This is a genomic window from Glycomyces endophyticus (genome assembly GCF_039531525.1).
In the GTDB taxonomy this organism is placed as follows: Bacteria; Actinomycetota; Actinomycetes; order Mycobacteriales; family Micromonosporaceae; genus Glycomyces; species Glycomyces endophyticus.
In genome coordinates this window covers 57,466-115,136 of record NZ_BAAAQF010000023.1, presented here as the reverse complement: position 1 = coordinate 115,136, position 57,671 = coordinate 57,466, and the positions used below count along the sequence as shown (strand labels likewise).

The following is a 57,671-nucleotide window of genomic DNA, read 5'->3' as shown; positions in this document are numbered from 1 at the left end:
GGCCTACATCGCCGCCACCGCCCGCTCCCCGATCGGCCGCGCCCACAAGGGCTCCCTCAAGGACGCCCGCGCCGACGACCTCGCCGCCCAGATGATCCGCGCCGCCGTCGACAAGGTCCCCGCCCTCGACCCGGCCCGCATCGACGACCTCCTCCTCGGCTGCGGCCTCCCCGGCGGCCGCCAGGGCATGAACATGGCCCGCGTCGTCGCCGTCGCGCTCGGCTGGGACACCGTCCCCGGCGCCACCGTCACCCGCTACTGCTCCTCCAGCCTCCAGACCACCCGCATGGCCTTCCACGCCATCAAGGCCGGCGAAGGCGACGTCTTCGTCTCCGCGGGCGTGGAGTCCGTCTCCGGCATGGACGTCGGCTCCAGCGACGCCATCGCCGGCGCCGAACTGGAGAACCCCGTCTTCACCGACGCCATGCTCCGCACCGCCAAGCGCGCCGGCGGCGCCTTCGGCTGGACCGACCCCCGCGACGAGGGCCGCCTCCCCGACCCCTACATCGCCATGGGCCAGACCGCCGAGAACGTCGCCGCGATCCGCGGCGTCACCCGCGAGCAGCAGGACGCCTTCGCCGCCCGCAGCCAGCAGCGCGCCCAGCGCGCCATCGCCGACGGCTTCTGGGCCAAGGACATCACCCCCGTCACCCTCCCCGACGGCACCGTCGTCGCCGCCGACGACGGCCCCCGGCCCGGCACCACGATCGCGAAGCTCGCCGGACTCGACCCCGTGTTCCGTCCGAACGGGACGGTCACCGCCGGGAACGCCTGCCCGCTCAACGACGGCGCCGCCGCCCTCGTGATCGTCTCCGACCGCGTCGTCGCCGAACTCGGCCTCGACCCGATCGCCCGCATCGTCTCCACCGGCGTCTCCGGGCTCTCCCCGGAGATCATGGGCCTCGGCCCGGTCGAGGCGTCCCGGCGCGCGCTCGCGCTGGCGGGCATGGGGATCGAGGACATCGACCTGGTCGAGATCAACGAGGCGTTCGCGGCGCAGGTCATCCCGTCGGCGATGGACCTCGGGATCGACGAGGAGCAGCTGAACGTCAAGGGCGGCGCGATCGCGGTCGGGCACCCGTTCGGGATGACCGGCGCGCGGATCACCTCGACGCTGCTGAACGCCCTGGAGGACACGGGCGGGCGCTACGGCCTGGAGGCCATGTGCGTCGGCGGCGGGCAGGGCATGGCGATGGTGCTCGAACGCCTCTGAGCTTTGATTCCACACGAAAGCGGCGCGGGCCCACAAGGCCCGCGCCGCTTCGGGTCCGCTACTCGGGGACGTAGAGGGTGATGGTCCGCGCGACGAGCGCGGGCTTGTCGGCCCCTTCGATCTCCACGGTCACGTCGTAGCCGGCGCGCACGCCGCGGGCGGTGGCCTCGGCGGAGGCGAGCTCCACGACCGCGCGGACGCGGGCGCCGACCGGGACCGGCTGGAGGAACCGCAGCCGGTCGAGGCCGTAGTTGACGCTCATGGCGAGGCCGTCGATCGCGATGAGCCCGCCCAGGAGCATCGGCAGCAGCGACAGCGTCAGGTACCCGTGCGCGATGGGCCCGCCGAACGGCCCGGCCGCGGCCCGCTCGGGGTCGGTGTGGATCCACTGGTGGTCGCCGGTGGCGTCGGCGAACGCGTCGACGCGGGCCTGGTCGATCTCCAGCCACTTGCTGGTCGCCTTGGCGCCGAGGGCGTTCGCGAGGTCCGCGGGCGAGGCCGCGGTGATGGGACCGCTCATGCCTTCGGCCCTCCCGCCACGTAGAGGACCTGGCCGGAGACGAACCCGGCGTCCTCGGAGCAGAAGTACGCGACGGCGGCGGCGATGTCCTCGGGCTGGCCGACGCGCCCGACCGGGGTCTCCTTGGCGGCGTGCGCGAGGAAGTCCTCGAAGGGCACGCCGACGCGCTCGGCGGTGGCCTTCGTCATCTCGGTCTCGATGAACCCGGGGGCGACGGCGTTCGCGGTGATCCCGAAGCGGCCCAGCTCGATCGCGAGGGTCTTGGTGAAGCCCTGCATCCCGGCCTTCGCGGCGGCGTAGTTCGCCTGGCCGCGGTTGCCGAGCGCGGAGGTGCTGGAGAGGTTGACGATCCGGCCCCATCCGGCCTCCACCATGGACGACTGGACGGCGCGGCTCATGAGGAACGCGCCGCGCAGGTGGACGCCGAGCACGGCGTCCCAGTCGCCCGCGCTCATCTTGAACAGCAGGTTGTCGCGGAGGATGCCGGCGTTGTTGACGAGGATCTGCGGCGGGCCGAGCTCGGCGGCGACGCGCGCGACCGCGGCCGCGGCGGCGTCCTCGTCGGCGACGTCGGCCCCGACGGCGATGGCCTTGCCGCCCTTGGCGTTGATGGCGTCGGCGGTGGCCTGCGCCTGCTCCTCGGCGAGGTCGAGGACGGCGACGGCGTGCCCCTCGGCGGCGAGGCGGCGGGCCGTGGCGGCCCCGATGCCGCGCGCGGCGCCGGTGACGATGGCGGTCCTTGCGGTCATTGGCTTGGGTCCCTTCGAAGGTCAGAACACGATGAGCTGGCGCAGGGCCTCGCCGGAGGCGAGGCGGTCGAGCGCGGCCGGGAGGCCGTCGAGGCCGATCCGGTCGGAGACGAGCCGGTCGAGCGGGAGCCGCCCGGCGCGCCAGAGGTCGGCGTAGCGGGGGACGTCGTCGCCGGGGACGGCCGAGCCCAGGTAGGAGCCGACGACGGTGCGGGCCTCGGCCGTGAGGCGCAGCGGCGAGACCTGCGCGCGGGCGTCGGGGTGGGGGAGGCCCACGGTGACGGTGGTGCCGCCGGGCGCGGTGAGCGCGAACGCGGTCTCGAAGGCCCGCGCCGAGCCGGCCGCCTCCACGACGACGGGCGCGCGCAGGTCCGCGGCCCCGTCGGGGGTGCGGGCCTCGGCGCCGAGCGACCGGGCGAGTTCGAGCTTCGCGGGCACGGTGTCGACGCCGACCACCTCGTGGCCCAGGGCCCGCGCGACGAGGAGCGCGGCCATGCCGACCCCGCCGAGGCCCACGACGGCGACCGTCTCGCCCGCGTTCGGCCTGCCCGCGTTGACGACCGCGCCGCCGCCGGTGAGCACCGCGCACCCCAGGAGCGCGGCGATGTCGGGCGGCACGTCGTCGTCGACGGGCACGACGGAGCTCTCGGAGACCACGGCGTGCGTGGCGAACGCGCTGACGCCGAGGTGGTGGGCGACGGGCTCGCCGCGGCGGCTGAGCCTGACGGCCCCGCCGACGAGCGTCCCGGCGGCGTTCGCGGCGCTGCCGACCGCGCAGGGGAGGCGGCCGTGCGTGCCGCACTCCTCGCACCGGCCGCACCGGGGGAGGAAGGTCATGACGACGCGGCGGCCGACCGGCACGCCGGTGCCGGGCCCGCCGGCCTCCACGATCCCCGCGGCCTCGTGGCCCAGGAGCATCGGCACCGGCCGCACGCGGCTGCCGTCGACCACCGACAGGTCCGAGTGGCAGATCCCCGCGACCTCGACCCGCACCAGCAGCTCGCCCGGCCCGGGGCCGTCGAGCTCCAGCGGCCCCAGCGCGACCGGCCTCGACTCGGCGTACGGCGCGGGCGCTCCGCAGCGCTCCAGCACGGCACCGGTGATCTCCACGGCGACCTCCTCGTCGTTGTGGTGCACGGCCATCATGGCCGCACGGCCCGACCGGACGACGCGGGGCCGCCGATCCCGCTCAGCATACCGACTGGACGGTTTGTAGCGCTACCCCCGTCCCGGACCGAGTCCGCACGCCTCCGGCGGGCCGGGCCCCGCCGCCGGTGTCCCCGAGCGCGACGCGACCGCTCCGCGGCGTGACCGGGCCTGTGGGAAGTTCCACAGAAGGATGCACTCAGTGCATCGTTGCATTTAGTGTAGGCGGCATGGCCGAGACCACCGGGCCCACCGACCGCCGCGCCGCCCTCAAGGCCAAGAGCCGCAGGGCGATCCTCGACGCCGCCGCCGACCTCATGACGAGGCGGCGCAGCGCCGACTTCTCCGTCGACGAGCTCGCCGCCGCCGCCGACGTCTCGCGCCGCACCGTCTTCAACCACTTCGCCACCCTCGAAGACGTCGTCACCGAGGTCTCCGGGCACATGCTCACCCAGGTCGTCGACCGCATGTCCGCCCAGGCCGCCAGCGCCGAGCGCGAGCCCGACACCGTCATCGCCGACCTCGTCGCCACCGCCTCCGCCGACCACCTCGTCCCGATCGTCGTCGAGCTCTTCGCGATCCTCGGCGGCGCCGACCCGCAGCCCGGCAACCGCGAGGCCGTCCTCATGCAGCGCGCGTTCACCCTCTTCACCGAGCGCATGACCGCCGCGATGGCCCGCCGCCACCCCGAGGTCGACGCCCTCGCCGTGCGGCTCCTCGTGGCCGCCTTCTGCGGCGGCCTCCTCGGATTCGTCCACCTCTGGATCGAGGAGACCGGGGCCGCCGACACGCCCGCCTCGCGGCGGGCCTGGGACCGGCTCGTCGCCCGTACCACCGCAGTCCTGCGAGAACCCGGCGCCTGAGCGCCCGAAACACCCGTACCGTCGATTCGTCGAACCGCCGAACCAGGAGACCACATGGCCGAGTTCCTGTACCGCGTCGGGCGCTGGTGCGCCCGCCGCGCCAAAACCGTCATCGCCGCATGGGCGCTGGTCCTCGCGGCCGCCGCCGCCGCGTTCGTCCTCTTCGGAGGCGCGTTCGCCACCACGCTCTCCATCCCGGGCACCCCCACCGAGGAGGTCACCGACCACCTCGCCGAGGCCCTCCCCGAGGCCTCCGGCGGCACCGGCAGCATCGTCGTCGCCACCGAGAACGGCGACGCCTTCACCTCCGCGCAGCAGGCCGCGATCTCGGCGCTCATCGCCGAGGCCGACGACGTCGACGGCGTCGCCACCGTCGTCGACCCCTTCGCCACCGAGGCCCAGCGCGACGAGCAGCAGACCCAGATCGACGAGGGCCGCACCCAGATCGACGCCGGCCTCACCCAGGCCGACCAGGGCCGCACGCAGCTCGAAACCGCCCGCACCGAGCTCGACGCGTCCCAGGCCCAGCTCGACGCCGCCCGCGAACAGGCCGGCGACAGCCCCGAGCTCGACGCCCAGCAGGCCCAGCTCGACGCCGGCTACGCCGAACTCGACGCCCAGCAGGCCGAACTCGACGCCGGCTACGCCGAACTCGAAGCCCAGTCGCTCGCCCTCGAAGAGGGCGCGACCCTCCTCGAACTCGCCGCCGACGCCGGGGTCGTCTCCTCGGACGGGTCCGCCGCGATCGTCACCGTCTCCTTCGACGAGACCCAGATGGAGGTCACGCCCGAGACCAAGGACGACGTGCGCGCCGTCTTCGAGGACTCCCCTGTGGACGGCGTGGAGGTCGACTACTCCTCCGAGATGCAGGACTCCGTCCCCGCCATCGCGGGCGTCAGCGAGGTCATCGGCCTCGTCGTCGCCGGCATCGTCCTCGTCCTCATGCTCGGCACCTTCATCGGCGCCGTCCTGCCGCTCGCCACGGCCCTCGTCGCCGTCGGCATCGGCGCCCTCGCCAGCATGTCGCTCTCCGGGGCGGTCGAGATGACCTCGGTGACCCCGATCCTCGGCCTCATGCTCGGCCTCGCCGTCGGCATCGACTACTCGCTGTTCATCGTCAACCGCCACCGCCGCCAGCTCAAGGACGGCTACGAGGTCGACGAGTCGATCGCGCTCGCCACCGGCACCTCCGGCAACGCGGTCGTCTTCGCCGGCGCCACCGTCCTCATCGCCCTGGTGGCCCTGAACATCACCGGCATCCCGTTCCTCGGCCTCATGGGCTCCATCGGCGCGTTCTGCATCGCGATCGCGGTCCTCGTCGCCATCACCTTCATCCCCGCGCTCCTGCGCCTCGCCGGCCTGCGCATCCTCAGCAAGCGCGAACGCAGGGCACGCGACGCGCACGACACCGCCGAGCGCAAGCCCGACCCGCAGCCGATGCACACCGGCCGCGCCGTCCTGCGCGTCCTCGTCGGCCTCGGCGCCCTCATCGCCGTCGCGCTCCCCGCGATGGACCTGCGGCTCAACCTGCCCGACGGGTCCTCCGAACAGCACGACACCACGCAGTACCAGGCGTACGCGACCATCGCCGACCGGTTCGGCGAGGGCCAGAACGGCTCACTGCTCGTGGTCGCCGACCTCGCCGAGGCCCCCGACGACGCCGCCTCGCTCACCGCGCAGGTCGCCGTCGCCGAGGCCGTCGCCGGCGAGGACGACGTGGTCGCCGTCGCGCCCATCGGCACCTCGGAAGACGGCAGGACCATGGCCTTCCAGGTCATCCCCGAGGAGGGCCCCACCAGCGAGTCCACACAGGAGCTCGTCCACTCCCTGCGCGACCTCTCCGTCGACGGCGTCGAGGAGATCGGCGTCGCCGGCTCCGCCAGCGGCAACATCGACATCTCCGAGATCCTCGCCGACGCGCTCCCGGTCTACCTCGCGGTCGTCGTGGGCCTGTCGCTCATCATCCTGATCCTGGTGTTCCGCTCGATCCTCGTGCCGGTCCTCGCGACGCTGGGCTTCATCCTCAGCTACTTCGCGGCCCTCGGCGGCGTCGTCGCGATCTACCAGTGGGGCTGGCTCGCCGACGTGTTCGGCGTCGACACCCCCGGCCCGATCCTGAACTTCCTGCCGACGCTCCTGGTCGGCATCCTGTTCGGCCTCGCCATGGACTACATGCTGTTCATCGGCTCGGGCATGCGCGAGGCGTACGCGCACGGCGCGCCCGCGCGCCAGTCGGTGGTCCTCGGCGTGCGCGCCGGCCGGTCGGTCGTCACGGCCGCCGCGATCATCATGATGGCGGTCTTCGGCGGGTTCATCTTCTCCCACTCGACGATGATCCGGCCCATCGGCTTCGCGCTCGCCTTCGGCGTGCTCGTCGACGCGTTCCTGGTGCGGATGCTCATCATCCCCGCGCTCATGCACCTGGTGGGCGACAAGGCGTGGTGGCTGCCGAAGTGGCTCGACCGCATCCTGCCCGACGTCGACGTGGAGGGCGCCGCACTGGAGCGGCGCCACCCCCACGAGGAGAAGGCCGAGGCGTAGCGCCGCAGCACGGTCAGGCCCCCTTCGCCGAGCGGCGAAGGGGGCCTTCGCTCATGCTCATGCGCGGGGTCGCTAGCCCCGCGGAGGCCGCCAGTTCGGGTCCCGGCCCAGCACCGCGAGCACCCGCTCCATCGGCCCGGAGTCGGCCGCGGGCATCACGGCGGGACCGAACGGCGCGTAGGGGCCCGTGCGGGACGGCCCGCTCAGCGGCACCTCGAACGCCAGCGTCTCCACGGAGGTGAGCAGCTCCACGCCGAACTCGGGCCGCCGCCCGATGGAGACCCCCACGTCCCAGGCGTGCACCACGTAGTCGATGAAGTGGAACCCCAGCGCGGTCCCGCCGGGCACGGGCAGCTCCCGGTCGGCCCCGGCGAGCAGCGACCAGTCCCGGCCCAGCGCCCCGTCGGCGCCGAACGCCTCCACCACCGCGGCCGCCGAATCGGCGAACGCCTGCGGCGTGGCGGGCACCTCCTCCCAAATGCGCAGCTCGAAGACGTCCCCGCGGGCCGCGGCGGCGAACCCGAGGTTCTGCGCGGTCATGTGGGCGAGGAGCCGCCCGAGGTCCCACCCCGCGCACGGCGTGGGGAGGTCGAAGCGCTCGACCCGGTTGACGAGGTCCACGGCGGTCGCCATGGCCGTGCGGTGATACGTGAGGAGTGCGGTCATGATCGGGATCATAGGACCCCCGCGCCGGGTCCGATACGATGCCGGTCGGCGCCCCCGTCCCGACGGGCGGGACGCCGGTACCAGAAGGAGTCCCACATCAGTTCAGAGACCGACCGCCTGGTCGCGTTCAGCACCCAACTGCGCACCGTCCACCAACGCCTCCGCCGGGCCCTCGACCTGGCCCGCCGCTCGATCGACGGCGAGTTCGAGGAGGTCGGCGCCGACCTCCTCGTCTACTGCCGCGGCTTCTGCGCCGCCCTCAGCGGCCACCACCAGAGCGAGGACCGCGGCCTCTTCCCCGAGATCACCGCCGCCCACCCCGAGCTCGCGCCCGTGATCGCCAACCTCGTGCGCGACCACAACATGCTCGAACACCTCCTCGGCGGCTTCGCCGCCGCGATCGACGCCCGCGCCGACGACGACACCCTCCACCGCCACCTCGACGGCATCGGCGCCGTCATGGAGACCCACTTCGGGTACGAGGAGCGCCAGCTCCTCGCCGTCCTCGACACCCTCGCGCTCGGCGGCGATCCCAAGGCGCTCCTGGGAGAACTCGCCTAGCGTCAGCCGAAGGCCGTCGCCAGGGCCGCCCAGACGACCGGGTTGTCCTCGGGGCGGCCTTGGGCCTCCCAGGCGGCGGCCTTGGTCCGCTGCCAGGCGTTCAGGGCCGCGACGGGATCGGGGGCGTCGTGGGCGGCGTCCACGGCGGCGACGGCCTCGGCGAGGAGCGGGGGCAGGCCGGCGAAGCGGCGCAGGCCCTCGTCGGTGGGGAGCGTCCAGCGGGTCGCGGTCACGTAGCGGGCGCCCGCGTGGAGGGCCGCCGCGACCAGGCCGACCGGCTCGGCGAAGCGGACCTCGCCGCCGCTCTCGCAGGCGATGAGCGCCACCCGGTCCGGCATCGCCCAGCCCTGCGGCGCACCGGGACGGTGGCCCAGCAGCAGGTCCGCGGCGGTGAGCGGCCGGTGCCCGTTGACGACCGCGGCGCGGCCGGTGGTCCCCGGGCCGCAGCTCAGGTGCAGGCGGGCGTCGAGCCCGTGCTCGGCGATGGTCACGTGGCCCACGTACAGGAACCGCGCGGCGGTCGCCAGGAGCGGCTCGATCGCGTCACGGTCCACATCGGACCTCCGGAAGGGGTCGCCCGCCGGGATCAGCCTGGAGCCCAGCCCCTCGGCGAGCTTCGCGAGCGGCGAGCCCGCCTCGACCTCGCCGAGGACCGAGCCCAGGTCGCGGCCCGCGCCGGGGACCTTCGGGTCGAGGACCGCCACCACCGGGCCGTCCGGGCGCCACTCGGACCGGCGGCGCGCGGGGGAGTTGCGCACGGTCGCGGGCGGGAGCACCGAGAGGTCGGCGTTCGCGACGAACCGCTCGCCCTCGTCGACCCGCAGTGCCTCCCAGGGGACCTGCGCGGTCGAGAGGGACGGCTGGATGCGCACGTGCGGCCGGAGGCCCTGCTCCAGGAGGGCGTTCATCTCCTGCGCGAGCCGGTAGGGGATGAGCGAGCGCGCGAGCGCGGTCGCGAGGCCGGCCTCCCGGTCGCGGTCCACCAGAGGGCCGGTGAGGGAGCGTTCCAGGGCCTGCTCGACCGTCTCGCCCGGCAGCGGCGTCGGCAGCGCCTCCGCGAGCGCGTCGAGGGCGGGCCGCACCCGGCCCTCCTCGACCATGACGTTCTGGATCGCGCCGAGGTCGTGCTCCCACCGCCACGAGTAGTAGAGCCCGTCGGCGTCGACGAGCTTGAGCTGCACTGCAGGCCGGTTCACCACGTGTCGATCACCTCGTCGGACCGGATCGGGAACCCGTAGCGCCGCTCGGTCTCCCGGATCCACGGCTCCAGCTGCGACTCGCGCCAGGGGTTGACGCGCAGCCGCGGCGGCAGCGCGAAGCGCACCGGCGGGAAGTCGCCCGAGGCGCCCGTGACGAAGGCGGAGGCGGCGAACGACAGGAGCTCGCCGTCCGGTTCCGGCACCGGGAGCTCCGGCGGTTCGGGGGGCGGCGCGAAGGCCGCCGCGGCCGGGGCGTGCAGGGCGACCGTGGCGCTCATGTGCTCCAGGAGCTCCGAGACGAGCGCGCCGACGCCGAGCGCCGCCGCGAGGCTCAGCGCGTGCGCCATCGCCGGGACGGCGACCGTGGCCGCCCACCGCTCGCGGGGGCCGCCGGGGGCGAAGCCGTGGCGGATCGCGTCGGTGGCGAGGGCGGCGGGGACGGCGAGGTCGAAGGCGAAGCGCAGGTACGTCTGCTGCTCGCCGGGGTCGGCGGCGAGTTCGGCGCGGCGCGTGAACGCGAACGCGCGGCGCTGGTCGATGCGCGTCAGGTGGTACAGCGCCCCGGCGTCCGCGTAGGTCCGCCACGCCTCCAGGTGGGCCGCCTCGGCCGCGTCGAAGTCGCCCTCGGCGGCCAGCAGGTCGCCTTGGAGCGCAAGCGCTTCGGCGAGCATCACGGCGTGCCCGGCCTGGCGGAGGGCGGCGGTCGCGGCGGGGAGGAGCGCCTTCGCGAGGGCCGGGTCGCCGGTCTGGAACGCGGCGTGGGCGCGGGTGTAGCGCAGCTCGGCGGCGCGGAGCGGCTGCTCGGCCGCGTCGAGGGCCTCCTCGGCGGCGGCGAGGAGGCGCAGCCCCTCGGCGTGGTCGCCCGCGCGCATGGCCGCGCGCCCCCGGTTGGCGGCGGCGAGGGCGGCCGACGCGGTGTCGCCGGACGCGGTGTGGATCTGCTCGGCGAGGCGCAGGTAGGCCGCGGCCTGCTCGTGGTCGTTGCGGGACTGGGCGATCAGCGCGAGGTTGGCGTACGGGTGCCCGGTCAGGCGCGGGTCGGCGGCCGCGGCGAGTCCGAGGGTGCGCCTCGCGGCGGCCTCGGCCTCCTCCCAGCGTTCGAGTCCGATGAGGAGGACACTGCGGGAGTTGAGGATCGAGACCCGGAGGTAGACGTCGTCGGCGCCGTCGCCGGTGGTGATCGCCTGGGCCGTATCGAGGTCGGCGAGGGCCTCGTCGAGGCGGCCGAGGAGCTGGAGGGTCTGGGCGCGGTTGACGAGCAGGGAGGCGCGGACCGCGACCGTCCCGTACCGGTCGCCGGCCTGCGCCTGGGCCGCGTCGCAGGCGGCGAGGGCCTCCTCGGCGAGCAGCAGTGCCTCGCCGGTCTCGCCCCGCCCTTCGGCGAGCGCGGCGAGGTTCCCGAGCGCGCGGGCGCGGCCGTCCAGCCCGGCGGCGTCGGCGTCGGCGACGCGGGTCAGCGCCACGGCCCGCTCCAGGAGTGCGGCGGCCTCGGTGCCGCGGCCCTGCCCGGCGAGCCGGGCGGCCTCGTTGTTCAAGTCGCGGAACGCCGTCCAGCGCGGCCCGCTGGACGCTCTGCCGCGGATGCCGATCACGTCGTCGCTCATGCGGCGGACCGCTCGGTGAGCGTGGCGTCCGGGGCGGTGGGCCTGGTCCGGGCGAACGCGACGATCGCGTCGCGCCGGTCGGGCGGCACCTCCGAGGCGAACCCGGGCGCGCGCAGCTCGACGACGCGCGTGGAGGCCGGGAGCATCAGGAACCCCTGCGGCGCAGGGGTCTCGCCGACGAACGTGTTGCTCGGCGGGTCGAAGCGCAGGTCGACGGCGGCGCCGCCGACGCGGGCGCTGAGCGGCCCTCGGACGGTGTCCGGCGCGGCGGGCACCGTGACCGCGATGACGAGGGCGCCGTCGCGGTCGACCAGCTGCCAGGTCGCCTCGGCGGCCGCGTCGACCAGGCCCTGCGGGACGCGGCCCCAGTCCACCGGGGTGGCCCCGGAGCCGAGCGTGAAGCCGCCCGCGGGCCCGCCGCCGGCCGCCAGGGCGTAGTCCTCGCGGGCGGGGGCCCGCTCGCTCAGGGCGGTCCCGTAGTCGTCGGCGAGGTCGTCGAGCGCGGCGCGCAGGGCGGCGGCCTCCGGGACCGCCTCGAACGCGGCCAGCGAGCCGAGGTCGACCCCGGCGAGGGCCCGCTCGACGGCGTCCTCGTCGTCCAGGAGGTGCTCGGTCCCGGAAGTGCGCCAGGCGATCTCGGCGCGCAGGAGGCCGCCGGGGAGCGCCGGGACGGCGGCCGCGTGGGAGGACGGCCACCAGGCCTCGGCCCAGCGCAGGTGCGCGAGGTCGCGGGCGGCGTCGAGCACGGGCGAGGTCCACTCGGTGTCGACCGCCGTCGCGTCGCCGAGGATCGCGGCGGCAGCGTCGGGCCCGTAGACCTCCCACAGCCAGTCGGCGGCGGCGCGCGCGTCGAAGACCTCGGCGGCCGGGTGCGGCCGCCGGTCGAGGACGTCCCAGTGCAGCAGCGCGCCGCGGGCCTCCACGAGCGCGGTCCGCTCGGGGTGGGGCGGGCGGGTCCCGACCAGGGTCCCGGCGGCGGTCCGCGCGACCGCGAAGGCGGTCACGACCGGTCCGCCTCTCGTGCGAGGGAGCGCTTCAGGCGGTCGCGCTGGTCCATGACGACCGAGCGCAGCGCCCCGTCGAGGAGGTCCCACACCCCGTCGGCGGCGGTGGCCTCGCCGCGCAGTTCGCGGCCGTGCAGGCGCACCCACAGCCGCCGCAGGTACGCGCCCCTGGTGCCGCGCACCTCGACGCCGATGGCGGAGGCGTCGGGGAGGCGCAGGACGCGGTGGACGTACGACTCGCGGCGCCACCGGTGCAGCAGGCGCGCGTTGGCGTCGCTGGCGGGCCGGGCGTCGTCGGCGCCGAGTCCGGCGCTCGCGCCGCGGCCCAGGGCCATCGCGACGCGGCTCGGCTCCTCGGCGAGCTGCCACGGCGCGGCGGAGCGCGCGATCTCCCCGGTCACCAGGGACGGCACGTCGGCCATGGACTCGCGCTGGAACCAGGTGGTCAGCCCCGCGAACAGACGCTCCATGATGGACCTGTCGAAGGGCTTGGGGAGGCTGCGCTTCGCGGCGCGGTCGCCGAGTTCGGGGGCGGCAGGGCGCTCGTGCGCGGTGAGGCCGTGGTCGAACGCGACGCCGGGGCGGTCGAGGTCGGCGGCTTCGGCGGTGCCGGCGCCGGCGTCCGCCAGGGCCTGCCACAGGCGCGGGTCCGGGGCGGTCGCGCAGTCGTCGAGGAACGCGGCGAGGCCGGGCGCGGGGCCGTCCGGGGCGTCGGGCGGGCGGGCCCGGTGCGACCAGGCGTCGCGCAGCAGCCCGGTGAGCTCGGCGGTGCGGGCGGGGTCGGTCAGGAAGCGGCGCAGGCGGTCCGCCGAGACCTCGCCGCGTTCGGCGTGCACGTCGTCGACGGCGGCGGCCGCGATGCCGGCCGCGTCGGGGAGCGCGGCGGGGTCGCCGTGGAGGTGCGCGAGCTCGTAGCAGCGCTGGAAGTACAGGTCCTGCGGGTGGCCCTCGGTGACGCCGGCGCGGCGGCGGGCGCGCTTGAGGAGCTGGAACCAGGCGGCGGTCGCGGCGAGGGCGGGCCCGGCGTCGAGGATCGCCCGGCGGAGCGCGTCGACGTGCTCGACGGCGACGGCGCCGCCGGAGAAGCGGGGGTTCTGGGCGGGCCGCAGGACGAGCGGGTCGAGCAGGAGCTTCACGGTGCGCGCAAGCGGCCGGCCCGAGGCGTTGCTCAAGGGCGCCACGGCATCGCCGAGCTGGGACCAGGCGTCGGCGACGAGCATTCCGCGCGGGACGGCCGCCGAGGCCGCGAGGCCTTGGACCATGTCGCGAAGTGTAGTCGAGTCGTACCGGCGAACGCGAAACCTGTGATCGGTAGGGGCCCGCGCGGGGCGACGCTGACGGCGTCGCCCACCCCGAAGGAGGCCCCGATGTTCCGCGACTTCCGCGCGGCCGGCCCGCTCCCGGCCCACGCGCAGCTCGTGCGGTCCCCGTACGGCACCCCCGAGCATCCGCTGGAGCCGAAGCGGCGCCGCGGCGGCTTCGGCGGCATGATGCTCGGCGCGACGACGGCGCTGACCCTCGGCATCGGCGCCGTCGCGATCGGCGGCGAGTACCTGACCGCGCCCGCACCGGACGTCATGCTCCGCACGGGGATCGCGTTCTCCGCGGACGGGCTGGCGCTCGTCCCGTACGACCGCGCCGGGGCCGGCGGCCTCCTCGCCGAGCTGTCGAGCGACGCCAGCGCCGTGCGCCTCGCCGCCGTCGACCTCGCGTCGGGGGAGACGCGGTGGGACGTGCAGCTCGCCGACGAGCTGGACCGGGACGCCGCGGCCGTCGCCGCGGGCGCCGAGTACGCCTACGTCGCGACCGCGGACGGCCTCCAGGTCCGCGACCTCGACGACGGCGCCCTCGTCACCGGCGACGTGCCGGGCCTGGAGGCGGTCGGCTCCGGCACGGCCGCATACGGGTTCGACCCCGCGGCGGGCGTCGTCGCGCTCGACGTCGACGGCGGGCTCCACACGGTCGCCCTCGACGCCCTCGAAGCGCTCCCCGCCGACCCGGCCGTCGCCGAGGCCTGGAGGGGCCGCCTCGCCGCCGAGGGCGACGCCCCCGCGCTGGGCGGCACGACCTCCACGACGGCGTCGGTCGGCGAGGACGCCACCGTGAGCCTCGAGCCGACCGCCGCCGGCGCCCTCGGCGCGAGCCTCGCCGTGGAGGACGCCGCCGGACGCCGGACGCTCGGCGCCGGCGTCTACTACGAGGCCGCGATCGTCCTCGACCGGACCGCGGCCGCCGCGGCCTGGGAGATCGACGTCGAAGGGCTGATCGACGGCGTGCTGGAGGACCCGGCGGCCGCCGTCGACCTCGCGCTCCCCGGCGGCGTGGCCGCCGGCGCGGCCTCCGGCCACGTGCTCGTCGAGCACCGGACCGAACCCGGCGCCGAAGGCTTCACGCTCACCGTCGTGGACCTCGCGACCGGGCGGCCGACCGCGTCGCTCGCCACCGCGGACCGCCTGGGCCGCAGCATGACCGCGCCCGGCGGCCACACCGTGGTCGCCGCGGTGCCGGCGGGCGGGGTCCTCCTGAGCGACCTCGTCATCGTCGCGCCCGACGGGTCGGTCGACCGCGCCGTCTTCGGCGACCTCGACCTCTTCGGCGACCCCGCCGACCGAAACCTGTGATCGGTAGCCGCCGGTCCCCGCAGAGACTCAGATCGTCCCCGAGAAAGGAACACCGCAATGTTCAAGTTCGTCAACGTCGTCGTCCTCCTCGCCGGCCTCGCCGCGACCGGCATGTACGTCCTCACCGGACTCACCTCCGACAGCCCGGTCCCGTGGCTGAACGGCTGGATGGCCGGCCCGATCATCCTCGTGTCGGTCCTGCCGTTCCTCGGCATGATGAGCCGCCTCGCCGACGGCCCGCTCCGGGAGCTCCGCGGCATGGTCGCCAAGGGGTTCGAGGGCGCGCCGCTCGCGATCGGCACCGTCGTCCAGGTCTCCCGCACCGGCCTGTCGGTGAACGACCAGCCGCAGCTGGAGATCCTCTTCGACGTCGACACCCCCGACGGCCAGTCGTTCCGGGCCGTCTCGCGCAGCCTCGTCGACCTGACCGAGCTCGCCGCGGTCGTCCCCGGCGCGATGCTCCCCGTGCGGTACCGGCCCGGCAGCGCCGACGGCCGCGTCGTCATCGCCGTCGACGCCCCGCAGGCCGAGATGCAGGCCGCGTTCGACCGCGTCCGCCTCGCCAAGGGCCTGGTCACGCCCCGCCAGCTCCAGATCGCCGAGCAGGGCGTCGACGGCCGCGCGGTCGTCCTCGCGCTCACCCCGACCGGCGAGATCCAGGGCGACCGGGCCGTCATGGACATCGCCCTGCGCGTCACCCGCGCCGACGGCTCCGTGTTCGACCTCAAGCAGCGCAAGCCGATGGACGCGAGCGCCGTCCCGCAGGTCCAGCCGGGCATGGTCGTGCGGGTCCGGTACCTGGCCCACGACGAGTCCGAAGTGGTCATCCTGACGGCCGTCGCCCCCTGAGCCGCCGCCCGTGCCGGACCCGCCCGCGAGGCGGGTCCGGCACGGGCGGAAACGCCCCGGCAGCTGCGTCTCGACCGGTGCCCCCGCGAGCCCGCACGACCGGCCGCGTCAGTCCCGCCGGGTATCCTCACGGGAGTCCGGAGCCCCATCGCGGACACCCTTCCCCCACAGCCCCGACCGAGTGAGTAGGACCCGTGAACGCTCCCGTTTGGCTCGCCGTCGACCTCGGCACCACCCACACCGTCGCCGTCATCGGCCGCGGCGGGCAGGAACCCCGCTCACTGCTGTTCGACGGCTCCCCGCTCCTCGCCTCCGGCGTGTACCTCGACGCCGACGGCGCGCTGCACACCGGCCGCGACGCCCAGCGCCTCGCCGCCGCCGACCCCGGCCGGTTCGAGCCGCACCCCAAGCGCCGCATCGACGACGGCACCGTCCTCCTCGGCGACCGCGAGCTGCCCGTCGAGGAGGTCCTCGCGACCGGCCTGCGCCGCGTCGCCGAAGAGGCCGCGGCCTCCGGCATGCGCCCCACCGACATCGTGCTCACCTACCCCGCCGACTGGGGGCCGGTGCGCCGCGCCCGCCTCGAGGCCGCCGCCGAGCTCGCCGGGATGGGCCGGGTGCGGCTGCTGCCCGAGCCGATCGCGGCCGCCGCCTACTGCGCGGAGGTCCTCGGGCAGGAGATCCCGCGCGGCGGCACCGTCGCCATCTTCGACTTCGGCGGCGGCACCTTCGACGTCGCCGTCGTGCGCCGCGACGACCAGGGGCGCCTGCGCACCCTCGCGTTCGGCGGCCTCGACGACCTCGGCGGCCTCGACATCGACATGGCCCTCGCCTCCCACCTCGGCCGCGTCGTCGCCGGCCGCGACCCCGCGCTGTGGAAGCGCCTGAGCGAACCCGAGACCACCGCCGACCTGCGCGACCGGCTCGCGTTCTGGGGCGAGGTGCGCGCCGCCAAGGAGATGCTCTCGCGCACCTCCACCGCGCCCGTGGGCCTGCCCGGCCACAACCCGATGGGCCTGCACCTCACCCGCGACGAGCTGACCAGCCTCGCCGACCCGCTCGTGGCCCGCGCGGTCGACGAGACCCGCCGCACCGTCGAGCGCGCCGGCGTCGAGCCCGCGTCGCTCGCCGCGCTCCTCCTCGTCGGCGGCTCCAGCCGCATGCCGCTCGTGGCGACCCGCCTCCACGCCCGCCTCGGCGTCACCCCCTCGGTGCCCGAGCAGCCCGAACTCCCGGTCGCCTTCGGCGCCCTCCAGCACGCCACCGCCGAACCCGAGACCGCGCCGCCGCCCGCGACCACCCCGATGACGCCGCTCACCTACGCGCCGTACCCGGTCCAGAGCCCCGCCGGGAGCCTCCCGCCCCAGCAGCACGCGCCGCAGCCGAGCCCGCAGTTCGGTCCCTCGCAGCCGCCGCACACCTCGCAGCCCAGCCCGCCGTACGGGCCCTCGCAGCCGACGCCCGCCGGGCCGTACCCGCCGCCGGCCGCGCCCGGCACCGGATTCCAGCCGAACGTCCACACCGGACCGCTGCCGGGGTCCGGGCCGGCGCCGAAGCGCTGGATCGCGCTCTCGGTCGTGTCCTCGATCGCCATGGCGATCGTCATCCTCATCGTGGTCGCCGTCAACAGCATCCAGCTCGACTCCCTGTTCGGCGACTTCTCCGGCGGCGACCTCGTCGAAGGCCTCAGCGACCTCGGCGGCGGTGACGGCGCGACCGACGGCACCGACCTCCAGGTCGTCAAGGAGCAGGCGCTCACCACGCCCGGCGCGGCCGCGGTGGCCGCCGGCGACGGCGTCGCCGTGATCACCGACGTCGTCGACGGCAAGCTCCTCGCCAACGCCTACGACGCCGCCGGCACTGCACTGTGGACGAACGAGTACGAGCTGGAGCCCACCGAGACGTTCCTGACGATCACCGGGAACCTCCTGCTCATCGACGCGATGGGCTCGGCCGTCGACGAAGGCCAGAACATGCGCGCCGCCGTCGCCCTCGACACCGGCGAATTCCTCTGGAAGCAGCCGTGGATCGACCGCAACGACCTCGCGTTCTACGGCACCGACGTGCTCGTGGAGCAGCGCACCGGCATCTACGACAACGCCGTGGTCCGCATCGACCTCACCACCGGCGAGGAGGTGTGGAAGAAGGGCGGCCCCGACGGCCTGTTCCTCATCGACGAGTACCGCATCCGCGCCGAGACCGTCTGGAACGACGGCGGCGAGTACGCGGGCGCCGTCCCCCCGAACTCCTACGCGCTCTACGACAACCTCGCCGTCGCGAACCGCGTCGTCGACCTCGAGCCCTACGAGGGCACCGCCGTCGTGCGCGACGCCGCCGACGGCGGCTCGATCACCTCCGGCGACCTCCCCCTCGACTCCCACCAGTGGACCGCGTTCGACGGCCTCGCCGTCGGCAAGCTCTCCGAAGCGGCCTCCCCCGGCCGCGCCGTCCTCGCCGGATTCGCCCTCGACGGCCTCGCCGAGGCCTGGCGGGTCGAGTTCGCCGCGGGCGACGCCATCGTCAACGTCAAGCCCTGCGGCCAGCACCTCGTCTGCGCCGCGGTCGAGAACTCCAGCGCCGAGACCTACCAGACCGTCGCCGTCGACACCCAGAGCGGCACGGCGGCATGGGAACTCGACTCCATCGACTGGGCCGTCGAAGAGCAGTGGTACACCTCGCCCACCGGCATCGTCCACGGCGACCAGACCTTCGACACTGTGTCCGCGGCGCGCGTCGTCGACTTCGACGGGACCGTCGTCCAAGGCGGGGAGGAGCCCTACTCCTCGGTCCTCGCCGTCCGCGGCGGCCGCGCCGTCGTCGAGCAGGTCGGCTACGACGGCACGAACACCGCCTGGGAGGTCTACGTCCTCGACCTCGCCACCGGCGACCGGACCCCGGTCCACAACACCGGCGTCGAACTCTACGAGCACGTCGCGATCAGCGGCGACCTCGTCGCCGTCCACGCCGGCGACGGCCGGGCCCTCCTCCTCGCCGCCTCCGGACTCGGCTGACCGGATCGTTCCGGTGCCGGCCGGGATCGTGCCTGTCGCCGGGCCCGCCCCGGCGACAGGATGGAGGCATGCAACGAGCCCTGATCGTCATCGACGTCCAAGAGTCCTTCCGGCAGCGGCCCAATTGGGCGGCCACCTCCGACCCGCAGATCGCCGACCAGGTCGACCGGCTGGTCGTCCACGCCCGCGCCAAGGGCGACCTCGTCGTCTGGGTCCTGCACAGCGAGGCCGGCAGCGGGAACGTCTTCGACCCCGCCCGCGGCTTCGTCCGCTACATCGAGGGCCTCAAGCCCGAGGCCGGCGAGCCCGAACTGGTCAAGACCTCGCACAACGCGTTCACCACCACGAACCTGCACCAGATCCTCACCTCCCACGGCGTGCGCGAGGTCGCCGTCTGCGGCATCCGCACCGAGCAGTGCTGCGAGACCACCGCCCGCGTCGCCTCCGACCTCGGCTTCACCGTCGACTTCGTCATCGACGCGACCGCCACCCACCCGATCCCGCACCGCGACTCCGACTACGAGCGGCCCATCGAGGAGATCCTCGCCGACCCGCTCACGCTCCAGACCGCGGACGTGACCGCCCGGACCGAGTACGCGCTGGCGGGCCGCTTCGCGACGATCAGTACCGTCGACGAAGTGACCGCGCGCTGACCGGATCGGGAGGCCCTGCATGACCCGCGTCGTCTTCCTGCTGGTGCAGCACCTGCACCTGCTCGACCTGGCCGGACCCGCCCAGGTCTTCTCGACAGCCGCCGACCTCGGCCTGGGCTACGACGTGTCCTTCGTCGCCGACCGCGAAGACGTCACGACCGCGCAGGGCCTCCCGCTGCGCGCCGCCACCGACTGGCCCGACCTCGGGCCGGGGGACCTGGTGCTCGTCCCCGGCTGGCGCTCGCCGAAGACCGCGGGCGGGCCGCGCCTCACCGAATCCCAAGCGGCGCTGCTGGTGTCGCACCACGGGCGCGGCGGCACCGTCGGCAGCGTCTGCTCCGGCGCGTTCGCGCTCGGCCAGGCCGGGCTCCTCGCCGGCCGACGCTGCACCACCCACCACGAGCTGCAGGAGGAGCTCGCGCAGCGGCACCCCGAGGCCGCGGTCCTGCGCGACCGCCTCTTCGTCGTCGACGACCGGGTCGTCACCTCCGCCGGGATCGCCAGCGGCATCGACCTCGCGCTGCACCTCGTCGCCGTGCGCCACGGGCCCGCCGTCGCCGCGCGCATCGCCCGCAGCATGGTCGTCTACGCCCGCCGCGACGGCGACGCCGCCCAGGACTCGGCCATGCTCCGCCACCGCTCGCACCTCTCCGACGCCGTCCACCGCGTCCAGGACCTCATCGACGCCCGGTACGCCGAACCGCTGCGCCTCGCCGACCTCGCCGCCGCGGCCGGGCTGAGCGAGCGCACCCTCACCAGGCGGTTCACCGACGCGACCGGCATGACCCCCTTGCGGTACCAGTCGACGCTCCGCCTGGAGCGCGCCGAGCACCTCATCAGCCAGGGGAGCCCGACCGAGTCCGCCGCCCGCGCGGTCGGCTTCGGCGACGCCCGGATGCTCCGGCGCCTGCGCGCCGGGGCGCGCTGAGCCCCGACCCGGGGCGGCGGCCGAACACCCATGGGCCGCATCAGCACAGCGGCAGGGGCCCGGACGCTCGTCCGGGCCCCTGCCGCCCCCTCTCAGAGCGAAGCCTCGCTACGGCACCGTGTACCCGGCGCCGCGGAACAGCTCGTACCACTCGGCGCGCGTCAGCGGCACGTCCGAGCCCTGCGCCGACGCCGCCACCCGCTCAGGCGTGGTGGTGCCGATGACGACCTGCATGTTCGCCGGGTGGCGGGTGATCCACGCGACCGCGATCGCGATCGCGGGCACCCCGTACTTCGCGGCGAGCCGGTCGATCGACGCGTTCAGCTCCGGGTACTTCGGCGAGCCGAGGAACGGCCCGTCGAAGAAGCCCGCCTGGAACGGCGACCACGCCTGCACGGTGATGTCGTTGAGCCGGCAGTAGTCCAGGAGGCCGTCGTCGCGGCTGAGCGACTGGTCGAGGCCCTGCATGTTCGCGGCGGTGCCCTGCGCGACGAGCGGCGCGTGCGTGATCGACAGCTGCAGCTGGTTGGCGACCAGCGGCTGCGTCACGTGCTTCTTCAGCAGCTCGATCTGGCGCGGCGTGTGGTTCGAGACGCCGAACGCCCGCACCTTGCCCGCGGCGGCGAGCTCGTCGAACGCGCGGGCGACCTCCTCGGGCTCGACGAGCGCGTCGGGCCGGTGCAGCAGGAGGATGTCGATGTAGTCGGTGCCGAGCGCCTCGAGCGAGCCGTTCACCGAGGCAATGAGGTGCTCGTACGAGAAGTCGAAGTACGGGCCGTCGCGCACGATCCCGGCCTTCGTCTGGATGACCAGGCGCTCGCGCTCGGCCGCGGTGAGGCGCATGGCCTCGCCGAAGCGGCGCTCGCAGCCGTGGACCTCGTGGCCGTACACGTCGGCGAGGTCGAGGAAGTCGATCCCCGCGTCGGTGGCGGTCTTGACGAGGGTGCGGACCTCCTCGTCGGTCTTGTCGGGGATGCGCATGAGGCCGAGCACCACGTTCGGCGCCTCGATCTCGGTGCCGGGCAGCGTGAACCGCTTCATCGGGATTCCTTTCTAGGCCGCGGACAGGCGGGCGACCTGGTCGCCCGTGAGCTGGAGGTCCGCGGCTCCGGCCGAGTCGCGGATGCTCTCGGGGCGCGAGGCGCCCGGGATCGGGACGACGACGGGCGCGAGCGCGAGCTGCCACGCCAGGACCACCTGGTAGACGCTGACGCCGGCCTCCTCGGCGACCTCGTTGAACGCCGCGTGGCGGCTGCCGAGCTCGGGCGCGCTCCTGATGCCGCCCAAGGGGCTCCACGGCAGGAACGCGACGCCGAGCTTCGCGCAGTGCTCGAGTTCGCCCTCGCTGGAGCGGAACCGCGGCGAGAACTGGTTCTGGACCGACGCGAGGCGCCCGCCGAGGATCTCGTTGGCCTCGTCGATCTGGGCGACGCTCGCGTTGGAGATCCCGGCGAGCTCGATGACGCCCTCGTCGAGGAGGTCGCGGATCGCGCCCACGGAGTCGGCGTACGGGACCGCCGGGTCGGGGCGGTGGAACTGGTAGAGGCCGATCGCCTCGACGCCGAGGCGCTTGGCGGAGGCCTTCGCGGCCTCCTTGAGGTACTCGGGGCGGCCGTTCTGCGTCCAGGAGCCGTCGCCGGGGCGCAGGTGCCCGCCCTTGGTCGCGACCAGGACGCCGGCGGCGCCGGGGCCGTACTCCTTGAGCGCCCTGGCGATCAGGGTCTCGTTGTGGCCGACCTCGTTCGCGTCGCGGTGGTAGGCGTCGGCGGTGTCGATGAGGGTCACGCCCGCGTCGAGGGCCGCGTGGACCGCGGCGACGGACCGCGCCTCGTCGGGCCGCCCCTCGATCGACATCGGCATCCCGCCGAGCCCGATGGCCGAGACCTGCCGGTTCCCGATGGTGCGCTGCTGCATGGGTGCACTCCTTGCGGCCGGGCGGGGCGCGGCGGCGCGCTCCCGTCTGCTGGCGGATGACCAGGTCGATGCTAGGTTCGAGGCATCTAGAAGTCCAACAACTGACGTTTCTGAGATTGAGAACCCGAAGGAATGATCCATGGACCTGCGGCAGATGGAGTACCTGGTCGCGCTCGCCGATGAGAGGCACTTCACACGGGCGGCCGAGCTGACCGGGATCTCCCAGTCCGGGCTGTCGGCGGCGATCCGCAGCCTTGAGGACGAGCTGGGCACCGCGCTGTTCACCCGCACCACGCGCCGGGTCGAGCCGACCGAGGCCGGGTTCGCGCTGCTGCCGTACGCGCGGATGATGCTGGAGCAGGCCGCGGGCGCCCGCGACGCCGTCGTCAAGGCCAGCCGCGCCGTCTCCGGCTCCCTCTCGATCGGCGCCGAGCAGTGCCTGGGCCTGGTCGACGTCAACTCCCTGCTCGACCGCTTCCACCGCCGCCACCCGCGGGTCGAGACGATGTTCACGCAGTGCGGCTCGCACGACCTGCTCGGGATGCTCCGCGCCGGCGAGCTCGACGTCGCGTTCGTCGCCACCGACCGGCACCTGAGCGCGCTGCCGCACCGCGAGCTCGGCCGCGAGCCGCTCGTGGTCGTCACCCCGCCGGACCACCCGCTCGCGGCGCGCGCCTCCGTCGCGTGGGACGCCCTCGACGACCAGGACTTCGTCGACTTCGGCTCGGCCTGGGGCGTGCGCACCCTGAACGAGTCGGTGTTCGCCGCGCGGGGCTCCCGCAGGCGCGTGCGCTGCACCGTCAACGACGTGCACACCCTCCTCGACCTCGTCAGCCGCGGCCTCGGCATCGCCGTCGTCCCGCGGCATGTCGCCGCGAAGCCGCAGGCCGCCTCGCTGCGGGTCCTGCCGCTCGCCGACGAGGACGTGCCGCAGTGGACCGTCTCGGTCGTCTCCACCGCCTGGGACCAGGCCGACTCGCCCGCCGCCCACCTGCTCGAACTCCTCAACCCCCTCCCGGACAACCCCGGCCCCGACAGCCCGCACAGGGCCCTGCCCGACCCGGCCCCGGCCGCGCCCGTCCGGCTCCCGGCATAGCCGCGCCGGGACGCCGATCCGGGGACGCAGTACCCCCGGGCGCGCATCCGGCCTGCTCACCGAGGCCGCCAGGACCGCCTCGGAAAAACGTCCAGAAATCCCGGCGCGGATGTCGAAAACCGCGGCCCGGCCCCGTCGTTCCAGACGAAGATCCGGAAGAGCCGGAGCCGCGACCAGGAGGTCACCATGAAGTACGTCATCCTCATCCACTCGAACCCGCAGCCGTGGGGCCACCCGACGGGGGACTTCATCCCCGAGAACCAGGCGCTTCCCGCCGAGGTGCGCGAGCGCCTGAACTCGGAGTTCGAGCGGCTGCTCACCGAGATGAGCGAGAACGGCGAACTCGTCCACGGCGAGGCCCTCGCCGACCCGAGCACGTCGACGCTCTACCGCTGGGGCGCGGGCCAACCGGTCGCCACCGACGGCCCGTACTCCGAGACCAAGGAGCACCTCGCCGGGTTCTTCCTCATCGACGTGTCCGGACCCGAACGTGCCCAGGAGATCGCGAACGCGTTCTCCGGCCCCGGCGAGACCGTCGAACTGCGCCCGGCGATGTGGCCCGGCGGCGAGGAGCACTGATGGACCCGGCGTCACCGGCGGATCCGTCAGGGCGGCCGGCACCGGCCGCACCTTCGGGGTCCGCACCTTCAGGGGAGGCGGCCTCGAAGACGGCACCGCCGGGCCGGGCGCTCGAGGACGTGTGGCGGCGCGAGTCGCCGCACGTCCTCGGGGCGCTGGTGCGCCGCTACGGCCACTTCGACGCCTGCGAGGACGCCGTCCAGGAAGCCCTCCTCTCCGCGGCGGTGCACTGGCCCCGCGAGGGCCCGCCCGCCAACCCCCGCGGCTGGCTGATCCGCGCCGCCTCCCGCCGCCTCGTCGACGCGCTGCGCTCCGACCGCGCCCGCACCGACCGGGAGGCCACCGCGAACCTGCTGGAGCCAAGTGAAGCACCGGCCACCGACAGCGACGACTCGCTGCACGTGCTCCTGCTGTGCTGCCACCCGTCCCTGACCCCGGCCTCTCAAGTGGCCCTGACGCTCCGGGCCGTCGGCGGCCTCAGCACCGAGCAGATCGCAGCGGCGTTCCTCGTGCCCGTCGCCACGATGGGCCAGCGCATCAGCCGCGCCAAGGCCCGGCTCGCGGCCGCCGACGCGCGGCTCGGCGACGTCACCCGGGCCGACCTGCCCGCGCGCGTCGCCTCGGCCCGGCAGGTCCTGTACCTGATCTTCACCGAGGGGCACACGGCCACCGGCGGCGCCGACCTCCTCGACGTGCCGCTCACCGCCGAGGCGATCCGCCTCGCCCGCGAGCTGCGCCGCCGCCTCCCCAGCGACACCGAGACCGCCGGGCTCCTCGCGCTCATGCTGCTCACCGAGGCCCGCCGGGCCGCGCGCACCGACGACCGCGGCGACCTCGTCTCGCTCGCCGACCAGGACCGCACCCGCTGGGACCGGGCCCTCATCGCCGAAGGGGTGCGGCTCATCGAGGCGGCCCTCCCCTCGGGTCCGGTGGGGCCCTTCCAACTCCAGGCCGCCATCGCCGCCGTCCACGCCGAGGCCGCGGCCTACGGCGACACCGACTGGCCCCAGATCGCCGAGCTCTACCGGATGCTCGACGCCCTCGCCCCCGGCGCCGTGGTCACCATGAACCGCGCCGTCGCCGTCGCCATGACCGAGGGCCCCGGCGCGGCCCTCGCGATGCTCGACCCGCTCCTGCGCGACCCCGCGCTCGCCCGGTCCCACCGCCTCCACGCCGTCCGGGCCCACCTCCTCGAACGGGCCGGGCGGCTCCCCGAGGCCCGCACGGCCTTCCGCGAGGCCGCCCGCCTCGCCACCAGCACCCCGAGCAGCGGTACCTCCTCGCGAAGGCCGCCGCGACCCCGGAGTGACCGCACGGCGACCACTCGCCGCACGTTCGGCGCACCGCGGCGGCCGTCCGGCGCAGCCGTCTTGCCCGCACCCGCCCTTAAATCGATAATTCTCAATGTCTATTGCATCGCTCCATCGTCCCCCTCATGACGACAACGGCCCTCATCCCGGGAACCGTCGACGCAGACTGATGCGCCGCATCGCATCCCAAGGAGGGCAGCATGCACGGCACCCGCCGCCGCATCCGACCGCTCATCGCCACCCTGTCCGCACTCGTCCTCGCCGCCGGCACCGCCGTCGCGCTCCTCACCGCCGCGAGCCCCGCGCAGGCGCAGACCTGCAACGGCTACGTCGGCCTCACCTTCGACGACGGCCCCAACCCCGGCACCACGAACAGCCTCCTCAACGCGCTCACCTCGAACGGCCTGCGCGCCACCATGTTCAACACCGGCCAGCGCGCCGCGAGCAACCCCGGCCTCGTCGCCGCGCAGGTCAGCGCCGGCATGTGGGTCGGCAACCACTCCTACACGCACCCCCACATGACCCAGCTGTCCTCGTCGCAGATGGCGCAGGAGATCTCCAGCACCCAGACGGCGATCCAGCAGGGCGGCGGCGGCACCCCGGTCCTCTTCCGCCCGCCCTACGGCGAGACGAACGCCACCCTCAAATCCGTCGAGGCCCAGTACGGCCTGCGCGAGGTCCTCTGGACCGTCGACTCCCAGGACTGGAACGGCGCCAGCACCGCCCAGATCGTCGCCGCCGCGAACAACCTCCAGAACGGCGGCGTCATCCTCATGCACGACGCCTACCAGAACACCATCAACGCGATCCCGCAGATCGCGTCCAACCTCCGCGCCCGCGGCCTCTGCGCGGGGATGATCTCCCCGAGCACCGGCCAGGCCGTCGCCCCCACGGGCGGCGGAGGCGGGGGAGGCGGGGGCGGCACCGGCACCGACCTGCTCCGCTCCAACTCCGCCGGCAAGTGCATCGACGTGCCCGGCGGCGGCACCGCCAACGGCACCCGCGTCCAGCTCTACACCTGCTACGAAGGCGCGAACCAGCAGTTCACCTACACCGCCGCGCAGGAGCTCCGCGTCCTCGGCAGGTGCCTGGAGCCCTCCGGCACCGCGAACGGCGCGCTCGCGCAGATCAGCGCCTGCTCCGGCTCCGGCAACCAGAAGTGGACCTTCGGATCGGACGGCACCGTCCGCAACACCGGCACCGGCCTGTGCCTCGACGTGTACTCCAGTGCCAACGGCGCCAACGTCCAGCTCTACTCGTGCTGGACCGGGACCAACCAGAAGTGGACCCGCGTGTAACCGCTCGGCCCGGTCCCGCGGCGCTCGCCGCGGGACCGGCGTGTGCGCCGCGCTTCCGGCGGGTACACCGACGAGGATTGATTCGACGGTCGAACTACCGGAGGCGGTTGCCATGTCCCGAAACGATCTCGCGCGAGCCACCGCGGTGCTCGCCGCGGCGGTGCTCCAGACCGTCGCGGGCGCGCTCGGCGGCAGCGGCGCCCTCGGCGAACCCGTCGGCGACGTCGCCCGCTCCTACCCGAACCCGCTGCTCCCGGCAGGCGGGGCGTTCATGATCTGGAACCTGATCTACCTCGCGGTCCTCGCGCTCGCGGTCTGGCAGCTCCTGCCGTCCCAGCGGGGCGAGCCCCTCCACCGGCGCACCGGCTGGTGGATCGCGGCCGTCGGGGTCCTGAACGCGGTCTGGGTCGTGCTGTTCTCCGCCGACCAGGTGGCCGCCGCGCAGATCGTCATCGTCCTCCTGCTCGTCGCCCTCGCCGCGGCCTGGCGGAACGCCGCCGCCGAGCCCGCCTCCGGCCGCGCCGCCCGCTGGCTCTTCTGGGGCCCGCTGACGCTGTACACCGGCTGGGTCGCGGTCGCGACCGTGGTCGGTGCGCTGACGACGGCGGCCGCGGCCACCGGCGACGGCGCCGGGACCGTCGCGGCCGTCATCGCCCTCGGCGCCACCGCGATCGTCCTCATCGCGGTCGTCGCGAAGGCCAAGGGCGTCACCATGTTCGCCGCCGCCGCGATCTGGGCCCTCGCCTGGATCGCCGCGAGCGCCGAGACGCCCGTGGCGGTCTTCGCCTCCCTCTCGGCGGCCCTCGTCGCCGTGGCCCTCCTGGTGCGCCTGCTCCAGGCCCGCGGCCGAGCCGACGCCGTCCTCGGCTAGCGGTCCGTCTGGCGGATGCCGAGAAAAACCGCCGCCCAACACGGCGCAAAACCACCCCCGACGAGTGGCTGATCGCCTTCGTCGTCATCCCCTCCGCCCTCGTGCTGCTCGCGATCCTCCCGTTCCTGCTCAAGATGCCGAAGACCGGCGCGGTCTACGCGATCCTCGTCGTGATCATCGCCGTCGTCCTGGCGCAGAGCGGCGTCGCCCGCGAGATCGCCGCGGACGTCCTCCGCGACGACCGGCCCACCGTCGAACCCGAGCCCCACGACCCCGCCCAGTGCCTCCCTCGCAGCGGCGGCGACTCCGAGTGCCCCGGCGGCTGACCGGCCCGGCCCGCGCACGGCCGCGTTTCGCCCGCACCCCACGGGGGTACCTCACCTGCAACGAACTCGACGGAGGGAGCATCATGACCGACCAGGCGATGACGCTCGTGCGACTCGACGACACCGACCTCACGATCGCCGACGGCGCCGACGACGTGCGCGGGCACACCGTGCTCGACCGCAGTGGCGACGAGACCGGCAAGGTCGAAGGACTCCTGATCGACCGGGGCCTGCGCAAGGTCCGGTTCCTGGAGGTCGCCTCCGGCGGCTTCCTCGGCCTCGGCAAGCGCAAGGTCCTCGTCCCGGTCGGCGCGGTGACCCGCGTCGACGACGAGCACGTCCACCTCAGCAGCGACCGCGACCACGTCGCGTCCGGCCCCGGGTACGACCCCGAGCTCACCACCGACGACGACCCCGGCCGGCCCTACGGCGAGGACGTCTACGGCTACTACGGGCTCATGCCCCACTGGAGCGCCGGCTACATCTACCCCGGCTACCCCTTCAGGTAGACCGGGACGGCAGCGCGGCCCGCGACGCGGCCCGCGCTGCCGTGCGTCGCAGGGCGACCGAGCTTCCGGCCTCCCCGGCTCCGGCCGAGACCCCGCACGCCACTCCGGCCCGGTTCGTCGTCCGCCCTAGCGCTCGGCCCGCATCACCCGCAGCAGCGCCGGCAGCCCCACCGCCAGGCCCTCCCGCTCTTTCGCCGTCATCCCCGCCGCCCAGCCCTCGTACCGCCCGTGGAGCACCTCGGCCGCGCCGCGGTGCAGCCGCCGCCCGGCGTCGGTGATCTCCAGCCGGTACAGCCGCCGGTTCCCCGGATCGCGCTCGCGGGTCAGCAGCCCCTCCGACTCCAGGTCCGCGACCAGCCGGCTCACACTGCTCTTCTCCAGCACGAGGCGCTCGCCGAGCTCCCGCTGCGACATCCCCGCGTGGTGGTCGAGCTCGTGGAGCGCGAACAGCTGCGACATCGACAGCGACCGGCCGGGCACGACCTCCGCCATGAGCGCGAACTCGGCGGTGCGCACCACGTCCATCAGCAGGTGGTGCAGGTGATCCGCGTCGTGCTTCGTCATGGTTGCATTCTACAACCGTCTGCCGTACCCTAAAGGTTGTAGAGCACAACTATCAAGGAGTCCGCCATGCCGCACGACCACCACGATCACGATCACCACGACCGGCGCCACGGCGCCATCGAGGGCCGCCACAGCCACCGCTACAACCGGATCGCCCGCCTGCTCGGCCCCCTCCAGTACCGCAGGATCGCCGCCGACATCGCGGCCGCCGCTCCCGAGAGCGCCGCCGTCCTCGACGTCGGCACCGGGCCCGGCATCCTCCTCCGCATCCTCGCGAAGCGCCGCCCCGACCTCCGCCTCGCCGGCGTCGACCTCGCGCGGGACATGATCGACCACGCCGCCCGCAACCTCGCCCACCTCGACCCCGCCCCCGACCTCCGCACCGCCGACGTCGCCGCCCTCCCCTTCGACGACGCCGCCTTCGACCTCGTCGTCACCACCTACAGCTCCCACCACTGGTCCGACCCCGAGACCGGCGGCGCCGAGATCGCCCGCGTCCTCAAGGACGGCGGCCGCCTCCTCGACTACGACTTCCCGCGCGGGCCCTTCGACGCCTTCGACGACCTCGCCGAGACCGCCCGCACCCCCTTCCGCTCCCCGTGGATGCCCTTCATGCGCACCGTGCGCTTCGAGGCCGCCAAGCGATGACCGGGCGGCTACCGCACCGGTCTGCGCCGTCCCCGACCGCTTCGTCTTCAAGGACGCGGTCCAGGCCCGCAGCGGCCTGGCCCGGACCTGAAACCGGGTGCGCGCCGACCCCCGATGTGCCACAGTCACAGGGACCCTCACCGGAACGGACCGACCGATGCAGACCCTGACCCTCTGGCGCCCTTGCGGACCCGCCGAGCTCGAACTCGTGCGCGCCTCCGACTGGACCGCGTGGCCGCCCCGCCTCCCCGACCAGCCGATCTTCTACCCGGTCCTCAACGAGGAGTACGCCGCGAAGATCGCCCGCGACTGGAACGCCCCGCGCGACGGCGTCGGCTACGTGACCCGCTTCGAACTCGACCACGACTTCGCCCGGCGCTACCCCGTCCAGCAGGCCGGCGGCCGCACCATCCTCGAACTCTGGGTCCCCGCCGAAGAGCTCGACGAGTTCAACCGCCACATCGTCGGCCCCATCGAAGTGGTCGCCGAATACCGCGCGGCGTGACCCGGCTCAGCCGAAGAGCTCCCGCCACGCGGCCCTGAGCCGGTCCCCGGCACCGCGGGGCGCCGCTGGGGCCGCCGCGGACGCCGCCTCCGCGGCGGTGAGGCGCTCGACCGCCTCTGAGTACGCGTCGCTCACCGCCTCCCAGTACGGCGCCGCGTAGACCTTCAGCGAGATCCCGCCGATCATGGAGGCCAGCACCACGGCCACGGACACCCACCCGGCGGCCGGCGGCGGGTCCGGCCAGCGCTGGAGGAACATCGGCGCGAACAGGCCCGAAGGGATCGCGAGGATGAAGATCGCGGCGTCGCCCATGAGGAGGCAGCGCCGCGACTTCCGTTCGGCCGCACCGGCGTACCGCCTCGCCGACTCGACCGACATCCGCGCGCCACCGGGACTCGGGTCGGGCCAGCGCTGCCCCCGGTACCGCGGGTGCCACGGGAAGCCCGACGCGGTCGGCAGCGGCGACGCCAGGTCCAGCGGGATCGGCGGCGCCGCCTTCACCGCCCGGTACCGCCTGGCGTTCAGCACCGCCGCCGCGATGCAGCCGCCCGCCGCCAGCAGGAAGAGCGCGATGAACGGCGCGGCCGCGAGCACCGCCCTCACCGCCCGCCACCGCCGGTCCTCCTGTGGCGCAGCGTGTACCGCTGGGCCGCGGGCTGGGCCAGCCCCTGCATGAGCGCCACGGGGGCGAACCCGAGCACACCGAGGCCGATCAAGCCCGCGCTCCACTCGGCCGCCGTCCACCCCGCGACCAGCGAGTACGCCAGGAGCAGCCCGGTCGCGCCGAGCCACAGCCCGGCGAGGCCGAACACCAGCGCCCGCACGAGGTGGACGCCGGCGGACCGCTCGAAGTCCGGCCGTTCGATGCCGTAGCAGAACCGTCGCAATCGTCGCCGCATCGAACCGTTGTACCGCAACCGGTCGCGCGGCGCGGGCCGCCCGCGGGCGGCCGGGCTCCTACAGGAACTTCACACCCTGCGCGAGCGGCCGGGCCTCTACAGGAACTTCACGCCCTGCGCGAGCGGCAGCTCGCCGGAGTAGTTCACGGTGTTGGTGGCCCGCCGCATGTACGCCTGCCAGGCGTCGGTCCCCGATTCGCGGCCGCCGCCGGTCTCCTTCTCGCCGCCGAACGCGCCGCCGATCTCGGCGCCCGAGGTCCCGATGTTGACGTTCGCGATGCCGCAGTCCGACCCGGCGCTGGAGAGGAACCGCTCGGCCTCGGCCTGGTCCTGCGTGAAGATCGACGACGAGAGGCCCTGCGGCACACCGTTCTGGAGCGCGATCGCCTCGTCCAGGTCCTCGTACGTCAGCACGTACAGGATCGGCGCGAAGGTCTCCTCCTGGACCACCCCGGCCTGGCCGGGCATCCGCACCACGGCCGGTTCGACGTAGTACGCGTCGGGTGCCTCGTCGGCCAGGACCCGGCCGCCTCCGGCCACGACCTCGCCGCCCTCCTCGACCGCCCGCGCGAGTGCGCGCTGCTGCGCCGCGAAGCTCGCGCCGTTGACGAGCGGTCCGACCAGAGTCCCCGCCGCGGTCGGGTCGCCGATGGTCAGCGTCCCGTACGCGGCGGCGATGCGCCCGACCAGCTCGTCGGCAACTGACGCGTGCACGATGAGCCGCCGCAGCGTGGTGCACCGCTGCCCGGCCGTGCCCGCCGCCGAGAACACGATGCCGCGCAGCGCCAGGTCCAGGTCGGCCGAGGGGGCCACGATCGCGGCGTTGTTGCCGCCCAGCTCCAGCAGCACCCGCCCGAATCTCGCCGCCACCCGCGGCGCGACCTCGCGGCCCATCCGCACCGAGCCCGTCGCGGACACCAGCGCCACCCGCGAATTATCCACAAGGGACTGTCCCACGGCCCGGTCGGCGAGCACCAGCCGGTGCACGCCCTCCGGGGCGCCGACGTCCCGAACCGCCTGTGCCAGCAGCGCGTTCGCGCCGATCGCGCACAGGTACGCCGCCTCGGCCGGCTTCCACACGACCGCGTCGCCGCAGACCAGCGCGAGCGCGGTGTTCCACGCGTACACCGCGACCGGGAAGTTGAACGCCGAGATCACGCCCACGACCCCCAGCGGATGCCACGTCTCGGCGAGCCGGTGCCCCGGGCGCTCGGACGGCAGCGTGCGGCCGAACAGCTGCCGCGACTGGCCCACGGCCAGGTCGCAGATGTCGATCATCTCCTGGACCTCGCCGAGCGCCTCGGACTCGATCTTCCCGGCCTCGGCGGTCACCAGCAGCGCCAGTTCGGCCTTGTGCTCGGTGAGCAGCTGCCCCCAGCGCTTGACCAGGTTCCCGCGCACCGGCGCGGGCACGTCCCGCCACGTCAGGAACGCCTCGTGGGCCGCGGCCACCGCCGCCTCGACGTCGGCCTTCGTGTGCTCGGCGGTCGTCGCGAGCAGCTCGCCGGTGATCGGCGAGCGCGCCTCGTGGGGCCCGCCGAGCGCCCCGGCGTCGACGCCGAGCGCCGCGAGCGCCTCGCGCACCGAGGCCGCCAGGGTGCCGGCCGCCGGAGGGGCGGTGGTGGGGTTGGTCATCGTCACTCCCGAGTGTCGTCGTCGATTCGGAGACCGAGGATCTGCTCGGCCTCCCGCAGCGACCCGTCCCGCTGCGCCGCGTACAGGTCGAACGGGTCATGGATCTCGGCCCCCACGAGTTCGGCGAGCCGGTCCAGATCGTAGACGGCCCCGGCCTGCGCGTCGTCGCGCACGCCCTCGTCCGACAGGTTCGACTGGAAGATCCCCGCGGCCGACCGCGGCAGGAAGTCCTCGTACACGATCGGCTCGGGCACCAGCACGCCCGCGTCGACGAGCTCCCGCAGCGACGCCCGCTCCGCGCCCGGTGCGACCCCGGCCGCGCGATAGGAGAAGAACCCCAGCCCCTGGAGTTCGAGCTCGGCCTCGGTCGAAGGCAGCCCCTCCCGCCACACGTCGAGGGCGACCTCCTGCCGGCTCCCGCCCTGCTCCTCGCCCAGCCGCCGGTCGACCTCGGCGACGAGCCGGTCGTATCGGTCGCGGCCCTTGCGCGTCAACGCGATGCCGCGCTGCTCGACCTCCCCGAACCGCACCCGCAGCGACCCCGTCCGCACGGACCCGTCGGCCTGCCGGAAGACCCGCTCCTCGGCCAGCGCCCGAAACGACGTCTGCCGCAGCAGTACGTCGGGCCCCTCCCACGCGGGCGGCCCCTGGATCTCGCTGATCATCGCGATGCCCCGCGCCTGCATCCGCGCGTACAGCTCGTCGATGTCCAGGACCCGCGGCGTCAGGTGGTTGATGTGCGTGGCCGGCACGCCCCCGATGTCGGCAGCGACCGCCGAGATCCGCTCCAGGTGGTCGTACCACTCGCGTTCGATCGGCTCACCGGTCAACCGGAACGAGTCCGTGGCGAGCCCGAGCAGCCGCTCCGCATCATCGTCGTCCAACCCGCCCTCCGCGGCGGCCCGGTCGGCCAGCGCCAGCAGCTCCGAGCCGAACAGCTCCCGCTCCGAGACGAAGGCCTTGAGGCGCTCTTCGGTCTCGGCGTCGAAGAACCGCCGGTCCTCGGTGACCAGCATCGAAGTGAAGACCCGGAACGGATTCCGGGCCAGCTCCTCGGCCGCCACGGGCCGGAACGCGGTCGAGACCACCGGCACCGAACTCGCCGAGGCGTCCCGCAGGTCGTAGAACCCCACCGGGGCCATCCCGAACGCCGCGAACACCCGCGCGACCTCCGCCATCTCCCGCGGCGACCCCACCCGGATCGCCCCGTGCCGCTCCGCGGTGACCCGCTCGATGCTCCCGAGCCGCTCGTCGCCCCGAACCTTCGCGGCCTCGGCGTTCACCTCCGTGCACACGTCCACAAGGGTGTGATACGCCGGGACCTCGCTCCCGTACATCTCCGCCAACCGGACCGCGAACCGCGCCCGCAGCTCCCATGTCGCAACCATGCTCTGCTCCTTCAGATGATGTGCCGCTCGTGCACCGGCGCCGCGGCCGCGAACCGGTCGGCATGGAACGCCGACGGGTCCATGAACGGCTCCCGGCCCAGGTACAAGTCCCGCACGACCTCGCCGACCGCGGGCGCCTGCAGGAAACCGTGCCCGGAGAACCCGGTCGCGTACGAGAACCCCGGCACCTCCCGCGAGACTCCGATCAGCGCATTGTGATCGGGAGTGTTCTCGTACAGCCCGGCCCACCCCGACACCAGTTCCCGCCCGACCAGCGACGGCGCCACGACTGCCGCCGCCTCGTCGAACGCCGGCCGCCACTCGTCCGAGTACTCCCGCCCGAACCCGGGCTCCTGCGCGGCGTCCGAGATCCCCAGCAGCAGTCCGCCGTCGCAGTTGTGGAAGTACAGCGTCGTCGAGAGGTCCAGGGTGAACGGCACCGTGGGGAGCCCGCTTTCAGGGGCGGTGATCCCGATCTGCCGCCGGACCGGCTCGACCGGCAGCGACACCCCGGCCATCTCCCCGACGCGCTTCGACCATGCCCCGGCCGCGCACACGACCCGCCCGGTCCTGACCACCCCGCGGCTCGTGCGCACCGCCTCGATCGCCCCGCTCGAACCGTCGATCCCGACGACCTCGGCGGACTCGCAGACGACGACCCCGAGCCGTTCCGCGGCCGCCCGATAGGCGGCCACCACCAGCGCGGGCTCGGCATGCCCGTCCCGCGGCGAGAACGAACCGGCCAGCAGCGCCCGCGGGTCCAGCCAGGGATTGAGCCGAGCGGCCTCCGCCGCGGAGACCATCCGTCCCGACCCGCCCAGACCGCACTGCAACCGGGTGGACCGCTCGACCGCGTCGACCTCCTCTGGGCTCCGGCACAGGAACAGGTACCCGACCTGCCGCAACCCGATCGCGTCCCCGAACCGCTCGAACGCCTCCAGACTCCGCTGCCCCAGCAGGATGTTCCCCGGATCGGAGAACGTCGCCCGGACCCCGCCCACCGGCTTCGCCGAAGACCCCCGCCCCACCAGGTCCCGCTCCACCACCACGACCCCGCGCACCCCGGCCTCGGCCAGGTGGAACGCCACACTCAACCCGACGACCCCGCCGCCGACGACGACCACTTCCGCATCCGCAGGCACGTTCGATCCACCCACCGGCAACCTCCCTCTCAGGTCGCCCCAGTATCCCGACCAACCCCCGCCGGGTCCAGCCTCGCCCGACTACGATCCCGCCATGAACCGCGTCGAATTCCTCCTCACCCCCACCACCGTCACATGGAGCGACTTCACGAACCCGCACCGACCCGGCTGGGACCGAACCACCCTCCGCCTCTTCGTCTTCGACCGAGCCCGATACGAGGCGTCCCTCCGAACCACAGCGCAGCCCCCGGCCACCGGGGCATGAGGCGACCTCGCACACCAGCCCTTGCGGGCGGCCCTAGGATGACGGCCATGTCAGTGAACATCCATCTGAACCTCTACGTGGGCAACCTCGAGTCGCCGGACGAAGCCGACCGAGTCCGAGCGGCGGTGGACCTCGTCCTGAAGGACCACGGGATCGAGTCCTGGATGGTGGTCCGCGTCGCCCACGACCCGCCATCCGTCACGGCCCGCAGCGAGCCCTACCCGATCATCATCAGCGGTTTCGGCAGATGGAGCCCGACGTTCGAGCGCGACGTCGACCAGTCGATCCACGCCGTCGCCCCCGGCGCCCGCATCTCCCTCGACTGGGGCTTCCCCGACGAGGAGTGATCCCACTTGCGTTGCGGGTCGGGTGCATCGAAGACGACGCTCGCCGACCAGTAGCCCGCCGGACCAAGTCGGCCGGCGGGCCTCAGGGAGCGAGGCGGTGGTAGCGGCGCTTTGGTTTGCCCTGGCTGTCCCGCTGCTGTTCGGGGATCGTGGGCCAGCGCCGCATGAGGGCGTTGCGGAGTTCGCGGCCGCGAGCGGCGGTGACACCGGTGCCGACGACGGCGGCGACGAACAGCCCGACCGAGACCAGGATCGCGGCGAGCGACTCGGTGCGGTACGCGGCGAAGACCTCCTGCGAGCCCAGCCCCATGCCCTGACCGAGCATGTATGCAGAGCAACCGAAGACCAGGCCGACACCGGACAGCATCGCGCCCACGCGCGCCAGCGGATGCATGCGCTGCTCTGAATGGAACGCCAGGACGTCCTTGTCAGGGCGGCGAGACCTCGCGTCGGCCAGCGATGTGAGCAGGTCGCTGCGCTCGCCGCGCTGCTGCGCCCAGTAGAGCAGCGCCCCGATCAGCGCGAGCAGCGCCGTCAACGGGACCGCGACCGCGAAGATCCAGAACCCCCACGAGAGCACCCGCTCGATGAACGACCCGTAGTAGACCTCGTCGCACTCGCTCGTCCCGCGCCCGGGGAAGCTCGCGCACCGCATCACCATCGATGCCAGCATCGCGACGAAACCGAGGACACCGACGAGCCCCGCCGCGTAGATGAAGCCGGCGGCCTTCGAGGACCGCGAGGCCAGCGGGTCCGCTCCGCCGCTGCTCTTCGCCCGCTTCCAGGCCCGCGCCTCGTCCGCCGCACTCCAATGCGAGGCGATCCGCTCCCGCCGCCTGGCGTGCGGCCGCGGGAGCCACCGCTGGCACGCGTACCCGAGCAGGCTCATCACCAGCGCGTATCCGAGGGCGGACAAGGTGATCACCCACCCTTCGGGGCTGCTGTCCACCAGCACCACGAAGAACCCGACCACCCCCAGCAGACCCGCCAGAGCCGCGTTCCCCCACCCGAGGAAGCCGAGCCGCGAGGCGGGCGGCTCGATGACCGACGCGACCTGATCAGGCGAGGGCACAGCGGAACGAGACGCCCCTTGCTCGGCGGCCTTCACCAGCGCCCTCGAGACTGCGACCTCCCGCAGACAGCTCACCACCGCCCACACGAACGCCACACCGAGCCCGAACAGCATGAGGAAACCGACGCTGAACCGCATGAGGTGATCGACCGCAGTCTCAAGTCCGGGGTCCCCGAGCAGATGTTCCTCAGCGAGGATGCCCGCCCCCAGGATCAACGCGAACGAGACGCCCAGACCCACCAGCACCGCCAGCAACGCCCGAGCACACGCCCCCGCCACCGCACCCGCAATCCCGACCGGGTACTCGTGCCAATGCGGCTCCTGCGACCCGCTCCCGCCCTCACCCATCGAAGGCCCCCTCACCTCGTCCGACCACCGCCGCATCCTATGAACCCTTCACCACCACTGGACACGGCCCGAACTGGATCCGCGGGGGACGTCTGGAAGGCGGAGGCGCGGACGAGATCGGGGACCGAGAACGGCGATCTGAGCCCGCCGAAGGCGTCAGCGGCGGTCCTGTCCGGAAGTGGCGCACAGCGCGTGGTCGATGAGCGCACTGGCGGCCTGCTCCTGCTGGAGGGCGCTGTCGGGTGAGTCGGCGAGGGCGGTGGACATGGAGACGGTAGCGGCGCGGCCGCCGTCGTCGGTGACGCCGTTGAGTGTGATGTAGCCGCTCTCGCCTCCTTCGTGGCCCCAGTAGCTCCCGCCGCAGGACAGGGGACGGTTCATCAGGCCGAGGCCGTAACCCGCACCCGGCCAGTACGCCTCCATCTCCTCGCCGACCGGGACGGTGTCCCGCATCTCGGCCAGCATCGCCTCGTCGAGGAGCACGCCGCCGAGCAGGCCCTGGAAGAAGCGGTTGACGTCCGCGGTGGTGGAGACGTAGCCGCCCGGGTCGGGGACGATCACCTCGGTGACGTCGGCTCGCTCGCCGGAGGGATAGCGTTCGTAGGCCCTCGCGTGCGGGCTGCGCGGTGTGGGGTCGCCGCCGGGGAGATAGGTGCGGTCCATGCCCAGTGGATCGAGGATCCGGGTCTGGACCTCCTGGTGCCACGGGCGGCCGGTGGCCTCCTCGATGATCATGTCGAGCAGGACGTAGCCGGTGTTGGAGTAGCCCCAGCCGGTCCCGGGCTCGAAGTCGGGCGCGTGCGCCATCGCCCGCTCGATGATCTGCTCGGGCGTGTAGACGTCGTACCGGCGCTCCAGGTAGTCCGCATGGTCGGCGTAACCGGGCAGGTCGTCGTGAATGCCGCTGGTGTGCTGGAGGAGCTGGCGGACGGTGACGAGCCGCCCGTCGTTGCCGTTGCCGTCCACCACACCCGGCAGCCACCGGTCCACGGTGTCGTCGAGCGACAGGGCCCCTTCGCCGACCAACTGCAGCACCACGGTCGCCACGAGCGACTTCCCGGTGCTGGCGATCCTGAAGTAGCCGTCCTCGGGCACGGGCCGGTCCGTGCCGAATTCGGCGACGCCGCTGACAGCGGTCAGATCCGGCCCGGTCTCGTCGCTCACCCGCGCCTGCACCCCGACGACGCCCAGCGCCTCGATGGCCTCCGCATCGCGGAGCAGGTCCTCCGCCCCGTACTCGTTCGCGGTGTCGCCGCGCGGCTCATCGTCCTGAAAGTGGACGGCGGCGGTGACGCCCACGGCGGCGAGGGCGAGCACACCGCCGGCGAGCAGGAGCCTGCGTCGAGGCCCCGGACCAGTGGTCGTTTCGTTCGTTTTCATGCCCCGAACGCTAAGCGCGTCAAGCGCTGCGAGTCGCTACGGCGGACTCCCGTCCACGAGCTACAGCCACCTGTAGTGCCAAGCGCCCGCCCGGTGCATAGGGTGAACCGCGCGGCATGACCCCGTGCCGCTCACCCACGAGAGAGGAGCGATCGGTGCGCAGCGCATTGGACGCGGCCCGCGGCCGCACACGGGCGACGGTGCGCGGCGGGCGCTATCTGCTCGGCGTCATGGTCAGCGCGCTGGTCACCGTCGCCGCCGCTCCCGTCCTCTGCGTCCCGTCGCTGGGGCAGGCGTGGACCGAGCGGCACCGCCGCGGCGCGGGCACGCTGACGGCACGGAGCGTCGAACCGCGCCGGCGCGCCACCGGCCGCAACCTCACATGGCTCGCGACCCACGTGCTCATCGGTCTTCCCTTGGGCGCGTTCGTCCTGCTGCTCTCGACCTGCCTGCTGGTCACCCTCGCCGTCGCGGGGCTGTGGTGGGCCTTTCCGGACCCGCCGTGGATGCCGGTGATCAGCGATCCGATCACCGGCTGGGGCGCGGCGCTCTCGCTCGGCGCGGTGAACCTGATCGTCCTGTCGGTGCTCACCCTCGCCGCGATCCCGCCGCTCGCCGGGGTGCACGCCCGCTGCTGCCTCGCGGTCTTGGCCCCCTCGCCTGCGGAGCACCTGGTAGAGCGGGTCACCGAGCTCACCCGTACGCGCGCCGACGTCCTCCAGGCGCACAGCGCGGAACTACGCCGGATCGAACGCGACCTGCACGACGGCACCCAGGCCCGGCTCGTGTCCATCGCGATGCGGCTCGCCGTCGCCGGCGACGCCTACGCGCGCGACCCGGACGCGGCCGCCGGCCTGGTGCGTCAGGCCCATGCCGAGACCGAGGAGGCGATGACCGAGCTGCGCTCGGTCGTCCACACCATCTACCCGCCGGTGCTGGCCGACCAGGGACTCCCGGGCGCCCTCACCGCCGTCACCGCCCGGGCCGGGGTGCCGACGCGCCTCGACGTCGGGCCCCTCGGCGAGATCCCCGCCGCGGTCGAGGCCGTCGCCTATTTCGCCGTCACCGAGGCGCTCGCGAACATCGCCCGGCACAGCGGCGCCACCGACGCCGCCATTCACGTCGAACTCGACGGTGCGCTCCTGCGCACCCGGATCACCGACAACGGCAACGGCGGCGCGGACCCCTCCCGCGGCTCGGGCCTCGACGGCATGCGCCGCCGCGTTGCCGCCCTCGACGGCAGCATGGACGTCAGCAGTCCGCCCGGCGGACCGACCGTCATCACGGTGGCGCTGCCGTGCGCGTAGTCATCGCCGAGGACAACGTCCTGCTCTCGTCCGGGCTCGAACTCCTGCTCGGCACCAAGGGTTTCGAGGTCGCCGCCGTCGCGACCGACGCCCCCGGCTTCCTCGCCGCCGTGGAGGCCCACCGACCCGACGTGACCATAGTGGACGTACGTCTGCCGCCCGGCTTCCGCGACGAAGGCATCCGGGCGGCCCTGCAGGCCCGCCGCGATCACCCCGCCCTGCCGATCCTGGTCCTGTCGCAGTACGTCGAGCACGCGTACGCGACCCGCCTCCTCGCCGACACCCGCGGCGGTATCGGCTACCTGCTCAAGGACCGCGTCAGCCGCGTCACCGAGTTCACCGACGCCCTCCGCCGCGTCGCCGACGGCGGCACCGTCATGGACCCCGAGGTCATCGCCCAGCTCCTCGCCCAAGGCGACCCCGTCGACACCCTCACCCCGCGCGAACGCGAAGTCCTCGCCCTCATGGCCGAGGGCCTCGACAACACCACCATCGCCGCCCGCCTCTTCATCACCGACAACGCCGTCCACAAGCACATCGGCAACATCTTCCTCAAGCTCGACCTGTCTCCCGAAGACAGCGGCCATCGCCGAGTACTCGCGGTCCTGGCCCACCTCCGCCACCACGGCACCCCACGAACCGGGGACCGGCCGGCAGGAGTGCAGAACGGGGACCGGTACCGACCTGGTTCACGATGACCCCGGCGGAGACGCTTCGTTGATCTGGTCGAGGGCCCTCAAACGCCCTCCATAGGCCCAGTGCTGTTCTGAGGGTTGTACAGAGAGTGCGGATACGCTAACGTCCTTCATGTAGTGAGGGCGTTACGCAAAGTGGGGGTAAGTCTGACGCCGTTCCTTCCCAAGGGAGGCAGCGTCATGACCGGAAGCGTTCGGGACATCCTCGACCACATTCGAGTCGCGTCGCAGACCAATGCGGAACGAGGCAGACGTTTCGAGCAGCTCATGCTCGCCTTCTTCCGCACTGATCCGCAATGGCGGCAGCAGTTCTCCGAGGTGTGGATGTGGGCCGACTCGCCCCTCGCCGAGGGCAATGCCACCGATACCGGCATCGATCTCGTGGCGCGAGAGGTCGGATCCGAAGCGTTCTGCGCGATTCAGTGCAAGTTCTACGAGCCGGACAAGGTGATCCGCAAAGCCGACATCGACTCCTTCTTCACCGCCTCGGGTAAGAAGGGCATCAACCGACGGATCATCGTGTCGAGCACCGACAAATGGGGCCCGAACGCCGAGGCCGCCCTTGCGGACCAGCAGGTCGAGGTGACCAGGGTCGGCATGTCTCAGCTCGACACGAGCCCGATCGACTGGAGCGAGGTCGCCTCCGAGCACGCGTGGGCCGCCGGGGAGCGTCTCGGGCCGCGCTATCTGCGCGCCAAGAAGGCGCCCATGCCGCACCAGGACGAAGCGATCGAAGCCGTGCTCGCCGGGTTCGAGACGCACGACAGAGGCCGTCTGACCATGGCCTGCGGCACCGGCAAGACCCTGACCTCGCTCAAGATCGCCGAACGGCTCGCCTCCGCACATGAGGATCCCATCAGCGTGCTGATCCTGGTGCCGTCGATCGCCCTGCTGTCCCAGACCATGCGCGAGTGGGTCACCGAGGCCGAATCCGCTCTGCGGCCCTTCGCGGTGTGTTCAGACCCGAAGGTCTCGAAGCAGTCCAAGCTCTCCGACTCCGGCGACCAGGCGGTGCACGACCTCGCCCTGCCCGCCACCACGAACGCGGTAAAGCTCGCCGATCGGGTCCGCGGTGGCGACTACGGGCCCGGAATGACCGCGGTCTTCTGCACCTACCAGTCCCTGCCCGTCATCGCCGATGCTCAGGCTTCAGGTCTGGACGCCTTCGACCTCGTCGTCTGCGACGAGGCGCACCGCACCACCGGCGCAATGCTCGCCGGGCGGGACGAGTCCAGCTTCACCCGGATCCACGACCCGCAGTACATCGCCGCCGAGCGGCGCCTGTACATGACCGCTACGCCGCGGATCTTCACCGAGCCCGCCAAAGCGGACGCCCAGCGGGCGAGCGTCGAGCTCTGCTCGATGGACGACGAGGCGAGGTTCGGGCCCGAGTTCCATGAGTTGGGCTTCGGTAAGGCGGTCGAGGCCGGTCTGCTCGCGGACTACAAGGTCATGGTGCTGGGCGTCGATACGCGTTATGCGGCCACCACCTTGCAGGTGGAACTCGCCGACGACAACATGGAACTCAACGTGGCCGACGCCGCCAAGGTGATCGGAGTCTGGAACGGGCTGTCCAAGCGCCTCGGGCCCTCGATCGCAGAGAGCGGATTCCGCCCCGGCGAGGCGCCCATGCGGCGTGCCGTCGCCTTCGCGCAGAACATCGCCGCGTCAAAGCACCTGGCCGAAGTCTTCTCGCAGGTGACGGAGCGACTCGGCGGAACCGCCGAGGAGAGCCTGCGCTGCGAGGTCGAGCACGTCGACGGAACGATGAACGCCCTGGAGCGCGGCAGAGCCCTCGAATGGCTGAAGGCCGAACCCGGTGAACGCACGGCTCGCATCCTTTCCAACGCCCGATGCCTGTCCGAGGGTGTCGACGTGCCGGCGCTCGACGCGGTGCTGTTTCTCCACCCGCGCAACTCGATCATCGACATCATCCAAGCCGTGGGACGTGTAATGCGGCGGGCTCCTGGCAAGGATTACGGCTACATCATCCTCCCCGTCGCCATTCCGGAAGGCGTACCTCCGAACGAGGCCCTCGATGACAACGAGCGCTACAAGGCCGTATGGCAGGTTCTCAATGCCCTTCGCTCGCATGACGATCGATTCAACGCCGAAATCAACCGGATCGGCCTCAACAAGTCCCGCTCTGATCGGATTCTCGCTGGGCACATTGCCGCCGACGACGACCCGAGCGACCTTGGGAACCTCGTGCAGGCCGCCCGCAGCGGCATGGCATCGGTCGAGGACTGGCGCGACGCCATCTACGCGCGAATCGTGCAGAAGGTCGGCACACGGGTCTACTGGAAGGAGTGGGCCAAGAAGATAGCGGACATTGCGGGCGACCACATGGCCCGCATCAACACCGCCGTCGAGCTCCCGGGCAAACGAGTCGTGTTCAACACATTCGTTGCAGCCTTGCGTTCGAACCTCAACCCCTCCATCTCAGAGCACGATGCTGTCGAGATGCTCGCGCAGCACTTGATCACGAAGCCGGTCTTCGACGCGCTATTCGAACGGTACGAGTTCGCCGAGTACAACCCGGTCTCGAAAGCAATGGACACGGTGCTCGAAGCACTCGGTGATCAGGCACTGGACACGGAGCGAGACGAACTCAAACGGTTCTACGAGCAGATCCGAGTCCGCATCGAGGGCATCGACAACCCTGCGGGGCGGCAGAAGATCCTTCTCGAGCTGTACGAGCAGTTCTTCAAGAACGCCATGCCCCAGGTCTCAGACAGGCTCGGCATCGTGTACACCCCGGTCGAAGTCGTCGACTTCGCCCTTCATCTCACCGATCAAGCGCTGCGGAAGTACCTCGGTGCCTCGCTGAGCGATGAAGGGGTGCAGGTGATCGACCCGTTCGTGGGCACTGGATCCTTCCTCGTCCGGCTCCTGCAATCGGACCTCATCCGCCCCGAGGATCTCGAAAGGAAGTACGGCAGTGAGCTCCACGCGAACGAGATCGTCCCGCTCGCCTATTACATCGCCGCCGTCAACATCGAGGAGGCGTTCCACAGCAGGTCCGAGGAGGCTGCGTACCAGCCGTTCGATGGCATCGTCCTGACCGACACGTTCCAACTCTACGAGGGAGCGACTGAAGCCGCGGACGATGTGCTCGGAGGTAACACCAAGCGCGCGGTGCGCCAGCAGAGTTCGCGGATCATCGCCATCACCGGCAATCCGCCGTACTCGGTCGGACAGAACAGCGAGAACGACGGCAACCAGAACCTGAAGTACACCAGCCTCGACCGTCGCATCCGCGAGACCTATGCGGCCAAGTCGACCGCTACGAACAAGAACTCGCTCTACGACACGTATGTGCGAGCACTCCGCTGGGCGAGTGACCGGATCGAGGACGATGGCGTGATCTGCCTCGTCGTGAACAACGGGTTCATCGACGGGAACACCGCAGCTGGCCTGCGCCGCGCCCTCACCGAGGAATTCGACGCGATCTACTGCCTCAATCTCCGAGGCAACCAGCGAACCGCCGGCGAACTTTCGAGGAAGGAGGGCGGCAAGATCTTCGGTTCCAACAGCCGGGCAGGGGTTGCCGTGCTCCTGCTTGTCAAGGGCGGCAGCGCGGCCGGAAAGGAAGTCTGCCATCTCTACTACCGGGACATCGGCGACTACCACGACCGGAAGCGCAAACTGGAGATCGTGGCGAATGGAACCGATCTCATTCGGGCGCAGGGTCTGGACGCCTTCGGGTGGCAGCAACTCGACGCAGAAGCGGACGGAGACTGGATCAACGTACGAGACAAGCGGTTTCAGAGCTTCCGTGCCCTGGGCGACAAGACCGGCAAGACTCTGTCGATGCCGATCTTCGAAACGCATACCTGCGGACTCAAGACGGGGCGGGACGCATGGGTGTACAGCTTCACCGACCCCTCGCTGAGACATAGCGTGCAAACGATGATCGACTTCTACAACGATCGAGTGGAGCGACTGGAATCCTTCAAGGGAGACGCCGCGGTGGGAGACCAGCTCTTCGCCGCTACCGGGAGTCAATTCAGTTGGAACAGGGCGGATCGGAGAAGACTGCTAAGAGGTGTGCGGCTACGGTTCAACGAGCATAGGGTCTTTGAAGCGACCTACCGCCCATTTGTGAAACAGCATGTCTACCTCACGACTGAGACCAGCGACTGTGTCTACCAGCTGGAACGAGTGTTCCCCGAACCCGACCTCGGCAATGTGGGTTTCTATACGACTGGTACCGGTTCTGAAGAGCCGTTCTCAGTGCTTGCGATCGACAGTGTCCCGGACCTGCACGCCGTAGGAACCATGAGCGTCGGACCGCTCTTCGCTCGCTACGCCTATCACCGTGTCGGTCCCGATTCTCTGGCCTTTGGCAATGCAATCGGGGGTTACGAACGATCGGACAACATCACGGACACCGCCCTCAGGGACTACCGGGAGACCTACCGAGACGACTCGATCTCGAAGGACGACATCTTCCACTACGCCTACGGCATCCTGCACTCGCCGGAGTACCGGTCGGAGTTCGAAGCGGATCTGAAGAAGTCGCTACCGCGAATCCCCAAAGTCGCGCAGTTCCATGAATTTGCCCGTTCGGGCAGCCGGCTCATGCGGCTGCACCTCGCCTACGAATCGGTCGAGCCGTACCCCGGCATCCGAGAGATCGTTGGCCAAACCAAGACGACCGACCCGGCGGACCTCTACCGCGTTGACCGCAAGATGCGATTCGCATCCAGACAGGACCGCACCCGGATCGTCTACAACCCCCACGTCACGCTCACCGACATCCCGGAAGCCGCCTACCGCTACCAGATCGGCTCCCGATCGGCCGTCGAGTGGATCATGGACCGCTACTACGTCCGCACCGACAAGGCCAGCGGCATAGTCAACGACCCCAACGACTGGTCTGACGACCCGCGCTACATCATCGACTTGCTCAAGCGCATCGTGACCGTCAGCCTGGAGACCACGGCGATAGTGGACGCCCTCCCGCCGCTGGAGGTATTGCCCGATCAATGACCTGAGCTCATTGTGAACGAACCGAACTGTGCCAGAAGCCCGCGCTCTGGGATGCGTGTCCGGCATGCGACACGTTCGAGGGACGCCCGATTCGATGGAAGTCGGTAATATCCCCACTACTGCACGCCCCCTCATCGAAGGGCAGTCGCCCCATGAACTCGATTCCGCCCCAGGAATCCCGAGATGAAATCGTTCGCGCCGTCAAGGCCAGGTCGACGCGGCTCCGAACCGCGACCTCGAACACCCTCGTCGCCGTCATCGGGGCCGCAGCCCTCGCGCCGGTCATCGCCGCCGCCGCTGGTTCGGCCCCGATCGCACTCGCGGCCGCCGGGGTCATCGGCGGTGTCGGCGGAGGCCAGCTCGTGACACTGCTGCAACGCAGTGCTGATCGCATCCGCGGGCAGCGCGCCGGGACTCTAGACACCGATCTCCCTCAACTCATCCAGCAGACGATCCAGACCGAGATCGCGACGCGACTGGATCGCGGCGACGCCGATGCCGGACGCCTGCTCGCCGAGGTCGTGCAGTTCATCGAGCGCGTCGACGGGTTCGAAGCGGCCCTGGGCAGCGCCGCCGACGAACTGCACGACCACCTCCGCGACGAGTTCGCCGCCCTGGAGGGGCGCACTGGAGGCATCCTCGAATCACTGGCGGACATCGAAGCCGGGCAGACGCACCTCATCGACCGCTTCGACGAGTTCGAGAAGCGGTATTCACACGGATCCCAGCTGCCGGCATCACCGACTCTTCCGGCCGGGGATCTCGGTGTCGAGCCGGACGATCTGTTTCCGCCCGTGCAGATCGCCCATCCACCGCCACCACTCGAGACCTGGACCCCAGGGGCCGAGATCACCGCCGGCCAGGAGCGCTATCTGCTCTACGACCGGCAGACCGCCGAGCGGATCGCACCGGACAGTTCCCTCCGACTCAGCACTGCTCTCGCACAACGGCTTGCTCCGACCCGGGACCGGGGCGCCCGCTTCGTATGGCTCCGGCAGCTCAAACGGCTGCGACCTGGGCTCATGGCCCGCGCGGCCGAGAGCGGGCTGCGGCGTGAGCACGAACTCCTGGCCGAGATCGGCTCTGAACGCGGAGCCGCTCGGGCGTTTCCGAAAGCCGTCCAGCTCGAGACCGACGGCACCACGATGACTTCGGCACTCGCATGGCCGACGCAGCGGCGCGGCACCGCCCCCTGCGATGGACTCGACGGCCTCGCCCCAGATGATGGGCGACCACTGAGCGAATGGGCGCTCGCCGAACTCCTCGCCGGTCTCGCCGGTCTGTGCGATGCGCTCGGAATGCTGCACCAGCGCGGACTCAGCCACCGCGATCTCACGCTCGAAGGCATACTCCTGGCAGAGGCCCGGCGGCTGGTGCTGCGAGATCTCGGTAAGACCGGTAACGCACCCGCCCACGGTGAGACACAGAGCTCCTACGCCGCCCCGGAGCAGCGGCGCCGAAGTGACGCACCGCCGGGTCCGTCCACCGACGTGTATCAGATCGCCGCGCTCACCTACCACCTCGCGGCCGGACACCCGCCGCCCGGCGTCGCCGCACCACCATTGCGTACGCAAGCTCCGGATGCACCCGGGAAGCTCGCCGACGCGGTCGACAGCGCACTCTCCGCCCGGCCCGCCGACCGGCCCACCGCTCCCGCCCTCGGCGACGCGTTCCGCGCAGTCGCCGACGAACTCGCATAAGGAGACCGCTTGCGTACGCTCATGCTCCCGCGCCCGATCGTTCTGGTCCCCGGCAAGAACCTCCCAGGGAAACTCCGTACGGCCGCCCGCGACGACCCGCGAATGCCCGGCGATGTCGGACAGGTCCTCCGGAAGCTCGTCGAGCTCAACAACGGCAGCGGGATCCCGGCGACCGTTCCCGCACCGAAGCAGGGCCAGGACTGGGGATGGTTCGCCTACACCCCCGATTACAAGATCCGTTTGTTCCTCACCCGGGATCGGGACGCCTACATGATCGCGTTCGTGGCGTCCCTGAGACACGACGATCATCAGCGCCTCGCTGAAAGCTGCCTCAAACTGCGGGCACCCGGTTGGACGGCGGTGCCCAGCCCGCCGCAGATCCCTCACGGTTCGGCGGCCTATGCGAGGGAGATCGCGTACGCGTGGAAGCAGTTGGAAGCCGAGCGGGCCGCTGCACGCGGGTCAGCGCCGCTGACCTCGCACCAGACGGGGTTCCTCGACATGCTCGACGAGATGATCGACGCCACTGAGACGATCAGCCGGAACCAGACCGAGAAGTCCAGCGCTGCCCTGTACCGCGCCAAGCACTCCACCGGCGAGCAGCGCTTCGGCCTCCACTCGGTGTACCGGTTCGACATGGCGGGCGAGCATGAGCTGGGCGAGGGCAAATACGTTCATCACGTTGAACAGCCCGACATCAAAGGCCAGGTCACCAGGGTCAGCGGCGGCACCGTCACGGTGAAGTTCGACGTACCGATCGATTGGGATGCGCTTCCGCAGGTCGGCGAGCTGCGGGAGACTCCGAACGCCACGGTCTTCAGGACTCAGCGCGAATCGGTGGAGCTCCTGCGCGCGGGCGGATCCGAGAACCCGCATCTGCTCCGAACCGTCGTCGACCACCGGGTCAGGCCGATTCCGGGACGCTCCTTCACCCCGAACGAACCGCTCGACGCCGAGCAGCGGCTCGCGTTCACGAAGGCGCTCAACGTGGAGGACCTGCTGCTCGTGCACGGCCCTCCAGGCACCGGGAAGACCCGGACCATCAGCCAGACGGCCCGGTCGGCCGTTCACGACCTCGGCCAGAAGGTGCTGATCTCGTCGCATTCGAACCGGGCGGTCGACAACGTCCTGGCCACGCTGCCGAACGATGTCGAGGTGATCCGCGTCGGCTACCGGGAGGCGGTCACTCCCGAAGGTCGCGCATACCTCCTAGAGAACCGCGAAGCCGAACTGCGCGAACGGGTGCGGGTCGCGGCGGCGATGAAGCTGGAACCCTACGGGCATCTCGCCACGGCCGAAGCATGGGTGTCGGAGTTCAACGCCCGGACCGACCGGCTGAATGCGGCCGCAGGTCTGGTGGCGAACGCCGGCAAGGCGGTCGCGGCGCGCACCGCCGCCGCGGCATCCCCGTACCAACCGCAGATCGAGCAGTGCGAGCGCGAGATCGCGTCGGCTTCGGGCCGCCTCGCACGCGTGCGCGCCCGCCAGAAGCGAACTGCGACGTGGAGGAGCGAAGTCGAAGCGAGAGCCGGCAACCCGCTCATCGGGTGGATGCTGCGCTTCGTCGTCGCCGTGCTGGCGCGTATGGAATCCTCCGCCGAAGGCCGAGGCGACCGCATCGACACCGAGCTGCACGAACTCGAGACGCTGCACGCCGAGGCCGCGGCCGCGCGAGACCAGGCGGTCGCAACCGATGCCGGGGTGATCGAGGCACGGCAGCGGCGCGCGGCGTGTGAACGCGAGGGGCAGGGCGATTGGCGCGAGGTGCGAAAGGCCGCTGAGGCGCTGTGCACGGCCCTGCGCGGACTCATCGCAGTCGACCACCCGCCTCGACCTCCTGAGCAGCCCGCCGTCGAGGACACGGATCTGCGCGCGGCGGCCACCTGGGCCGGCACGCAACGCGAACGGCTGCAACGCGAACTCCCGCTCCTGCGTGGCCGCAGAGACCTGCTCACCAGGTGGCACGCGGCCGTCGACTCCGCCAAGGACCAGCTGAACGGCGAACTCATCCGCTACGCCGATGTCATCGCAGCCACCTGCACCGGGTCGGCCTCCCGCCCGGAGCTGTCAGGAGTCGAATTCGACCTCGCCGTGATCGACGAAGCCGGCCAGATCGGTATCACCGACGTCCTCGTTCCGCTCACCCGCGCCCGCCGAGGCGTGCTCGTCGGCGACCACCAGCAGCTCCCACCGTTTCTCGACACCGAGGTCGACGCCTGGGGCGCCGGTCTCCGCAATCCCCAGATCCGAACGATGCTCTCCAAGAGTGCTTTGGAGATCCTCACCGGCGCACTGCCTCCGAGCAACCAGGTCTCGCTGATCCGACAGCGCCGGATGCCTGAGGTACTCGCCGACTTCATCTCCCGCAGCTTCTACCAGTCCCGGCTCCAGACCGAACACGCACGGCCCCATCGCGACCCACTCATGCAGACCCCGATGACCCTCATCGACACCTCCGGACTGCCGCCGCATCGGCGATTCGAGCAGCCCGGGAAGGTGCGCGAACGGTGGGCGGCGAGTGGCAGCGCCAACGACGCCGAGGCCGAGATGCTCGCCGGACTCGCGGCGTACTACCACGATCAACCGGGGGACTGGTGCGTCATCGTTCCCTACCGTGCGCAACTGCAACTGATCAGAGCCAAACTGCGCAGACTCATCTCCGACCCCGAGGCCATCGAACGCGACACCGGCACCGTCGACGCCTTCCAGGGCGGCGAGCGCGAGGTCGTCCTCTACGGGTTCACCCGGAGCAACAAGGCCGGCCGCGTCGGATTCCTGCGTGAACTGCGGCGCGTGAACGTGGCTTTCACCCGTGCCCGCTCGCAGCTGATCATCACCGGCGACCTCTCCACCCTCTCCCGCAGCACCGACCCTGGATTCCGCGACCTCATGGAGGACTTGCAATTGCATCTCAACAGCAGGGGCGACATCCGGCCCTATAGGGAGATCGAAGCGCTCCTCAAGGACCTTCGTGGCGAAGGCGGCGCACATGGCGGGCGGTGAGTCGACGTTCGCCAATCGGCGCGGGAGGGCCATCGAACACGCCCGCCACGAACTGGGCCTGACACCCACCAGGATCTTCGCCTGCCTGCTGCCGCTCTGGCGAGTCGAGATCCAGGCCACGGTGACCCTCGGCCGACCCTACGACCTCATCGACCGCTTCCTGGAGGAGGCGATCGCCACGGCCGGACTCGACACGGCTGCCGCGCTGGCCGACTTCTACTCCCTGGACGACATCCTCGTCGATCGGGCGCTGCGGTTCCTCGTCCGAATCGACCACCTGGTCGAGCACGGCGGGCGCTATCGGCTGACCGATCTCGGCCGACGTTCGATCCAGGAAGGAGAACGCCTCGAGCGCAAGAAAGGCGATCGCAGGGTGCTCTACTTCGAGGCGCTGACGTCACAGCCCCTGACCCGCGAGTACTACGACACCAGGAGCGTCTCGATCGTGGAGTCGCACGAACTTCAGCGCTTCACCAGGCCCGACAAAGGCGTCCGGTTCCAGCCGGTGGGGCCAGTGGACGGCCTGCACGCGAACGCGCTCCAAGCCCTCGCCCGGCGGCCCGACCGCGATCGGTTCAACCTCCCCGGCGGCGTGGAGGACCTCGTGGCGCTCGGTGCCGATCGGCAGGTATACCTGCCGGTGTTCGTGATTCGCGCCGAGCCGCGGGGTGGCGGACGGCCTCGTTGCCTGGTCTACTCGCAAGTCGGGACCAGGCACGACCCCGAACTCTCCGAGGCTTGCACAAGCCATGCGTTCCTGGCCGCGCGGCTTGAGCAGATGGAGGCGCAGGGGGTCGGCGGACTCGACCGCGACCGGATCACCGAATGGCTCGACCGCCAAGGTTTCAGCGCGCGGACCTCGGTCAAGCGGGTCCAGGGCGTGTGGCGGGTGGAGCTGCCGGAGAAGTCGTTCGGAGGCAAGGACCGGCCGGCGACCAGGAAGATCGGCCAGTACGAGGTGACCCGCGAGATGATCCTGCAGCTGTGGTGCGGCTCGCCGCACGCTCGAACGAGGGCGCTCCTGGACCGCGCCGCCGTCTACCTCGCCTCCGCCCGCTCACCGAAGCCCGACCAGGCCAAAGCCCGCCTCACCCTGTTCCGCCAGCAGCTCGAACTCGACCCGATCGGTCTCGGCCGCTTCGCCGATCTCGCCGCCGAGTCCGGCCACCACCACCTCGCCGAGCAACTCCGCGAACTGCGGTGAGGCCCGACCTGAAACACGTTCAGACGGGACTGGAAGCCGGCGATCGGTGACCTTAAGGCAGGGGCCAGTCGACCGCGGTGATGCCGAGCATTGCGAAGAGGGTCGCGAAGAGCAGCAACGTAAGGACGACGATGGGAATCAGGCCGCGTACGGTCGGTTGGATGCGTCGGATCCGGCCTTCAGGGCCGAGATCGCAATGAGCACGGGCGACCCGAAGTGCCCTCGATTGACCTGGATCGGCCACGCCGCCCAGCCGTAGACGACGGCGGCGGCGAGTCCGGTTCCGATGAGGCTGAGGATTGCTGCCGGCAAGGGATGTGCAAGCCTCATCCATCGACGGGCGCCGCTGTCGACGACCAGGACGAGCATGAATGGAATGCCGAACATCGCCGGTCCTCCGACGAGCCAGCCGACCAGCAGTCGCAGGAACTCTTGAAAGGCCATAGCGGCACTCCTCACGCGAGATTTGGAAATTTGCACTGTATGTGTATTTCAGGCAATAAATGAGTCGGCGTCACTCGCATGGGTCGAAAGCCCGGTTCGAAGCCTCCGGTCGGTCTGCTGCCGCCATCGCATTGCCGGACTCCGATATGAGTGGGGCGCTGGTAGTCTCGTAGGGCGTTGAGCAGGGTTGACAGTTGCTCAGAGACGTCGACACCGGGAGGCCGTTCTATGCCCGCACAGCAGTCCGCGGAGCGTGAAGGAGTGCCGTCGGTAGGGGACCGGGTCGAGGTGCGCGGGTCCAGGTGGATGGTCGCCGACGTAATCGCTTCCGGCGCGGACACGATCGTCGAAGTGAACAGCCTCGCCGACGACGCCTTCGGGGAGCAGCTGCGGCTCGTGTGGGAACTCGAACCGGGACGCCGCGTGCTGCCGTCCTCCGGCCTGCCCGAGGTGACCCGCGACGGGTTCGACAAGCCCGCGCAGCTCGCCGCCTTCCTCGACGCCATGCGCTGGTCGGCCCTCACCAGCGCCGACACCCGCAACCTCCAGGCGCCGTTCCGTTCCGGAGCGGACATCAAGCTCTACCAGCTCGAACCGGTGTGGCGGTCCCTGTCGGCCCCGCGCGTGAACCAGCTCCTCGCCGACGACGTCGGCCTGGGCAAGACCGTCGAGGCCGGCCTGGTCGCCAGCGAGCTGATCCTGCGCAACCGCGCCAAGCGCGTCATGATCGTCTGCCCGGCCGGGCTCACCACCAAATGGCACGACGAGATGCGGAAGCTCTTCGGTCTGGAGTTCACCATCGTCAACGCCCAGACCTACACCGATCTGCGGCGCGAACGAGGCAATGGCGCCAACCCCTTCGAGGTCTACCGCAACACGATCGTCAGCCTCCCGTGGCTGCGCGGCCCCAAGGCCGAGCGACTGCTCTTCGGCGAACTGCTGCGCGGCGCGGGGGAGGACACGCGCCCGTACTTCGACCTGCTCATCCTCGACGAGGCCCACCACATCGCCCCCTCCGCCCCGAAGCAGCGCTACGCCGTCGACTCGCAGCAGACCAAGACCATGCGGGAGCTCGCGAAGCACTTCACGCACCGCCTGTTCCTCTCGGCCACCCCGCACAACGGCTACCCGGAGTCGTTCACCGCGCTCCTGGAGATCCTCGACCCGGCCCGCTTCGCCCGCGGCGTCGCGCCCTCGCAGCAGGCGCAGGACGAGGTCGTGATCCGCCGCCTCAAATCCACGATCACCGGGTCCGACGGCAAGCCGGAGTTCCCGGAACGCAAGGTCCGGGACCTGCGGCTCGAATACGCCGAGGACGAGATCGACGTGCACCGCTGGTTCAGCGAGTTCACCCAGGCCCGCCGATCCCGCCGCGTCAAGGGGCGCCGCGGCCGGGCCGCCGCCGACCTGGTGACCCTGCTGCTCAAGAAGCGGCTCCTGTCGAGCCCGCAGGCCTTCGCCAACACTTACGAGACCTACGCCGGCGCACTGCCCGCCGCCCCGGCCGCCGCCAGCGACGAGGTCCCGGAGTTCTACGACGAGGTGTGGGACGAGGAGGCCACCCTCGACGACGACGAGCTCTACGACTTCGAGGACGAGCACCTGCGGCGATCGGCCTCCCACCAGGAGCGCCTGGACCCGGCCGAGCACGAGCTCCTGTCCCGTATCAACGACTGGGCGAGGAAGCACCTGTCCGCGCCCGACACCAAGGCCGCCCGCCTCCTCGAGTACCTCGGCGAGGTCTGCAAAGCCGGTGACGACTGGACCAACGAGCGGGTCGTGGTCTTCACCGAGTACCGCGACACCCTCCACTGGTTGCAGGACCTCCTCGACTCCCGCGGCTTCGGCCGCGACCGCGTCGCACTGCTCCACGGCGGCATGGACATCGACGAACGCGAGCAGATCCGGCTCGCGTTCCAGGCCGACCCCGCCGACCACCCCGTGCGGGTCCTCCTCGCCACCGACGCCGCCGGCGAGGGCATCGACCTCCAGAACCACTGCCACCGGCTCGTCAACTACGACATCCCCTTCAACCCCAACAAGCTCGAACAGCGCGCCGGGCGCATCGACCGCTACGGCCAGCGCCACAGCCCCGAGGTCTACAACTTCGTGCCCGCCCCGACCGCGGGCGACTCCGCGTTCCTCGGCGAGATCGAGTTCCTGGCCCGCGTCGCGGCGAAGGTCAGCCAGATGCAGACCGACCTCGGCTCGGTCAACCCGGTGCTGGCCGAAGGACTCCAACGGCGCCTCGCCGGGGACACCACGGTCGGCGACGTGGAGACCCTGGCCCAGCAGGCGACAGCGCGAGGCAAGAAGGCCGGCGAGGTCAAGGCCGCCGCGAACGTCTCCGAGCAGGTCGAACGGCTCGGCGAGCAGTACGAGAACAGCGTCGACGAACTCCACCTCCACCCCGAACGCATCCGGCGAGTGGTGGACACGGCGCTCGACCTGGCCCACCAGATGCCGCTCAAACCGCGCCCCACGGTCTATGGCGTCCCCGCCACCGAGTTCGACGTCCCGGTGATGACCGGCGAATGGGTGCGCGCCACGAAGAACCTCGTAGCGCCGTTCACCCCCGAAGGACAGGAGCCGCACCAGCGCCCGGTGACCTTCGACCCGCTTGTGGCCCAAGGCCGTGACGACGTGGTCCTGGCGCACCTGTCGCACCCGCTGGTCGACATGTCGTCACGCCTGCTGCGCGCCGCGGCCGACTCCGACCGGGTCGACCTCCACCGCGTGACGGCCGTCGTCGGCCCCGACGACCTGGAGGACATGTTCGTCGCCGCCTACGCCAAGTACACCGTCACCGGCGGCGGCTCGACCCAGCTGCACCAGGAGATCATGGCCGTCGGCGGCTGGCTCGACGCCCGCACCGGCCGGTTCCGCCGCGAGAACCTGACCCGGACGGGACTGATCCTCGAAGCGGCCCTCGACAAGGGGACCGAGGCCGGACCGGGAACCAAACTGCGCCTGTCCGAGCACTGGCCCGAAGTCGACCGCGGCCTGCGCGACGCGCTCGCCCGCCGCACCGCCGAACGCGACGAGTCCCTCCAGAAGAAACTGGAGCAGCGCGTCGCCGAGGAGCAGGAGCGCATCCGCTTCGCCTACCGGCAGTTCCGCGCCTCCCTCGAAGAGGCCATCCACGGCCGCAAGACGAACGAGGACGAACTGTTCGGCCTGGCCGAACTCGAACTCGACCAGGCCCGCCGCGACGAGGGCCACTGGGCGGAGCGTCTGGAACAGCTCGAAGCCGAGAGCGAACGCGAACTCGCCGCCGCCCGCGACCGCTACGCCGATCCGAAGGGCCACCGCACGCCGCTGGCGATCGTGTGCGTCGTACCTGAGAGGGACAACCGTTGAGCCGCATCATGAACCGCAAGCGCCGCACCGGCTCCGACCGCACCCAGGTCCACCAGGACTGGATCGAGCTCATCGACACCGACGGACCCTGGCTGTCCCTGCCGGTGCTCACCGAGACCTGGCCCGACCTCGACGCCGTCACCCCTGAACGACGCGCCGAACTGCGCGCGGCCCACGGCGAATGGGCCGACGACCCGCGCGACACCGCCCGCTGCCGAGCCTGGACGCAGACGCTCCTCGCCGACTTCCTCGGCTGGGGCGACGGCCTGCACTGGGCGGCTGAACCGGGTGCGGCGGTCGACGGGATCGAACCGGTCCACATCGGCCAGCACGATACCACCGTCAGCCCCGACTTCACCCTCCACGACGGCGACGCGCCCCGCATCATCGGCCTCATCACCCCGCCCGACAACCACCCCGCCAAGCGCATGAAGGGCGAGACCTGGGCCGCCACCCCCATCGACCGGCTCCTGCGCCTCTGCGCCGCGAACAAGACCGAACTCGGCCTCGCCACCGACGGCCGCTTCCTCGCGCTCGTCTACGCACCCGCCGACGGACCGAGCGCCTACGGCGTCTTCGACACCATGACCATCACCGACCACTCCGACCTGGTGGTCCTGCGCGCCCTGTTCAGTCTCCTGAACCGCCGCCGCTTCACCGACTACCAGACTGAACAGCAACTCCCGAACCTGTTCCACCAGTCCGCCGACCGCGAAGAAGAGCTCACCGAGACCCTCGGTGTGCAGGTCCGCCGCGCGGTGGAGCTCCTGGTCGAAGCCATCGGCCGCGCCCACAAGGCCAAGAAGGAACGCGACGGCATGGGCATCACCGTCATCGGCGAAGACGGCACCCGCCGCCTCGTCGAAGCAGACGAGGCCTATCGCGGCGCGGTCACCGTCATGATGCGCCTGGTCTTTCTGCTGTTCGCCGAGGAACGCCGCCTCCTCCCGGCCGACAACCCGCTCTACGCCGAGGCCTACTCCGTCGCCGAATCCGCGCAGGTACTTCAAGAGCGCGTCGACTCTGGAAGTGAAGCTCTCCTGGAGCAGAGCCACCGCGCCTGGCTGCGGCTCCTGGCGCTGTTCAACGCCGTGCATCGCGGTGTCGACACCGCGGAGCTTTCCATCCCGGCCTACGGAGGCTCCCTGTTCGACCCCGAGGCGTACCCGTGGCTGTTCGACCAGCAGCAGCCGCTCGTGATCGACGACCGGACCCTGCACAACGTGCTGAAGTCCGTCACCACGGTGTGGATGAGCGCCGGGAAACAGAAGACCCCCAAGTCCCTCAACGGCATTCAGCTCGCCGACCCGAAGCGAAGGCCGAAGGGCGAGTACCGGACGCTGAACTTCGACCGGCTTGGTGTCGAGCAGATCGGGTACGTGTACGAGGGCCTGCTGGCTTGGGAAGGACGCTGGTCCACCGAGGTCGTGGTGGGGCTCGTCGGCAAGGAGAGCAAGGAAGCCGAGGTCTCGCTGCGTGACCTTGAGGCGATGTGGGCTCGCGCGGGCGGGGATGTGGAGACGCTGGCGGAGGTGCTGTTCGAGCGCTTCGAGAAGCACGGCAAGTCTGGCATCGGCACGGCCAAGGCTATCGTGAAACTTCTGGAGCCGATGGATGCTGAGCAGCGGGAGCGGGCTGAGCGGGACCTGTTGTCGGTCACCGGGAACGACCCGCAGCTGACGGCGCGACTCATGCCGTTCTATGGGGTCATCCGGGCCGACTTGCGTGGACAGGCGACGGTGGTACTGCCCGAGACGCTGTACATGACCGAGTCGGAACTGCGGGGGAACACAGGCGCGCACTACACGCCGAGGAAGCTCGCGGACGAGGTTGTGCAGGGCGCGCTTGAGCCGCTGGTGTACGAACCGGGGCCGTTGCAGACGGCGGACACGGACACTTGGGTGCTGAAGGACGCGGACGACATCCTGGCGCTGAAGGTAGCCGACATCGCGATGGGCTCGGCCGCGTTCCTGGTGGCGGCGTGCCGGTTCCTGTCGGAGCGGTTGGTAGAGGCGTGGAGAGCGAAGGGCGACCCGCGCGGTGCTGTTGCCGAGGACCGGTCGGATGAGGCAGGCGAAGACCCGAACCTGATCGAGGCTCGCAGGCTTATCATCGAGCACTGCTTGTACGGGGCGGACATCAACCCGGCAGCGGTCGAGATGGCGAAACTGTCCCTTTGGTTGGTTTCGATGGACAAGGATCGCCCGTTCACCTTCCTTGATGACAAGCTGGTCTGCGGTGACAGCCTGCTGGGTATCACGAGTATCGAGCAATTGGAATTCATGCACCTGAATCCGGCTGAAGGTCGAAAGCTGCACGAAGGAACGATTCTCGATTTCACCGCTCATATCAGGGAACTGGTGCGGAAGGCAGCCGATACTCGCAAGGAGATCGCCGACATCAGCGACAGGAGCGCCGAGGACCAGGAGCGCAAGCGAGAGCTGTTTGCCAGAGCTAACATGCTGACAGTTGAGGCGAGCCAGTATGGAGACTTGCTGGTCGGCGCCGGTCTGGCGGGAAACGAAGATGCCTGGTTGATCGCAGCGAACCTTGGTAGCAACCAGGCCAATGAAGGCCGTGTCGAACTGGACAAGCGGCTTGCCCGATGGCTTCGGACTGATTTGCAAGTAGGAGCGTTCGATCGAGACCCGATTCACTGGGCTTTGGTATTTCCGGAAGTTTTCGAGAAGGGTGGATTCGATGCAATAATTGGTAACCCTCCTTTTCTCGGAGGAAAAA

At 71.6% G+C, this 57,671-nt stretch carries 47 protein-coding genes (2 of these 47 only partly in view); 28 read left to right on the top strand and 19 right to left on the bottom strand.

All coding sequences use genetic code 11. The features are described from left to right. Positions 1-1,213: the 3' portion of an acetyl-CoA C-acetyltransferase gene (locus ABD419_RS22225; RefSeq protein ID WP_344491363.1), read on the top strand. It extends 8 nt beyond the left edge of the window; 1,213 of the gene's 1,221 nt are visible here — the last part of the coding sequence; its start codon lies off the left edge, out of view; its stop codon occupies positions 1,211-1,213. Between the two features lie 58 nt (positions 1,214-1,271). Here ABD419_RS22225 and ABD419_RS22220 read toward each other — a convergent pair whose 3' ends face one another. Genes ABD419_RS22220 through ABD419_RS22210 form a run of 3 tightly spaced genes read right to left on the bottom strand, consistent with a single transcriptional unit; the run spans position 1,272 to position 3,592 of the window. Further along, entirely contained in the window at positions 1,272-1,733 is a 462-nt protein-coding gene (locus tag ABD419_RS22220; RefSeq protein ID WP_344491360.1) for a MaoC family dehydratase, read from the bottom strand. Continuing rightward, positions 1,730-2,482, bottom strand: coding sequence for a 3-oxoacyl-ACP reductase FabG (fabG, locus tag ABD419_RS22215; protein ID WP_344491357.1), 753 nt, complete (start codon positions 2,480-2,482; stop codon positions 1,730-1,732). Before fabG ends, ABD419_RS22220 begins: the two co-directional genes overlap by 4 nt. A 21-nt stretch (positions 2,483-2,503) precedes the next feature. Then, the gene (locus tag ABD419_RS22210) at positions 2,504-3,592 is read right to left on the bottom strand and encodes an alcohol dehydrogenase catalytic domain-containing protein (protein WP_344491388.1); all 1,089 of its coding nucleotides are present in this window, start codon (positions 3,590-3,592) and stop codon (positions 2,504-2,506) included. 266 nt (positions 3,593-3,858) lie between these two features. On the opposite strand from ABD419_RS22210, the gene ABD419_RS22205 reads away from it, so the two are divergent. After that, a complete protein-coding gene (locus ABD419_RS22205; protein WP_344491353.1) occupies positions 3,859-4,491 on the top strand; it encodes a TetR/AcrR family transcriptional regulator in 633 nt (210 codons plus the stop codon). 54 nt (positions 4,492-4,545) lie between these two features. Then, positions 4,546-7,032, top strand: a complete 2,487-nt coding sequence (locus ABD419_RS22200) for an MMPL family transporter (protein WP_344491350.1) — start codon at positions 4,546-4,548, stop codon at positions 7,030-7,032. Positions 7,033-7,104: 72 nt separating this feature from the next. Here ABD419_RS22200 and ABD419_RS22195 read toward each other — a convergent pair whose 3' ends face one another. Continuing rightward, positions 7,105-7,698, bottom strand: a complete 594-nt coding sequence (locus ABD419_RS22195) for a TIGR03086 family metal-binding protein (protein WP_344491347.1) — start codon at positions 7,696-7,698, stop codon at positions 7,105-7,107. Between ABD419_RS22195 and ABD419_RS22190 the strand changes: the two genes are divergently transcribed. After that, positions 7,675-8,259, top strand: coding sequence for a hemerythrin domain-containing protein (locus ABD419_RS22190; protein ID WP_344491344.1), 585 nt, complete (start codon positions 7,675-7,677; stop codon positions 8,257-8,259). The two genes, ABD419_RS22195 and ABD419_RS22190, sit on opposite strands and share 24 nt — an antisense overlap. Positions 8,260-8,261: 2 nt before the next feature. Here ABD419_RS22190 and ABD419_RS22185 read toward each other — a convergent pair whose 3' ends face one another. From ABD419_RS22185 to ABD419_RS22170, 4 genes are read right to left on the bottom strand one after another with little or no spacing between them, the layout of a single operon-like run. Continuing rightward, entirely contained in the window at positions 8,262-9,455 is a 1,194-nt protein-coding gene (locus ABD419_RS22185; protein WP_344491341.1) for a CHAT domain-containing protein, read from the bottom strand. Then, positions 9,452-11,062, bottom strand: coding sequence for an ATP-binding protein (locus ABD419_RS22180; RefSeq protein WP_344491338.1), 1,611 nt, complete (start codon positions 11,060-11,062; stop codon positions 9,452-9,454). The genes ABD419_RS22185 and ABD419_RS22180 overlap by 4 nt, the downstream gene beginning before the upstream one ends. Next, positions 11,059-12,066: a hypothetical protein gene (locus ABD419_RS22175; RefSeq protein WP_344491335.1), complete on the bottom strand. Its 1,008-nt coding sequence runs from the start codon at positions 12,064-12,066 to the stop codon at positions 11,059-11,061. The genes ABD419_RS22180 and ABD419_RS22175 overlap by 4 nt, the downstream gene beginning before the upstream one ends. Continuing rightward, positions 12,063-13,328 (bottom strand): hypothetical protein, encoded by a 1,266-nt coding sequence (locus ABD419_RS22170; RefSeq protein ID WP_344491332.1) that lies wholly within the window; start codon positions 13,326-13,328, stop codon positions 12,063-12,065. Before ABD419_RS22170 ends, ABD419_RS22175 begins: the two co-directional genes overlap by 4 nt. A 105-nt stretch (positions 13,329-13,433) precedes the next feature. Between ABD419_RS22170 and ABD419_RS22165 the strand changes: the two genes are divergently transcribed. From ABD419_RS22165 to ABD419_RS22145, 5 genes are all read left to right on the top strand, one after another. Next, entirely contained in the window at positions 13,434-14,687 is a 1,254-nt protein-coding gene (locus tag ABD419_RS22165; RefSeq protein WP_344491329.1) for a PA2928 family protein, read from the top strand. 57 nt (positions 14,688-14,744) lie between these two features. Then, on the top strand, positions 14,745-15,536 hold the full coding sequence (locus ABD419_RS22160; protein ID WP_344491326.1) for a hypothetical protein: 792 nt from the start codon (positions 14,745-14,747) through the stop codon (positions 15,534-15,536). Between the two features lie 194 nt (positions 15,537-15,730). After that, entirely contained in the window at positions 15,731-18,547 is a 2,817-nt protein-coding gene (locus ABD419_RS22155; RefSeq protein ID WP_344491323.1) for an Hsp70 family protein, read from the top strand. Positions 18,548-18,615: 68 nt separating this feature from the next. Further along, on the top strand, positions 18,616-19,200 hold the full coding sequence (locus tag ABD419_RS22150; RefSeq protein WP_344491320.1) for an isochorismatase family protein: 585 nt from the start codon (positions 18,616-18,618) through the stop codon (positions 19,198-19,200). A 19-nt stretch (positions 19,201-19,219) separates the two neighbouring features. Next, the gene (locus ABD419_RS22145; RefSeq protein WP_344491317.1) at positions 19,220-20,128 is read left to right on the top strand and encodes a GlxA family transcriptional regulator; all 909 of its coding nucleotides are present in this window, start codon (positions 19,220-19,222) and stop codon (positions 20,126-20,128) included. A gap of 108 nt (positions 20,129-20,236) precedes the next feature. Here ABD419_RS22145 and ABD419_RS22140 read toward each other — a convergent pair whose 3' ends face one another. Next, positions 20,237-21,169 carry an aldo/keto reductase gene (locus tag ABD419_RS22140; RefSeq protein ID WP_344491314.1) on the bottom strand — a complete coding sequence of 311 codons (933 nt, stop codon included), beginning with the start codon at positions 21,167-21,169 and terminating at the stop codon, positions 20,237-20,239. A gap of 12 nt (positions 21,170-21,181) precedes the next feature. Then, positions 21,182-22,042: an aldo/keto reductase gene (locus ABD419_RS22135; protein WP_344491311.1), complete on the bottom strand. Its 861-nt coding sequence runs from the start codon at positions 22,040-22,042 to the stop codon at positions 21,182-21,184. A gap of 139 nt (positions 22,043-22,181) precedes the next feature. Here ABD419_RS22135 and ABD419_RS22130 point away from each other — a divergent pair, with 139 nt between their 5' ends. From ABD419_RS22130 to ABD419_RS22100, 7 genes are all read left to right on the top strand, one after another. Beyond that, on the top strand, positions 22,182-23,138 hold the full coding sequence (locus ABD419_RS22130; protein ID WP_344491309.1) for a LysR family transcriptional regulator: 957 nt from the start codon (positions 22,182-22,184) through the stop codon (positions 23,136-23,138). Positions 23,139-23,324: 186 nt separating this feature from the next. Then, complete coding sequence (locus ABD419_RS22125; RefSeq protein ID WP_344491306.1) at positions 23,325-23,717, top strand: YciI family protein; 393 nt, start codon at positions 23,325-23,327, stop codon at positions 23,715-23,717. 119 nt (positions 23,718-23,836) lie between these two features. After that, positions 23,837-25,156, top strand: coding sequence for an RNA polymerase sigma factor (locus ABD419_RS22120; protein WP_344491303.1), 1,320 nt, complete (start codon positions 23,837-23,839; stop codon positions 25,154-25,156). 71 nt (positions 25,157-25,227) lie between these two features. Beyond that, complete coding sequence (locus ABD419_RS22115) at positions 25,228-26,325, top strand: polysaccharide deacetylase family protein (RefSeq protein WP_344491300.1); 1,098 nt, start codon at positions 25,228-25,230, stop codon at positions 26,323-26,325. 112 nt (positions 26,326-26,437) lie between these two features. After that, positions 26,438-27,196, top strand: a complete 759-nt coding sequence (locus ABD419_RS22110; protein ID WP_344491297.1) for a hypothetical protein — start codon at positions 26,438-26,440, stop codon at positions 27,194-27,196. Between the two features lie 101 nt (positions 27,197-27,297). Further along, entirely contained in the window at positions 27,298-27,522 is a 225-nt protein-coding gene (locus ABD419_RS22105; protein WP_344491295.1) for a hypothetical protein, read from the top strand. A gap of 83 nt (positions 27,523-27,605) precedes the next feature. Beyond that, positions 27,606-28,031 carry a PRC-barrel domain-containing protein gene (locus ABD419_RS22100; protein ID WP_344491292.1) on the top strand — a complete coding sequence of 142 codons (426 nt, stop codon included), beginning with the start codon at positions 27,606-27,608 and terminating at the stop codon, positions 28,029-28,031. Positions 28,032-28,157: 126 nt separating this feature from the next. Here the strand turns inward: ABD419_RS22100 and ABD419_RS22095 are convergent, their stop codons facing one another. After that, complete coding sequence (locus ABD419_RS22095; RefSeq protein WP_344491289.1) at positions 28,158-28,595, bottom strand: MarR family winged helix-turn-helix transcriptional regulator; 438 nt, start codon at positions 28,593-28,595, stop codon at positions 28,158-28,160. Between the two features lie 66 nt (positions 28,596-28,661). Here ABD419_RS22095 and ABD419_RS22090 point away from each other — a divergent pair, with 66 nt between their 5' ends. Continuing rightward, positions 28,662-29,243, top strand: a complete 582-nt coding sequence (locus tag ABD419_RS22090; protein ID WP_344491286.1) for a class I SAM-dependent methyltransferase — start codon at positions 28,662-28,664, stop codon at positions 29,241-29,243. 157 nt (positions 29,244-29,400) lie between these two features. Continuing rightward, positions 29,401-29,748: a hypothetical protein gene (locus tag ABD419_RS22085; protein WP_344491283.1), complete on the top strand. Its 348-nt coding sequence runs from the start codon at positions 29,401-29,403 to the stop codon at positions 29,746-29,748. 6 nt (positions 29,749-29,754) lie between these two features. On the opposite strand, the gene ABD419_RS22080 is transcribed toward ABD419_RS22085, so the two are convergent. The 5 genes from ABD419_RS22080 to ABD419_RS22060 form a co-directional block, all read right to left on the bottom strand. After that, complete coding sequence (locus ABD419_RS22080) at positions 29,755-30,351, bottom strand: hypothetical protein (protein ID WP_344491280.1); 597 nt, start codon at positions 30,349-30,351, stop codon at positions 29,755-29,757. Beyond that, positions 30,348-30,647, bottom strand: coding sequence for a hypothetical protein (locus ABD419_RS22075; RefSeq protein ID WP_344491277.1), 300 nt, complete (start codon positions 30,645-30,647; stop codon positions 30,348-30,350). Before ABD419_RS22075 ends, ABD419_RS22080 begins: the two co-directional genes overlap by 4 nt. A 96-nt stretch (positions 30,648-30,743) precedes the next feature. Next, positions 30,744-32,282 carry an L-piperidine-6-carboxylate dehydrogenase gene (gene amaB / locus ABD419_RS22070; RefSeq protein ID WP_344491274.1) on the bottom strand — a complete coding sequence of 513 codons (1,539 nt, stop codon included), beginning with the start codon at positions 32,280-32,282 and terminating at the stop codon, positions 30,744-30,746. Between the two features lie 2 nt (positions 32,283-32,284). Further along, entirely contained in the window at positions 32,285-33,670 is a 1,386-nt protein-coding gene (gene hglS, locus ABD419_RS22065; protein ID WP_344491271.1) for a 2-oxoadipate dioxygenase/decarboxylase, read from the bottom strand. 11 nt (positions 33,671-33,681) lie between these two features. Further along, the gene (locus ABD419_RS22060) at positions 33,682-34,812 is read right to left on the bottom strand and encodes an NAD(P)/FAD-dependent oxidoreductase (RefSeq protein ID WP_344491268.1); all 1,131 of its coding nucleotides are present in this window, start codon (positions 34,810-34,812) and stop codon (positions 33,682-33,684) included. Between the two features lie 94 nt (positions 34,813-34,906). On the opposite strand from ABD419_RS22060, the gene ABD419_RS22055 reads away from it, so the two are divergent. Together ABD419_RS22055 and ABD419_RS22050 are read left to right on the top strand one after the other, a co-directional pair. Continuing rightward, entirely contained in the window at positions 34,907-35,077 is a 171-nt protein-coding gene (locus ABD419_RS22055; RefSeq protein WP_344491265.1) for a hypothetical protein, read from the top strand. Between the two features lie 47 nt (positions 35,078-35,124). Continuing rightward, a complete protein-coding gene (locus ABD419_RS22050; protein ID WP_344491262.1) occupies positions 35,125-35,424 on the top strand; it encodes a hypothetical protein in 300 nt (99 codons plus the stop codon). 82 nt (positions 35,425-35,506) lie between these two features. Here ABD419_RS22050 and ABD419_RS22045 read toward each other — a convergent pair whose 3' ends face one another. Together ABD419_RS22045 and ABD419_RS22040 are read right to left on the bottom strand one after the other, a co-directional pair. Beyond that, the gene (locus tag ABD419_RS22045; RefSeq protein WP_344491260.1) at positions 35,507-36,751 is read right to left on the bottom strand and encodes a hypothetical protein; all 1,245 of its coding nucleotides are present in this window, start codon (positions 36,749-36,751) and stop codon (positions 35,507-35,509) included. A gap of 249 nt (positions 36,752-37,000) precedes the next feature. Further along, on the bottom strand, positions 37,001-38,224 hold the full coding sequence (locus ABD419_RS22040) for a serine hydrolase domain-containing protein (protein ID WP_344491258.1): 1,224 nt from the start codon (positions 38,222-38,224) through the stop codon (positions 37,001-37,003). A gap of 155 nt (positions 38,225-38,379) precedes the next feature. Here ABD419_RS22040 and ABD419_RS22035 point away from each other — a divergent pair, with 155 nt between their 5' ends. The 6 genes from ABD419_RS22035 (at position 38,380) to ABD419_RS22010 (ending at position 51,128) form a co-directional block, all read left to right on the top strand. Then, positions 38,380-39,531: a histidine kinase gene (locus tag ABD419_RS22035; protein ID WP_344491255.1), complete on the top strand. Its 1,152-nt coding sequence runs from the start codon at positions 38,380-38,382 to the stop codon at positions 39,529-39,531. Beyond that, positions 39,522-40,229 carry a LuxR C-terminal-related transcriptional regulator gene (locus ABD419_RS22030; protein WP_344491252.1) on the top strand — a complete coding sequence of 236 codons (708 nt, stop codon included), beginning with the start codon at positions 39,522-39,524 and terminating at the stop codon, positions 40,227-40,229. Before ABD419_RS22035 ends, ABD419_RS22030 begins: the two co-directional genes overlap by 10 nt. A 177-nt stretch (positions 40,230-40,406) precedes the next feature. After that, positions 40,407-45,221, top strand: coding sequence for a DEAD/DEAH box helicase (locus ABD419_RS22025; RefSeq protein WP_344491249.1), 4,815 nt, complete (start codon positions 40,407-40,409; stop codon positions 45,219-45,221). A 152-nt stretch (positions 45,222-45,373) separates the two neighbouring features. Then, the gene (locus tag ABD419_RS22020; RefSeq protein ID WP_344491247.1) at positions 45,374-46,921 is read left to right on the top strand and encodes a protein kinase family protein; all 1,548 of its coding nucleotides are present in this window, start codon (positions 45,374-45,376) and stop codon (positions 46,919-46,921) included. A gap of 9 nt (positions 46,922-46,930) precedes the next feature. Beyond that, positions 46,931-49,924 carry a DEAD/DEAH box helicase gene (locus ABD419_RS22015; RefSeq protein WP_344491244.1) on the top strand — a complete coding sequence of 998 codons (2,994 nt, stop codon included), beginning with the start codon at positions 46,931-46,933 and terminating at the stop codon, positions 49,922-49,924. Continuing rightward, positions 49,911-51,128 carry a hypothetical protein gene (locus ABD419_RS22010; RefSeq protein ID WP_344491241.1) on the top strand — a complete coding sequence of 406 codons (1,218 nt, stop codon included), beginning with the start codon at positions 49,911-49,913 and terminating at the stop codon, positions 51,126-51,128. The genes ABD419_RS22015 and ABD419_RS22010 overlap by 14 nt, the downstream gene beginning before the upstream one ends. Before the next feature lie 138 nt (positions 51,129-51,266). Here ABD419_RS22010 and ABD419_RS22005 read toward each other — a convergent pair whose 3' ends face one another. Beyond that, positions 51,267-51,572, bottom strand: coding sequence for a hypothetical protein (locus ABD419_RS22005; RefSeq protein WP_344491238.1), 306 nt, complete (start codon positions 51,570-51,572; stop codon positions 51,267-51,269). 228 nt (positions 51,573-51,800) lie between these two features. Here ABD419_RS22005 and drmD point away from each other — a divergent pair, with 228 nt between their 5' ends. Both drmD and ABD419_RS21995 read left to right on the top strand, forming a co-directional pair. Then, the gene (gene drmD / locus ABD419_RS22000; RefSeq protein WP_344491235.1) at positions 51,801-54,932 is read left to right on the top strand and encodes a DISARM system SNF2-like helicase DrmD; all 3,132 of its coding nucleotides are present in this window, start codon (positions 51,801-51,803) and stop codon (positions 54,930-54,932) included. Continuing rightward, positions 54,929-57,671 carry the 5' portion of an Eco57I restriction-modification methylase domain-containing protein gene (locus ABD419_RS21995; RefSeq protein WP_344491232.1) on the top strand. It continues 1,418 nt past the right edge of the window, so 2,743 of the gene's 4,161 nt are visible here — the first part of the coding sequence; its start codon is at positions 54,929-54,931; the stop codon falls past the right edge of the window. The genes drmD and ABD419_RS21995 overlap by 4 nt, the downstream gene beginning before the upstream one ends.

What these genes read in the sequence shown, in the direction of transcription:
- ABD419_RS22220 (WP_344491360.1), bottom strand. Translation starts at nt 1,733, where the DNA reads ATGAGCGGTCCCATCACCGCGGCCTCGCCCGCGGACCTCGCGAACGCC.
- fabG (WP_344491357.1), bottom strand. Translation starts at nt 2,482, where the DNA reads ATGACCGCAAGGACCGCCATCGTCACCGGCGCCGCGCGCGGCATCGGG.
- ABD419_RS22205 (WP_344491353.1), top strand. Translation starts at nt 3,859, where the DNA reads ATGGCCGAGACCACCGGGCCCACCGACCGCCGCGCCGCCCTCAAGGCC.
- ABD419_RS22200 (WP_344491350.1), top strand. Translation starts at nt 4,546, where the DNA reads ATGGCCGAGTTCCTGTACCGCGTCGGGCGCTGGTGCGCCCGCCGCGCC.
- ABD419_RS22195 (WP_344491347.1), bottom strand. Translation starts at nt 7,698, where the DNA reads ATGACCGCACTCCTCACGTATCACCGCACGGCCATGGCGACCGCCGTG.
- ABD419_RS22180 (WP_344491338.1), bottom strand. Translation starts at nt 11,062, where the DNA reads ATGAGCGACGACGTGATCGGCATCCGCGGCAGAGCGTCCAGCGGGCCG.
- ABD419_RS22170 (WP_344491332.1), bottom strand. Translation starts at nt 13,328, where the DNA reads ATGGTCCAAGGCCTCGCGGCCTCGGCGGCCGTCCCGCGCGGAATGCTC.
- ABD419_RS22165 (WP_344491329.1), top strand. Translation starts at nt 13,434, where the DNA reads ATGTTCCGCGACTTCCGCGCGGCCGGCCCGCTCCCGGCCCACGCGCAG.
- ABD419_RS22160 (WP_344491326.1), top strand. Translation starts at nt 14,745, where the DNA reads ATGTTCAAGTTCGTCAACGTCGTCGTCCTCCTCGCCGGCCTCGCCGCG.
- ABD419_RS22150 (WP_344491320.1), top strand. Translation starts at nt 18,616, where the DNA reads ATGCAACGAGCCCTGATCGTCATCGACGTCCAAGAGTCCTTCCGGCAG.
- ABD419_RS22145 (WP_344491317.1), top strand. Translation starts at nt 19,220, where the DNA reads ATGACCCGCGTCGTCTTCCTGCTGGTGCAGCACCTGCACCTGCTCGAC.
- ABD419_RS22140 (WP_344491314.1), bottom strand. Translation starts at nt 21,169, where the DNA reads ATGAAGCGGTTCACGCTGCCCGGCACCGAGATCGAGGCGCCGAACGTG.
- ABD419_RS22135 (WP_344491311.1), bottom strand. Translation starts at nt 22,042, where the DNA reads ATGCAGCAGCGCACCATCGGGAACCGGCAGGTCTCGGCCATCGGGCTC.
- ABD419_RS22130 (WP_344491309.1), top strand. Translation starts at nt 22,182, where the DNA reads ATGGACCTGCGGCAGATGGAGTACCTGGTCGCGCTCGCCGATGAGAGG.
- ABD419_RS22125 (WP_344491306.1), top strand. Translation starts at nt 23,325, where the DNA reads ATGAAGTACGTCATCCTCATCCACTCGAACCCGCAGCCGTGGGGCCAC.
- ABD419_RS22115 (WP_344491300.1), top strand. Translation starts at nt 25,228, where the DNA reads ATGCACGGCACCCGCCGCCGCATCCGACCGCTCATCGCCACCCTGTCC.
- ABD419_RS22110 (WP_344491297.1), top strand. Translation starts at nt 26,438, where the DNA reads ATGTCCCGAAACGATCTCGCGCGAGCCACCGCGGTGCTCGCCGCGGCG.
- ABD419_RS22100 (WP_344491292.1), top strand. Translation starts at nt 27,606, where the DNA reads ATGACCGACCAGGCGATGACGCTCGTGCGACTCGACGACACCGACCTC.
- ABD419_RS22095 (WP_344491289.1), bottom strand. Translation starts at nt 28,595, where the DNA reads ATGACGAAGCACGACGCGGATCACCTGCACCACCTGCTGATGGACGTG.
- ABD419_RS22090 (WP_344491286.1), top strand. Translation starts at nt 28,662, where the DNA reads ATGCCGCACGACCACCACGATCACGATCACCACGACCGGCGCCACGGC.
- ABD419_RS22085 (WP_344491283.1), top strand. Translation starts at nt 29,401, where the DNA reads ATGCAGACCCTGACCCTCTGGCGCCCTTGCGGACCCGCCGAGCTCGAA.
- ABD419_RS22075 (WP_344491277.1), bottom strand. Translation starts at nt 30,647, where the DNA reads ATGCGGCGACGATTGCGACGGTTCTGCTACGGCATCGAACGGCCGGAC.
- amaB (WP_344491274.1), bottom strand. Translation starts at nt 32,282, where the DNA reads ATGACCAACCCCACCACCGCCCCTCCGGCGGCCGGCACCCTGGCGGCC.
- hglS (WP_344491271.1), bottom strand. Translation starts at nt 33,670, where the DNA reads ATGGTTGCGACATGGGAGCTGCGGGCGCGGTTCGCGGTCCGGTTGGCG.
- ABD419_RS22055 (WP_344491265.1), top strand. Translation starts at nt 34,907, where the DNA reads ATGAACCGCGTCGAATTCCTCCTCACCCCCACCACCGTCACATGGAGC.
- ABD419_RS22050 (WP_344491262.1), top strand. Translation starts at nt 35,125, where the DNA reads ATGTCAGTGAACATCCATCTGAACCTCTACGTGGGCAACCTCGAGTCG.
- ABD419_RS22040 (WP_344491258.1), bottom strand. Translation starts at nt 38,224, where the DNA reads ATGAAAACGAACGAAACGACCACTGGTCCGGGGCCTCGACGCAGGCTC.
- ABD419_RS22025 (WP_344491249.1), top strand. Translation starts at nt 40,407, where the DNA reads ATGACCGGAAGCGTTCGGGACATCCTCGACCACATTCGAGTCGCGTCG.
- ABD419_RS22020 (WP_344491247.1), top strand. Translation starts at nt 45,374, where the DNA reads ATGAACTCGATTCCGCCCCAGGAATCCCGAGATGAAATCGTTCGCGCC.
- ABD419_RS22010 (WP_344491241.1), top strand. Translation starts at nt 49,911, where the DNA reads ATGGCGGGCGGTGAGTCGACGTTCGCCAATCGGCGCGGGAGGGCCATC.
- ABD419_RS22005 (WP_344491238.1), bottom strand. Translation starts at nt 51,572, where the DNA reads ATGGCCTTTCAAGAGTTCCTGCGACTGCTGGTCGGCTGGCTCGTCGGA.
- drmD (WP_344491235.1), top strand. Translation starts at nt 51,801, where the DNA reads ATGCCCGCACAGCAGTCCGCGGAGCGTGAAGGAGTGCCGTCGGTAGGG.